Annotated in this window: 51 protein-coding genes and 1 pseudogene (2 of these 52 running past the window's edge); 11 read left to right on the top strand and 41 right to left on the bottom strand. The window is 63.0% G+C overall.

Features of this window, described 5'->3' with window-relative positions; genetic code table 11:
• Together AC0969_RS11515 and AC0969_RS11510 are read left to right on the top strand one after the other, a co-directional pair.
• Positions 1–81: the 3' portion of a site-2 protease family protein gene (locus AC0969_RS11515; RefSeq protein WP_479624282.1), read on the top strand. The gene continues 588 nt to the left of window position 1, outside the view; the window shows 81 of its 669 coding nt (coding positions 589–669); the start codon falls outside the window, past its left edge; its stop codon occupies positions 79–81.
• Between the two features lie 7 nt (positions 82–88).
• Positions 89–1,381 carry a tryptophan--tRNA ligase gene (locus tag AC0969_RS11510; RefSeq protein WP_479624281.1) on the top strand — a complete coding sequence of 431 codons (1,293 nt, stop codon included), beginning with the start codon at positions 89–91 and terminating at the stop codon, positions 1,379–1,381.
• An 11-nt stretch (positions 1,382–1,392) separates the two neighbouring features.
• Here AC0969_RS11510 and AC0969_RS11505 read toward each other — a convergent pair whose 3' ends face one another.
• The 8 genes from AC0969_RS11505 to AC0969_RS11470 form a co-directional block, all read right to left on the bottom strand.
• Entirely contained in the window at positions 1,393–2,187 is a 795-nt protein-coding gene (locus AC0969_RS11505; protein WP_479624280.1) for an SDR family oxidoreductase, read from the bottom strand.
• 27 nt (positions 2,188–2,214) lie between these two features.
• Positions 2,215–3,117, bottom strand: coding sequence for a DMT family transporter (locus tag AC0969_RS11500; protein WP_479624295.1), 903 nt, complete (start codon positions 3,115–3,117; stop codon positions 2,215–2,217).
• Positions 3,118–3,235: 118 nt separating this feature from the next.
• Entirely contained in the window at positions 3,236–4,747 is a 1,512-nt protein-coding gene (locus tag AC0969_RS11495; RefSeq protein WP_479624279.1) for a tripartite tricarboxylate transporter permease, read from the bottom strand.
• Between the two features lie 9 nt (positions 4,748–4,756).
• The gene (locus tag AC0969_RS11490; protein ID WP_479624278.1) at positions 4,757–5,245 is read right to left on the bottom strand and encodes a tripartite tricarboxylate transporter TctB family protein; all 489 of its coding nucleotides are present in this window, start codon (positions 5,243–5,245) and stop codon (positions 4,757–4,759) included.
• A 191-nt stretch (positions 5,246–5,436) separates the two neighbouring features.
• Positions 5,437–7,203 carry a type IV pilus assembly ATPase TfpB gene (gene tfpB, locus AC0969_RS11485; RefSeq protein ID WP_479624277.1) on the bottom strand — a complete coding sequence of 589 codons (1,767 nt, stop codon included), beginning with the start codon at positions 7,201–7,203 and terminating at the stop codon, positions 5,437–5,439.
• Positions 7,204–7,206: 3 nt separating this feature from the next.
• Positions 7,207–7,974 carry a class I SAM-dependent methyltransferase gene (locus tag AC0969_RS11480; RefSeq protein ID WP_479624276.1) on the bottom strand — a complete coding sequence of 256 codons (768 nt, stop codon included), beginning with the start codon at positions 7,972–7,974 and terminating at the stop codon, positions 7,207–7,209.
• Entirely contained in the window at positions 7,974–8,477 is a 504-nt protein-coding gene (locus AC0969_RS11475; RefSeq protein ID WP_479624275.1) for a DNA-deoxyinosine glycosylase, read from the bottom strand. The genes AC0969_RS11480 and AC0969_RS11475 overlap by 1 nt, the downstream gene beginning before the upstream one ends.
• Positions 8,474–9,325, bottom strand: a complete 852-nt coding sequence (locus AC0969_RS11470) for a TatD family hydrolase (protein WP_479624274.1) — start codon at positions 9,323–9,325, stop codon at positions 8,474–8,476. The genes AC0969_RS11475 and AC0969_RS11470 overlap by 4 nt, the downstream gene beginning before the upstream one ends.
• A gap of 53 nt (positions 9,326–9,378) precedes the next feature.
• Between AC0969_RS11470 and AC0969_RS11465 the strand changes: the two genes are divergently transcribed.
• Positions 9,379–10,410: a hypothetical protein gene (locus AC0969_RS11465; RefSeq protein ID WP_479624273.1), complete on the top strand. Its 1,032-nt coding sequence runs from the start codon at positions 9,379–9,381 to the stop codon at positions 10,408–10,410.
• Here AC0969_RS11465 and AC0969_RS11460 read toward each other — a convergent pair.
• From AC0969_RS11460 to AC0969_RS11430, 7 genes are all read right to left on the bottom strand, one after another.
• On the bottom strand, positions 10,407–11,069 hold the full coding sequence (locus tag AC0969_RS11460) for a TVP38/TMEM64 family protein (protein ID WP_479624272.1): 663 nt from the start codon (positions 11,067–11,069) through the stop codon (positions 10,407–10,409). The two genes, AC0969_RS11465 and AC0969_RS11460, sit on opposite strands and share 4 nt — an antisense overlap.
• Positions 11,066–14,956 carry a non-ribosomal peptide synthetase gene (locus tag AC0969_RS11455; protein ID WP_479624271.1) on the bottom strand — a complete coding sequence of 1,297 codons (3,891 nt, stop codon included), beginning with the start codon at positions 14,954–14,956 and terminating at the stop codon, positions 11,066–11,068. The genes AC0969_RS11460 and AC0969_RS11455 overlap by 4 nt, the downstream gene beginning before the upstream one ends.
• Positions 14,944–16,743, bottom strand: coding sequence for a cyclic nucleotide-binding and patatin-like phospholipase domain-containing protein (locus AC0969_RS11450; RefSeq protein WP_479624270.1), 1,800 nt, complete (start codon positions 16,741–16,743; stop codon positions 14,944–14,946). The genes AC0969_RS11455 and AC0969_RS11450 overlap by 13 nt, the downstream gene beginning before the upstream one ends.
• 177 nt (positions 16,744–16,920) lie before the next feature.
• On the bottom strand, positions 16,921–17,601 hold the full coding sequence (gene lolD, locus AC0969_RS11445) for a lipoprotein-releasing ABC transporter ATP-binding protein LolD (RefSeq protein WP_479624269.1): 681 nt from the start codon (positions 17,599–17,601) through the stop codon (positions 16,921–16,923).
• Positions 17,594–18,850, bottom strand: coding sequence for a lipoprotein-releasing ABC transporter permease subunit (locus AC0969_RS11440; protein ID WP_479624268.1), 1,257 nt, complete (start codon positions 18,848–18,850; stop codon positions 17,594–17,596). Before AC0969_RS11440 ends, lolD begins: the two co-directional genes overlap by 8 nt.
• Positions 18,851–18,996: 146 nt before the next feature.
• Positions 18,997–19,305, bottom strand: coding sequence for a BON domain-containing protein (locus AC0969_RS11435; RefSeq protein ID WP_479624267.1), 309 nt, complete (start codon positions 19,303–19,305; stop codon positions 18,997–18,999).
• 705 nt (positions 19,306–20,010) lie between these two features.
• A complete protein-coding gene (locus tag AC0969_RS11430) occupies positions 20,011–20,304 on the bottom strand; it encodes a hypothetical protein (RefSeq protein WP_479624266.1) in 294 nt (97 codons plus the stop codon).
• A 176-nt stretch (positions 20,305–20,480) separates the two neighbouring features.
• Here AC0969_RS11430 and AC0969_RS11425 point away from each other — a divergent pair, with 176 nt between their 5' ends.
• The gene (locus tag AC0969_RS11425) at positions 20,481–22,010 is read left to right on the top strand and encodes an aminotransferase-like domain-containing protein (protein ID WP_479624265.1); all 1,530 of its coding nucleotides are present in this window, start codon (positions 20,481–20,483) and stop codon (positions 22,008–22,010) included.
• A gap of 92 nt (positions 22,011–22,102) precedes the next feature.
• Here AC0969_RS11425 and AC0969_RS11420 read toward each other — a convergent pair whose 3' ends face one another.
• From AC0969_RS11420 to AC0969_RS11395, 6 genes are all read right to left on the bottom strand, one after another.
• Positions 22,103–22,474: a helix-turn-helix domain-containing protein gene (locus AC0969_RS11420; RefSeq protein WP_479624264.1), complete on the bottom strand. Its 372-nt coding sequence runs from the start codon at positions 22,472–22,474 to the stop codon at positions 22,103–22,105.
• Positions 22,475–22,503: 29 nt separating this feature from the next.
• A complete protein-coding gene (locus AC0969_RS11415; RefSeq protein WP_479624263.1) occupies positions 22,504–22,803 on the bottom strand; it encodes a type II toxin-antitoxin system HigB family toxin in 300 nt (99 codons plus the stop codon).
• 32 nt (positions 22,804–22,835) lie between these two features.
• Positions 22,836–23,720 (bottom strand): SMP-30/gluconolactonase/LRE family protein, encoded by an 885-nt coding sequence (locus AC0969_RS11410; protein ID WP_479624262.1) that lies wholly within the window; start codon positions 23,718–23,720, stop codon positions 22,836–22,838.
• Positions 23,721–23,903: 183 nt separating this feature from the next.
• Positions 23,904–24,665, bottom strand: coding sequence for an SDR family NAD(P)-dependent oxidoreductase (locus AC0969_RS11405; RefSeq protein ID WP_479624261.1), 762 nt, complete (start codon positions 24,663–24,665; stop codon positions 23,904–23,906).
• Between the two features lie 8 nt (positions 24,666–24,673).
• Positions 24,674–26,404 carry an IlvD/Edd family dehydratase gene (locus tag AC0969_RS11400; protein WP_479624260.1) on the bottom strand — a complete coding sequence of 577 codons (1,731 nt, stop codon included), beginning with the start codon at positions 26,402–26,404 and terminating at the stop codon, positions 24,674–24,676.
• 114 nt (positions 26,405–26,518) lie between these two features.
• Entirely contained in the window at positions 26,519–27,265 is a 747-nt protein-coding gene (locus AC0969_RS11395; RefSeq protein ID WP_479624259.1) for a FadR/GntR family transcriptional regulator, read from the bottom strand.
• A 79-nt stretch (positions 27,266–27,344) separates the two neighbouring features.
• On the opposite strand from AC0969_RS11395, the gene AC0969_RS11390 reads away from it, so the two are divergent.
• Together AC0969_RS11390 and AC0969_RS11385 are read left to right on the top strand one after the other, a co-directional pair.
• Positions 27,345–28,250, top strand: coding sequence for a 2-dehydro-3-deoxygalactonokinase (locus tag AC0969_RS11390; RefSeq protein ID WP_479624258.1), 906 nt, complete (start codon positions 27,345–27,347; stop codon positions 28,248–28,250).
• Between the two features lie 2 nt (positions 28,251–28,252).
• Complete coding sequence (locus AC0969_RS11385; protein WP_479624257.1) at positions 28,253–28,870, top strand: 2-dehydro-3-deoxy-6-phosphogalactonate aldolase; 618 nt, start codon at positions 28,253–28,255, stop codon at positions 28,868–28,870.
• A 75-nt stretch (positions 28,871–28,945) separates the two neighbouring features.
• Here the strand turns inward: AC0969_RS11385 and AC0969_RS11380 are convergent, their stop codons facing one another.
• On the bottom strand, positions 28,946–31,939 hold the full coding sequence (locus tag AC0969_RS11380; RefSeq protein WP_479624256.1) for a PKD domain-containing protein: 2,994 nt from the start codon (positions 31,937–31,939) through the stop codon (positions 28,946–28,948).
• 354 nt (positions 31,940–32,293) lie between these two features.
• On the opposite strand from AC0969_RS11380, the gene AC0969_RS11375 reads away from it, so the two are divergent.
• Entirely contained in the window at positions 32,294–34,627 is a 2,334-nt protein-coding gene (locus tag AC0969_RS11375) for a heavy metal translocating P-type ATPase (protein ID WP_479624255.1), read from the top strand.
• A gap of 24 nt (positions 34,628–34,651) precedes the next feature.
• Here the strand turns inward: AC0969_RS11375 and AC0969_RS11370 are convergent, their stop codons facing one another.
• Positions 34,652–34,822, bottom strand: coding sequence for a GNAT family N-acetyltransferase (locus tag AC0969_RS11370; RefSeq protein WP_479624254.1), 171 nt, complete (start codon positions 34,820–34,822; stop codon positions 34,652–34,654).
• Between the two features lie 138 nt (positions 34,823–34,960).
• Between AC0969_RS11370 and AC0969_RS11365 the strand changes: the two genes are divergently transcribed.
• Both AC0969_RS11365 and AC0969_RS11360 read left to right on the top strand, forming a co-directional pair.
• Positions 34,961–35,245: a type II toxin-antitoxin system HigB family toxin gene (locus tag AC0969_RS11365; protein WP_479624253.1), complete on the top strand. Its 285-nt coding sequence runs from the start codon at positions 34,961–34,963 to the stop codon at positions 35,243–35,245.
• Positions 35,246–35,274: 29 nt separating this feature from the next.
• Positions 35,275–36,519, top strand: a complete 1,245-nt coding sequence (locus AC0969_RS11360; protein WP_479624252.1) for an ImmA/IrrE family metallo-endopeptidase — start codon at positions 35,275–35,277, stop codon at positions 36,517–36,519.
• Positions 36,520–36,891: 372 nt separating this feature from the next.
• Here AC0969_RS11360 and AC0969_RS11355 read toward each other — a convergent pair whose 3' ends face one another.
• From AC0969_RS11355 to AC0969_RS11315, 9 genes and pseudogenes are all read right to left on the bottom strand, one after another.
• Entirely contained in the window at positions 36,892–37,809 is a 918-nt protein-coding gene (locus AC0969_RS11355) for a lactate/malate family dehydrogenase (RefSeq protein ID WP_479624251.1), read from the bottom strand.
• A gap of 215 nt (positions 37,810–38,024) precedes the next feature.
• The gene (locus tag AC0969_RS11350; protein WP_479624250.1) at positions 38,025–38,984 is read right to left on the bottom strand and encodes an IS5 family transposase; all 960 of its coding nucleotides are present in this window, start codon (positions 38,982–38,984) and stop codon (positions 38,025–38,027) included.
• A gap of 68 nt (positions 38,985–39,052) precedes the next feature.
• Positions 39,053–39,751, bottom strand: coding sequence for an SOS response-associated peptidase (locus AC0969_RS11345; protein ID WP_479624249.1), 699 nt, complete (start codon positions 39,749–39,751; stop codon positions 39,053–39,055).
• A gap of 39 nt (positions 39,752–39,790) precedes the next feature.
• Positions 39,791–40,093 (bottom strand): Fic family protein, encoded by a 303-nt coding sequence (locus tag AC0969_RS11340; protein ID WP_479624294.1) that lies wholly within the window; start codon positions 40,091–40,093, stop codon positions 39,791–39,793.
• A pseudogene (locus AC0969_RS11335) lies at positions 40,088–40,321 on the bottom strand (ATP-binding protein); the annotation flags it as partial. The pseudogene AC0969_RS11335 and the gene AC0969_RS11340, both read right to left, overlap by 6 nt.
• Before the next feature lie 21 nt (positions 40,322–40,342).
• On the bottom strand, positions 40,343–40,756 hold the full coding sequence (locus AC0969_RS11330; RefSeq protein ID WP_479624248.1) for a hypothetical protein: 414 nt from the start codon (positions 40,754–40,756) through the stop codon (positions 40,343–40,345).
• A gap of 52 nt (positions 40,757–40,808) precedes the next feature.
• Complete coding sequence (locus tag AC0969_RS11325) at positions 40,809–41,702, bottom strand: hypothetical protein (RefSeq protein ID WP_479624247.1); 894 nt, start codon at positions 41,700–41,702, stop codon at positions 40,809–40,811.
• Between the two features lie 14 nt (positions 41,703–41,716).
• Positions 41,717–44,923, bottom strand: a complete 3,207-nt coding sequence (locus AC0969_RS11320) for a DEAD/DEAH box helicase (RefSeq protein WP_479624246.1) — start codon at positions 44,921–44,923, stop codon at positions 41,717–41,719.
• Between the two features lie 209 nt (positions 44,924–45,132).
• The gene (locus AC0969_RS11315) at positions 45,133–45,264 is read right to left on the bottom strand and encodes a hypothetical protein (RefSeq protein WP_479624245.1); all 132 of its coding nucleotides are present in this window, start codon (positions 45,262–45,264) and stop codon (positions 45,133–45,135) included.
• Positions 45,265–45,424: 160 nt separating this feature from the next.
• On the opposite strand from AC0969_RS11315, the gene AC0969_RS11310 reads away from it, so the two are divergent.
• Entirely contained in the window at positions 45,425–46,366 is a 942-nt protein-coding gene (locus AC0969_RS11310; RefSeq protein WP_479624244.1) for a phosphoglycerate mutase, read from the top strand.
• Positions 46,363–48,087 (top strand): single-stranded-DNA-specific exonuclease RecJ, encoded by a 1,725-nt coding sequence (recJ, locus tag AC0969_RS11305; RefSeq protein WP_479624243.1) that lies wholly within the window; start codon positions 46,363–46,365, stop codon positions 48,085–48,087. The genes AC0969_RS11310 and recJ overlap by 4 nt, the downstream gene beginning before the upstream one ends.
• A gap of 101 nt (positions 48,088–48,188) precedes the next feature.
• Here the strand turns inward: recJ and AC0969_RS11300 are convergent, their stop codons facing one another.
• The 9 genes from AC0969_RS11300 to AC0969_RS11260 form a co-directional block, all read right to left on the bottom strand.
• Positions 48,189–50,018, bottom strand: a complete 1,830-nt coding sequence (locus AC0969_RS11300) for a methyl-accepting chemotaxis protein (protein ID WP_479624242.1) — start codon at positions 50,016–50,018, stop codon at positions 48,189–48,191.
• 100 nt (positions 50,019–50,118) lie between these two features.
• Positions 50,119–51,453: an NAD(P)/FAD-dependent oxidoreductase gene (locus AC0969_RS11295; protein ID WP_479624241.1), complete on the bottom strand. Its 1,335-nt coding sequence runs from the start codon at positions 51,451–51,453 to the stop codon at positions 50,119–50,121.
• Positions 51,454–51,498: 45 nt separating this feature from the next.
• Positions 51,499–52,440 (bottom strand): NAD-dependent epimerase/dehydratase family protein, encoded by a 942-nt coding sequence (locus tag AC0969_RS11290; RefSeq protein WP_479624240.1) that lies wholly within the window; start codon positions 52,438–52,440, stop codon positions 51,499–51,501.
• A complete protein-coding gene (locus tag AC0969_RS11285; protein WP_479624239.1) occupies positions 52,440–53,450 on the bottom strand; it encodes a fumarylacetoacetate hydrolase family protein in 1,011 nt (336 codons plus the stop codon). Before AC0969_RS11285 ends, AC0969_RS11290 begins: the two co-directional genes overlap by 1 nt.
• 11 nt (positions 53,451–53,461) lie before the next feature.
• Entirely contained in the window at positions 53,462–54,271 is an 810-nt protein-coding gene (locus AC0969_RS11280; protein ID WP_479624238.1) for a cyclase family protein, read from the bottom strand.
• Between the two features lie 94 nt (positions 54,272–54,365).
• A complete protein-coding gene (locus AC0969_RS11275) occupies positions 54,366–54,962 on the bottom strand; it encodes a cupin domain-containing protein (protein WP_479624237.1) in 597 nt (198 codons plus the stop codon).
• Between the two features lie 14 nt (positions 54,963–54,976).
• Complete coding sequence (locus AC0969_RS11270) at positions 54,977–56,104, bottom strand: FAD-dependent oxidoreductase (RefSeq protein WP_479624236.1); 1,128 nt, start codon at positions 56,102–56,104, stop codon at positions 54,977–54,979.
• Positions 56,101–56,448: a Rieske (2Fe-2S) protein gene (locus AC0969_RS11265; protein WP_479624235.1), complete on the bottom strand. Its 348-nt coding sequence runs from the start codon at positions 56,446–56,448 to the stop codon at positions 56,101–56,103. The genes AC0969_RS11270 and AC0969_RS11265 overlap by 4 nt, the downstream gene beginning before the upstream one ends.
• Before the next feature lie 9 nt (positions 56,449–56,457).
• On the bottom strand, positions 56,458–56,894 hold the final stretch of the coding sequence (locus AC0969_RS11260; protein WP_479624234.1) for a VOC family protein. Its footprint extends 505 nt past the window's final position; only the last 437 of its 942 coding nucleotides appear in the window; its start codon lies off the right edge, out of view — the gene reads right to left on this strand; the stop codon is at positions 56,458–56,460.

Here is a 56,894-nt window from a genome sequence, read left to right as displayed (position 1 = left end):
CTGTGGATGCAGCCTGTCATGGGCCTGACGTTTGGCTTGCTCCAGCTGCTGCTGAGCCCACTGTCCTTTTTGATTTCTTGAATTCTCCATGACCACTTCTCGTGCGACCTCCCGTGTCCTTACCGGCATCACCACCTCCGGCACCCCCCACCTGGGCAACTACGTGGGCTCCATCCGCCCGTCGGTGCGCGCCAGCCTGGCCCCCGGTGTGGAGAGCTTCTACTTCCTGGCCGACTACCACGCGCTGATCAAGACCTGCGACCCGGCCCGCATCCAGCGCTCCACGCTGGAGATTGCCGCCAGCTGGCTCGCCGCCGGGCTGGACCCGAGCCGCGTGGCCTTTTACCGCCAGTCCGACATCCCCGAAATCCCTGAGCTCACCTGGCTGCTGACCTGCATGACGGCCAAGGGCTTGCTCAACCGCGCCCACGCCTACAAGGCATCGGTAGACAAAAACACCGCCGCCCAGGCCGACCCGGATGCCGACATCAACGCCGGGCTGTTCATGTACCCGGTGCTGATGGCCGCCGACATCGTGATGTTCAACGCGCACAAGGTGCCGGTGGGCCGCGACCAGATCCAGCATATCGAGATGGCCCGCGACATCGCCCAGCGCTTCAACCACAGCTACGGCGAGCACTTTGTGCTGCCCGAGGCGCTGATTGAAGAATCCGTGGCCACCCTGCCCGGCCTGGATGGCCGCAAGATGAGCAAGAGCTACGACAACACGATTCCGCTGTTCGCCCCACGTGCCGAGCTGCGCAAGTTGATTGCCGGCATCGTCACCGACTCACGCGCCCCCGGCGAAGCCAAGGACACCGAGGGCTCGGCCCTGTTCCAGATCTACCAGGCCTTTGCCAGCGAAGAGGAAACCGCCCAGTTCCGCCAAGCCTATGCCGACGGTATCGCCTGGGGTGACGCGAAACAAACCCTGTTCGAGCGCATCGACCGCGAAGTCGCCCCCATGCGCGATGCCTACCAGCGCTATATGGACAACCCTGGCGAGGTGGAAACCATCCTGCGCGCTGGCGCCCTCAAGGCCCGCCAGACCGCCACCCCCTTCATCGCCAAATTACGCCACGCCGTCGGCCTGCGCGACCTGAACGCCCAGGCCACGCAAAAGTCTGCCAAGGTGGCCAAAGCGGCACTGCCCAGCTTCAAGCAGTACCGCGAAGCGGACGGGCTATTCCACTTCAAGCTGGTGGATGCCCAAGGGCGTTTGCTGTTGCTGAGTGCCGGATTTGCCGCGCCCAAAGACGCAGGCACGGCAATCCGCCAGTTGCAGGCCGAAGGCATCTCTGCGCTGGGCAACTTGCAGCCCGCCGACGGGGTCACCGTAGATGAAGTGACCCTCGCCCTGGAAGCACTCCAGACGGTTTAAAAAGTACCCGGTTAAAAAGTACCCGGATAAGCCCCGCCATCGGCCAGCACGTTCTGGCCGGTGATGTAGCCCGCATGCGTGCTGCACAAAAACGCGCAGATGGCCCCGAACTCCTCCGGCGTGCCAAAGCGCTGGGCCGGAATGGTTTTGCGGCGTGCATCGGCCACTGCGTCGGCGTTTTGCCCCGTTTTGGCGGCGGCACCTTGCATATTGCTGCGCAGGCGGTCGGTGTCGAAGGCACCGGGCAGCAGGTTATTGATGGTCACACCCTGCCCGGCCAACGGGCTGCGCGCTACACCGGCCACAAAACCCGTCAGACCGCTGCGTGCACCGTTGCTCAGGCCCAGCACGTCGATGGGGGCCTTTACGGCACTGCTGGTGATGTTGACGATACGGCCAAAGCCGCGCGCCGCCATGCCGTCTACCGTAGCCTTGATGAGTTCGATGGGGGTCAGCATATTGGCATCTACCGCCTTGATCCAGGTGTCACGGTCCCAGCTGCGGAAGTCGCCGGTGGGAGGGCCACCCGCGTTGGTGACCACGATGTCGAAGTCTTGGCGGATGGCGAACACGGCGGCCCGGCCTTCGGGCGTGGTGATATCTGCGGCACAAAATAGCACTTCTGCGCTGGTATTACCTGCGTAGTCAGCTATTAATTGCATAGCAGCCGCCTCCAGCACATCCACACCACGCGCCACGATCAGCACGTTCACCCCCTCGCGCACCAGCGCCTGCGCGCACCCTAGCCCCAGGCCTTTGCTGGCCCCACACACCAAGGCCCAACGGCCAGAAATTCCCAAGTCCATGATTTTTCCTTTACGTTATACGAAGATTCAGCGCCCACTGCGGGTAAACACATAAATGCCGGCCACCACCAGCACCGTACCAGCCGCCACCCAGGCGGTAAACGGCTCGCCCAAAATCACCACACCCATCAAAATCGTAGACAGCGGCCCCACCATGCCGACCTGTGCGGTCAGGCCCGAACCCAGGCGCTCAATGGCCATCATCACCATCAGCACCGGGACGGCCGTGCAGGCGGTGGCGTTCAAAACGGACAGCCAAATGACTTCAGGCGCCACCAGGGCCGCCGACATCGGGCGTAGCAGCACAAACTGCAACAAACACAGCAGGCAGGCCACGCTAGTCGCCAAGCCCACCAGCCGCAACGAACCCAGACGCTGCACCATCTGGCCGCTGTAGACCAAATAGATGGCGTAGCTGACCGCACTGCCGAACACCAGCACCGCCCCCAAGCCCGCGTTTGCACCCTGTACGTTGATCTCGTGGCCAAACACCAGCACCACACCGCCGTAGCACACGGCCATGCCCAGGGCCTGGGTGCGGCTGATGGATTTGCGGTACAGCACCCAGCCCAGCAGCACCACCAGGGTGGGATTTAGGTACAGGATGAGCCGCTCCAGCGAGGCGCTGATATAGCCCAGACCGGCAAAGTCCAGAAAACTGGCCAGGTAGTAGCCGGTGAAGCCCAGGCCCAACACGCCCCACCAGTCCTTGCGCGTCAACGGCGGTTTACCACGGCTGGCCCACCAGGCCATCACGGCAAAGATGGGCAGCGCAAACAGCATGCGGTACATGATGAGCGTGACCGCATCCACCCCAAAACGGTAGGCCAGCTTGACGATGATGGCTTTGCCGCTGAAGGCGATGGAGCCCACAAGGGCGAGTAGCAAGCCGGATGCTCTGTTTTTTGTAGCCACTGGTGTAGATGGAATAAGCGCTGGAGCCCCATTTTATGTAAAACACTGGGTCGACTGCATAGCCGATGGCGATGCCCCTATCGCCAAAAAAAATGGCACCCGAAGGTGCCATTTTTCAAGAGACGGAGGGGTCTTACTCTTCGACAAACGCTTCTTCGCGCTTGTTCTTCACCGCAGGCAGCAGCACGATGATGACCATCAGGGCCGCCACCGCCAACAGGCTGGCCGACAGGCCACGGGTCACAAACACGCTCCAGTCGCCACGCGACAGCAGCAGTGCGCGGCGCAAGTTTTCTTCCATCATCGGGCCCAGAATCAGGCCCAACAACAAGGGCGCGGGCTCGCAACCCAGCTTGTTGAACAGATAGCCCAAGAAGCCAAAGCCTGCCACCAGCCAGATGTCGAAGGTGTTGTTGTTGGTGGAGTACACGCCAATCGCACAGAACAGCACGATGGACGGGAACAGGAAGCGGTAGGGCACCGACAGCAGCTTGATCCACATGCCGATCAGCGGCAGGTTCAAGATCACCAGCATCAGGTTACCGATCCACATCGAAGCGATCAGGCCCCAGAACAACTCGGGGTTGCTGGTCATCACCTGCGGGCCGGGCTGGATGTTGTGGATGGTCATGGCACCCACCATCAGCGCCATCACGGCGTTGGGTGGAATGCCCAGCGTCAGCAACGGGATGAAGGAAGTTTGCGCACCGGCGTTGTTGGCCGACTCGGGGCCCGCCACGCCACGGATGTTGCCCTTGCCGAAAGGCACTTCACCGGGCTTCATCTTCATCTTCTTTTCCAGCGCGTAGCTGGCAAACGAGGCCAGCAAGGCACCGCCACCGGGCAAGATGCCCAGGGCCGAACCCAGCATGGTGCCGCGCAACATGGCCGGGGCCATGTCCTTGAAGTCCTGCTTGGTGGGGAACATGCCGCTGACCTTGGCGGTAAACACCTCGCGGTCGTCCTCCGGCTGGGCCAGGTTGCTGATGATTTCACCGTAACCGAACACACCCATAGCGATGGCCACAAAGCCCAGACCGTCGGTCAGTTCAGGGATGTCGAAGCTGAAACGGGCCACGCCCGAATTCACGTCGGTGCCGACCAGACCAATCAACAGGCCCAGCAGAATCATGGCCACCGCCTTGAGCAGCGAACCCGATGCCAGCACCACCGCACCAATCAGGCCCAGGACCATCAGCGAGAAGTATTCGGCCGGGCCGAACTTGAAGGCGATCTCGGTCAGCGGGGGCGCAAAGGCCGCCAGAATCAGCGTGCCCACCGAACCGGCAAAGAACGAGCCAATACCCGCCGCCGCCAACGCCGGCCCCGCCCTGCCCTGGCGGGCCATCTGGTAACCGTCAATGGCCGTGACCACCGACGATGATTCGCCCGGCAGATTGACCAAAATGGCGGTGGTGGAGCCACCGTACTGCGCGCCGTAATAGATACCGGCCAGCATGATCAGCGCCGACACAGGCGGCAGCGCATACGTGGCGGGCAGCAGCATGGCGATAGTGGCCACCGGGCCAATACCGGGCAGCACACCGATCAAGGTGCCCAAAATACAACCCACCAACGCATACATCAGGTTGATGGGGGTGAAGGCGACGCCGAAGCCCAGCGCCAGATTACTCAGCAAATCCATGAAAACCCCTTAACCTGTGATGAATGTGGGCCAGACCTGGATCTGCAACTTGAGCAGCAGGATGAAGGCGAGGTAGCTGCCGATGGCCAGCACGGTGGCCAGAATCAGCACGTCGCGCAGCACAAACTTTTCGCCCGCTTTGGCGGAAATCAGCGTTAGTGCGTAGATCGCAATGATCAGGCCCATCGCTGGCAACCCGATGCTGGGCAAGCCGCCCAACAGCACGCCAAATGCCAGGTTGGAACCCAGGATGAAGAACACCGGACGCCAGGCCCATTTGCCGATCTTGTCACCGCTCTCGGTTTCCGTGACCAGCGCCTTGAAGGTAATGATGGCCCCCAAAATCGCCATCACCACACCCAGCACCAACGGGAAATAGCCCGGGCCCATGCGGGCACCGGTGCCTACGGTGTAGGTAGTGGCACCCCAGGCAAAGGCGATCCCGATGCCCATGAACATGAGCCCCGAGAAGAAGTCTTTTTGACTTTTAATTAACATGTACGGTCCTCCCAAAAATTACAAATCGGTCACAAAAATACCAGTGGCGCGATTATGGTTGGAAGCCGTGACCCTCCCGGTACGGGTTCACCCTAGGGAAAACGTGAGGGATTCCACGTACGGAAATGGGCTTATTTACGTGAAAGAACCAACTTTCATACGCCGGGGTGCGCGGCATCCCGGCATGAAAGTCAGGACTCCAACGGCGGCGTGGTGGACAGCACCTCGTCCAGCGTAGTCAGCCCCTCGGCCACGCGCAGCGCACCGGCCAGCCGCAGCGGGCGCATGCCGTCGGCGATGGCTTGGCGGCGCAGCGCGTCGATGCTGGGGCTTTGGTTGACCAGGCCCTTGAAGGTTTCGGACACGGTGAGCAGCTCGTACACACCCATGCGGCCCATGAAGCCGGTCATACGGCAATCCACGCAACCCACCGGCTTGTAGGGGGTGTAGTCGGTGTTGATCTTCCAGGGCTTGATGGCGGCACCTAGGGTGTCGCGGGCCAGGGCCTCATCGGGGGCGCGGCAGGACTTGCACAGGGTGCGCACCAGCCGCTGGGCCAGCACACCCAGCACGGTGGCGTTCAGCAGGTAGGCGGGCACGCCCAGCTCCATCAGCCGGGTCAGGGCCGAGGGCGCGTCGTTGGTGTGCAGGGTGGAGAAGACGAGGTGGCCGGTGAGCGCAGCCTGGATGGCCATCTCCGCCGTGGCGAGGTCGCGGATTTCGCCCACCATGATGATGTCCGGGTCTTGCCGCATCAGGGCGCGCAGCCCCTCGGTAAAGCCAAAGTCGAGCTGCGGCTGCACCTGGGTTTGGTTGAAACTGGGCTCGATCATTTCGATCGGGTCTTCCACCGTGCTGACGTTGACCTCTTCGGTGGCCACGCGCTTCAGGGTGGAGTACAGCGTGGTGGTTTTGCCCGAGCCGGTGGGGCCGGTGACCAAAATGATGCCGTGCGGGCGCTTCACCAGCGCCTCCCAGCGCTGTGCGTCGTGGGGCGTAAAGCCCAGCGCGTCCAGGTCTTTCACGGCGGTGTCGGGGTCAAAAATCCGCATCACCATCTTCTCGCCAAACGCCGTGGGCAGGGTGGACAAGCGCATTTCCACCTCATCACCACGCGGGTTGCGGGTTTTGATGCGGCCGTCCAGCGGGCGGCGCTTTTCTACCACGTCCATGCGGCCCAGCAGCTTGATGCGGGCCACCATGGCGTTCATCACACTCATGGGCATTTGGTACACCGGGTGCAGCACGCCGTCGATGCGGAAGCGGATCACGCCCTGCTCGCGGCGCGGCTCCAGGTGGATGTCGCTGGCGCGCTGGTTAAAGGCGTACTGCCACAGCCAGTCCACCACCTGCACAACGCCCTGGTCGTTGGCATCCAGCTGCTTGGCGGTTTTGCCCAGCTCTACCAGTTGCTCGAAGCTGCCCGCGCCGATGTTGCCACCGGCTTTTTGCACCGCCTTGACCGACTTGGCCAGGGCGTAGAACTCGGCCGTGAACTTGTGGATTTCCAGCGGGCTGGCCACCACCCGGCGCACCGTGCGGCGCGACTGGCGCTCCACCTCGGCCACCCAGTCGGTCAAAAACGGCTCGCTGGTGGCCACCACCACCTCGGACGTGGTGACCTGCACCGGCAGCACCTTGTGGCGCTCGGCGTACACCGCGCTCATGGTGTCGGCCACCTTGCCCACTTCCACCTTGAGCGGGTCGATGCGCAGGTACTGCAAGCCTGCGCGCCCTGCCAGCCACTGGGTCAGCAGCTCCATGTCCAGCGGCTTGCCGTCGCGGGCGCGCAGCATGGCCACACTGGCCAGCCGCACCAGGGCCGGCTGGGCGCTTTCAGCCTGGGAGCAGCGGGCGATGGTGCGCTGCTGCTCGCTGGGGGCGATCACGCCGTCTTCGGCCAACCAATCGACCAGCAAACGCCAGGTGACGGGGCCTTGGTAGGAGGTGGATTGCATGTTTTAGCCCACCACGGGTTTGAAGACCTTCAGCCATTTAGCGGCAGGCAGACCCCAGCGGGTTTGGATCACGTCGGCCCGCTCCACCAGCTCTTCGCGGCTAGGGCGGGTGGGGTTGCGCTGGGCCAGCACCACGGTGTTGCCCTCGCGGGTGGGTTTGAAGGCCCACACAGCTTCGGCCCCGAAAGCCTGGGTGATCTTTTCCACGCTGGCGGGGTAGCTGCTGGATTCACCGAACAGGTTGACCGTCATGCAGCCCTCCTCCGTTAACAGCTTTCGGCAGTCGGCGTAGAAGTCGGCGCTGTCCAGCACGGGGGCGGCGGCATCTTCGTCGTACAGATCGACCTGCAGCGCGTCTACCGTGCCGGCCCAGTCGGTGTTCTGGATTTTCAGGGCCGCGTCGCCCAGCACGATGTGCAGGCGCTCATCGTCGGGCGGCAGCTTGAACCAAAAGCGGCAGGCCGAGACGACCTGCGGGTTCAGCTCCACGGCGGTGGTGTTCATGCGCAGCTTTTTGCGGCAAAACTTGGTCAGGGCCGCAGCCCCCAGGCCGAGCTGCATGGCGTGGCGCTTGGCCACGCTGCTGGGCGGCACAAACAGCAGCCAGGCCATCATGCGCTGCACGTACTCCAGCTCGATCTCGTAGGGCGTGTCCAGCAGCATGGAGCCCTGCACCCACTCGGTGCCCAGGTGCAGGGTGCGTACGTCGCCGTAGTCGCAAAAGTTGACTTCGGGCAGAACCGAAGTGGGGGTGGCGGGTTTACGGGCCATTAAATCAATCCAAATTGTGTAAATACATCCCGCCACGCGGCCAGCTTGCGCTCGAAGCTCCAGCTGGCATTGGCCGGGCTGGTGGACGGTAGGCGCACCGTGGGCAGACCTAAATTTTCCAGTTGCCCCGCGTGGCGAAAACTCATCGCCCCATTGTGCGCGACGGCCCGCAGCTGGGGGCAGCGCTGGCGCAGGGCGGCAAAGTCATTTACCTCGGCTTTACGGATCTGGCTGTCCAGGCTGCCCTGGCGCTCGCAGCTGGCGTACACGTCCCACAGACCCACGCCGTGCGACAGCATCCACGCGCTACGTTTTTCATAGCTACTAGCGCATATACCATCTGCGCCAGAGGCATAAAACGCGTGCAAAATGCGCCAAAACTGGTTCTGCGGATGGCCGTAGTACTGCTGCGCCGCCAGCGATGCCGCGCCGGGAAAGCTGCCCAGCACCAGTAGCCGGGTGTCAGGCGATACCAGCGGCGGTAGGCCGATTAAACGTGTCACGGCAGCAAGGCTTGCAAACGCGGCAAGGCAGCCAGGGCATTGGCGGTGGTGGCGGCTTCAATCATCTCGACGCTGACCCCGCGCAGCCCGGCCAGCACCGCACCGATGCGCGGTAGCTCCAGCGGCGAGTTGAGGCCCTGCGGCTGGCCCGCCGCACGCTGGGCGGCGGTGGTGTACAGCCACTGCGGCGGGATGTCGGGCGCGTCGGTTTCCAACACCAGAGCCTCCAGTGGCAGGCTGGCGGCCAGGCGGCGCAACTGGTTCGCGGCCTCAAACGTCATGGCACCGCCAAAGCCGAGCTTCAAGCCGATGGCGATACACGCCTGCGCCTGCTGCGGACTGCCGTTGAAGGCATGGGCAATGCCCAACCAGCGCCCGCCCGGCCCGGCCACGGCACGCAGGTGTTTCAGCACATGGTCGGCGCTGCGGCGCACGTGCAGGATGACGGGCAGGCCGTGTTTTTTGGCCAGCTTCAATTGGGCGCGGTAGAAAAATTGCTGGCGTGCCAGCATGGCGGGTTCTTGCAGCGCGGGCACAAAGTAGTCCAGCCCGATCTCGCCCACCGCCACCAGGCGCGGGTCGTCTCGGTGGGTGGTCAGCGCCTGGTCCAGCAGGTCCAGGTCGCTATCTTGGCTGCGGGCCACAAACAGCGGGTGGATGCCCAGCGCGTAGGCGTCAAAGGTGCGGTGGGCCAGCAGGCGCACGGTGTCAAAGTTGGCCGCCATCACGCCTTGCAAAACGCAGAGCGCTACATTTTTAATAGCTGCCTGCGCACGCATATCAAGCGCTAGCGCATGATTTTCTTTAAATTCTGGGGCGTCCAGATGGCAGTGCGTGTCGATCCACATAAGGGGCAGACTTTAACCGTCGGCCCGGCCATTGGCTTCCTAAAATGCCTCGCATGCCTATCGACCCACTGGATGACCATCCGCTTTTCCGCCGACTCCTTGCTGTATGGCTGCTGGCCCTGCCCGTGGTGGCCCTGGCGGCCCCGCCAACAGACTGCGCGGCTCCGGCCTCCAGCGCCTGCTACTTCGCCTTCACGCCCTCCGGCAGCGCGGAGCGCATGCACTTCTATGCCTCGCAGGTGCCCGGAGCCGGTGCGCCCACATCGGCCCTGGTCGCCCTGCATGGCCACCCGCGTGATGCCGACAAGACCTTTAACGCCGCCCTGGCCGCCGTGCAGCGCGGCGGTGCAGCGGCCCACCATGTGGTGGTGGCGCCGGTCTTTCAGGTCCGTGCAGCCGATGCAGACAAATGCCCCGCCACGGGCGTACCCGCTGCACAGGACGGCGATGCGCTGTGGACCTGCGCCTCGTGGATGGCCGGGGGTGCGGCACGCAATGCGGGTGGGCTGACCTCGTTTGCCGCGCTGGATGCGCTGGTGGTGAACCTGCACCAGCAGTGGCCCAGCCTGCGCAGCATCACCATCGCCGGGTTTTCTGCCGGGGCGCAGATGGTGCAGCACTACATCGGCTTTGCCGCCGTGCCGCACGCCGCCATCCGCCTGCGCTACGTGGTGGCCGACCCGGGCACTTGGCTGTACTTTGACCCGGTCTGGCCCGCCGCCACGGTGGCTGCCTGCCCCGAGGTGCAACGCTGGAAATACGGCACCGAGGACCTGCCCGCCCACCTGGGCCGCAGCGCCGCCGAGGCCCGCGCCCACTACGCGCAGGCCGACATCCATTACCTGGAAGGCGCGCTCGACAGCAGCGATGCACAGGGTACTTTCTACCGCATCATGGACAAAAGCTGTGCCGCAATGGCCCAAGGCCCGTACCGGCTACAGCGCGGGTTGGCCTATGCCGCCTACGACCGCAGCCTGCTGGTCCCGGACAAGCAACGCAGCATCACCATCGTGCCGGGCTGCGCGCACGATGTGGCCTGCGTGTTTCCAGCGGCCGAAGCCCGTGCGGCTTTATTGGGCAACTAACGTAAATACTTCCGCGCTGCCCAGCCGCCCACGCCGATCAAGGCCAGCGTGCCCAGCACGATGGCCAACGCCAGTGGGCCGGGCTGGCGGAAGGCGGCCACGATCTGTTCCACAAAAAACGCCATCACTACGGTGCTGGGGGTGATACCCAGCGCCGTGCCCAGCAGCATGTGGCGCAGGCGGATGTGCGAGGCCCCGGCCACCATGTTGACGATGGCAAACGGGGCGATGGGCACCATCCGCACTGCAATCACCGCCAGCAAGCCGCGCTCGGCCAAACGGCGGCTTACGGTGTTGATCCGCTCACCGCCCAGTTTTTGCAGCAGCTGGTTGCCTAGCAGATGCCCCAGCCCGTAGCTGGCCATCGCCCCCAACAAGGCACCGGCAAAGATGGTGGCCATGCCCGTCCAGGGGCCAAACGCCACCAGCGCCACCAGGGTCAAAAAGCCCAGCGGCACCACCAAGGTGCTGGCCAGCGCAAAGCCCAGCACCGCCGCCACCAACCCAAACGAGGCCCCCAGTTGCTGCAAGCCCGCAACGATGCGGTCGGCATCCAGCCACTGCCGCAGCGGCGATGCGCTCCAGGCAACGGCCAAGGCCACCAGCACCACCACGGCCAGCGCCAGGCACAGCAGCCGCCAGCGCAAGGCGGAACTCAAGGCGCAGCCTTGTCCATGCGGTCGGCGATGACCGTGGCCAGCTCGGTGACATTGCTGGGCTCAAAAATAGAGCCGTGCAGCCCCCGGATCTGGTGCTCGTACAGGTGTTTGGGCATCAGCTGCGCCCAGGGGTGGAACAGCCAGCGCCCCCAGCTGGCCAGGCCGGACGACTTGAGCAGCAGCGTGGGCCCGTCATAACCCGTAGGCCGGTAGCCCTTGAGTGCCATCACCTGGCTGACCAGGCCGGGGTCGTTGAACATGGCCCCCATGCGGCGGCCATTCAGGCTCAACTCCTGAACGCGAAAGCGCTTCACCAGCCAGCCCGACAAACGCCAAAACGCCGTACCGCCCAGGCGCGATGCCGGGTAGGTGGTGTCGATCAAAAACAGCCCGCGCACCGGAATGCCGCGTTGCTGTAGCAAACGGCTGGCCTCCAGTGCCGCAATCCCGCCGACCGAAAACCCAGCCAAAAATCCGGGCCGCTTGCCATGCACCTGGATGGCATCGGCATACAAGGTGGCCAGATCGTCGATACGCTCTATCGGCTCGGTAAACGGGGGTTGCAGCATGTGGACATCGCAGGCATTGCCCAGCGCCTTGGCCAGATTCTGAAAGCGCAGCAGGTCGCCGTGGCCCGATGCGGCCAGGTACAGCGGCACCCGCCCGGTGTCGGCCCCCAGGTTGAGCATCACGCCGGGGCCTTTGCTTTTCTCGGTCAAGGCCACGGCCAGGCCCTCAATCGTGGGGTGTTCGGTGATCAGGTACATCGGCACCTTGCGGCCCACCAGTTGCTCGATGCTGGTGAGCATGGTGACGGCAGCCAGCGAGTCGCCGCCCAAGTCGAAGAAGTTGTCCTGCACGCTGATGGGCCGGGTCTCCAGCACGTCTTGCCACAAGGCCAGCAGCTCGGCCTCGTATTTGCGGTTGGCCGGGCGAGATTCGGTGGGGCCGGCGTGCTGCCCGGGTTCGGGCAGTGCGTCGTAGTCGGTCTTGCCCGCCGCGCTGGCCGGCAGGCTTAGTAACACGCTGATGCCGCTGGGAACCATGTAGTCGGGCAGGCGCATGCGCAGCACGGCTTGCAGGCTCTCGGCGGTCGGGTTGCCTGTAGCCCCCGCTGCCACGGCCACCCAGGCGTGGATTTGCGGCTTGCCCTTGCGCTCGATCAGCTTGGCCGCCACCTGCAACACCCCTTCAATAGCCGACAGCGCAGACTCGATTTCGCCCAGCTCGATGCGGTAGCCGCGCAGCTTGATCTGCCGGTCCAGCCGACCCAAAAAGTGCAGGTTGCCGTCGCTGCCCAGCCAGCCTTTGTCGCCAGTGCGGTACATCCGGCTGCCGGGCCCGAGTGGGCGGAAGGGGTCGGGCAGAAACACCTGGGCATCCAGCTCGGGGCGGTTCAGGTAGCCGCGCGCAATTGCCTCGCCGCCAATGTAGACCTCGCCCGGCACGCCCATAGGCATGGGGCGCAGGGCCTGGTCCAGCACGTAGATGCGGGTGTCGTCGATGGGGCGGCCAATCGGCAGGGCGGTGTCGGTGCGGTGGTTTTCGCACTCCCAGGCGGTGGCAAAAATAGCGGTTTCGGTAGGGCCGTAGACGTTGTACAGGCGGCCGCCGGTTTCCTTCAAAAAGCGCTGCGCCAGCTCGGGCGACAGCACCTCGCCACCGCAGCAGGCGACGCGCAGCTTGAGGTCTTTGCGGTGCCCAGCCGAATCCAGAAAGCGGCTCAGGGTGCTGGGCACAAAGGCCATGATGGTGACCCGGTGGCGCACCGCAAAGTCGGCCAGCGACTCGGGCAGCAAGCGCCCCGGCGGCGGCAGGGCCACGCTGGCACCGTGTACCAGCGGCAGCAGCAGTTCGATCAGCGAAGGGTCAAAGGTGGCCTGGGTGGCCTGGGCCGAGCGGTCGCTCCATTCCACCGCGTAGGCGCGCGACAGCCAGCCCAAGCGGCGTGCCAGCGTGGCATGTTCGATCATCACGCCCTTGGGCCGCCCGGTGGAGCCGGAGGTAAACAGCACATAGGCCAGGTCGTTGGCACTGGGCTGCACCGGCAGCGGCTGCGATCCGTACTGCGCCACGTCTGCCACGGCCTGGGTCCAGTCGGTGCGCAACACGCAGGCATGCAGGCCGCCCAAGCGCTCTTCGGTATGCGGCTGGATCAGCAGGGCAATCGCACCGCTCTCTTGCAAAATGGCCGACAGCCGGGCCAGCGGGGCCTCGGGGTCGAGCGGCAAAAATGCGGCCCCGGCTTTGGCAATGGCCAGCATGGCCACCACCATATCGGGCGAGCGGTCGATCACCATGGCGATGATCTTGTCCTTGCCCGCGCCCACCGCGCGCAGGCGCCAGGCCAGGTGGGTGGACACCGCATCCAGCGTGGCGTAGTCCATTTCTCCGGTGCCATGTTCCTCGTTCCAGACCAGGGCGTTGGACTCGGGGCGCAGCCCGGCGTGGTGGGCAAACTGGGCCACAAACGGCTCGGCCACGGCCATCGTGGCCACGTCTTTGTGCAGGCCGTCGATCAGCGCCCAGTGTTCTTGGGGCGGCACCAGCGGAATGCTGTCCAGCAGGGTTTCTGGCGCACCCGTGGCGGCTTCCACCAGATGCCACAGGCGGCGGCCCAGCAGCTCGACCTCGCCCTCGGCAAAGCAGGCTTCGCTGGCCTCCAGCGCCAGTTCGACATCTTGCTCGGCATGGAACTCACACACCGTAATGCCCAGCGGGAAGCGGGATTTTCCAGCAAACAACTGGCGCGGCTCGACCAGCTCGGCGGCACCAAAGAAGCCCGCATAGTCTTGCCGCTCAAACGACAGCAGCACATCGAACAGGCCGTCGCGGCGGTTCCGTGCCACCTCCAGCGTGCGGCCCAATTCGCTCAAGGGGTAGCGCGGATGGCGCAGCGCACTGCGCATGGTGCTGGCCACGGTGGTCAGCAAATCGCCCAGGGTCATGTCCGGCGTGAGCCGCACCACCACCGGCATCACACCCACAAACATGCCCAAGGTGTTGCTATAGCGCCGCCCGCCCCGGTTCAGGCTGGGCACGCCCACCACCACCTCTTGGCGCTGGCTGACACGGCTGAGGTACAGCACCAGGGCGGCCAGAAAATAATTAAACACGCTGGAGCCCTGCGCCTGCGCTATCTGCGCCAGCCGGTCATAACTGGCACGGGGAATGTGCTGCAAGCCCATGCGGGCGTCCGGCAATGCCTGTTTGCGGGTATCGGCATAGCGCCGCTCCAGCAGGGCCGGGGGCAGCACCGGCAGTTGCGCCTGCCAGTAGGCGGCATCACGCTCGAAGGCGGGCGACTGGCGGTACAGATTGGATTCTTCGATGAACTGCTGGTAACCCGGATCAGGCCGCTGCACCGGCTCGACCCCGGTGACCATTGCGGTGTAGATCTCGCCCCAGCGCTGGATCACCAGCGAGGTGCCCCAGCCATCCATCACCAGATGGTGGAACTGCAAGTGCAGCGCGTGCAAGGTGCCATGGGCCCGCAGCAGGGTCAACCGCCAAGGCGGCGTGCCATCCAGCGCAAAGGGCTCGGCCATGCGCTGCTGCCACCAGTCGCGCATGGCGGCTTTGGGGTCGTCGCACACGCCAATAGAGACTTCGTCCAAATTGAGTACGCCCTCCTCCAGCAGCGTCTGGCTGCCGTCGGCCAGCGGCACCAGGCGCAAGGCCTCGCTCTCGGCGACCAGCCGCACCAGCGCCTGCTTCAGCAGATACGGCTCCAGCGGCCCCTCCAGAAACACACAGCCGCCAATATTCAGGTGCGCGCTGCCCGCCCAGGCGCGTTGGTCCAGCCAGACTTCGCGCTGGCTCAGGGACAGGCTCAGGGCCGGGGGCAGGTCATTGTGGCGGCGGCCTACAGCGGTTACAGCTTCCATTGGTCCATCTTCTCCATAGCGTGGCGGTAACCCACTTCAATAATTTCATCGGCCCGGCTGTAGGCCATCATCGTGAAATGGGCTACAGGGGGTTCGAGGTAGTGGTCTGCCTGGGCGATGGTGGCGGCCCGCTGGTGCAGGCCGCCGATATGCCCGGCGCGGTACAAAATTTCGGTAATGCCTGGCGTGCTGCGGGGCTCGCGCGATACCAGACCCTTCAGGGTGCTGCGCACCGACAAGCGCTCCAGCGCCGGGTCTACACCCATCTCGTCTTGCACGTCCACGTCGATGGCAATGATGGTGCCGTTGCCTCGGCGCTTCTCTAGCGGCACGCCCAGGCGCATGCGCATCGCGTCCACCGGCACGTTCTCCAGAATCGCCCCATCCACCAGCAAATGGCCATTCACCAGCACCGGCGGGAACAGGCCCGCTGGCGAATTACTGGCCAGCACGGCACGCCACAGCGGCCCGGTTTCCTGCACCGAGGTGCCGCCCGTGGTGAGGTTACAAGCCGCCGCAAAGTAAGGGGTCCACAGGGCATCGACCTGGGTGTTGCCAAACATGGCCCGCAGGTCGCGCTTGACGCGCCCGCCCGAAACAATCGACACCAGCGGCAAGGTGGGCCATTCGCCCCCTTCGGCAAATTTGCGGGTTTGGTCGCGGATCTGCTCCAGCGACAAACCGCAGGCAAACTGCGCCCCGATCAGCGCGCCCATGCTGTTGCCACCCACCAGATCGACCGGAATGTTTGCCTGCTGCATGGCCCGCAGCACGCCCAGATGGGCAAAGCCCCGGGCCCCGCCACCGCCCAGCACCACGCCCACGGCGCGGCCGGTCAAAAACCGGGCCAGCCGCCCATAGTCGCCGGTGTGCTGGCGGCGGGTGGGGTAGACCCGCTCGATCTGCCGCCCGGTACGCCAGGCGCTGGTGGCCTCGGGCACCACGGCCGTGGCCGCATGCAGCAGCACCAGGTGCTGGCGCTTCATGCCAAAACCGGGCTCTTCGGTCAGGCGCTGCTCTAACGCGCCCCGCTCCAGAGAACTGCCGGCATTGGCCACAAAAATAACCTGGTCGGCCTGCCGAAAAGCCCGCCGGGTCCATGACGAAGGGCTGGCATCGGCCTCGTAGACCAGGTAATCAAAGGCATCTTCCAGTGCGTCGAAACGGTCTTTGGCTCCCACATCTTCGGTGGTTTGCGCAGTCTCCAGCGCGGCCTGGGGAGTGATGTGGTGGACCCGGCCCATGCGGGCCAAGGCCTCGGTCAGGCCCCGCGCCACCTCGGCCGCACCGGCACCTTCAAACAGTGGCACCACCACAAAAGCCTGTGCCTGGTGCCGCTCTACCACCTGCGCGCTATGGCGTAAATGGTCAAAAATGGCCTGCGAAAACACCCGGTTCAGGGCCAGCGGCTGGCGCAGCAGCAAGGCCTCGAAGTGGGCGCGGCTAAGTACCGCCAGGGTGGAATCGCGCACAGCAGTCACGTCGGCAGTGCGCGGCTGGCGCAAGATCAAGCCCATCTCGCCCACGCTCTCGCCGGGCCGGATTTCGTTGTACAGCATGACGCTGCCATCGCGGTTGCGGCGCGAGGCCCGCAGCCGACCGGTGATAACGAAGAACATGCTGTCGGCCGCCGCGCCCTCTTGGAGCACCAAACTGCCCCCCCGCACCTCTTGCAGCTCCAGCAGATCCGCCAGATCGTTGAGGACCGCTTCATCGAGCGTGCCAAACACACGGCTGTCGCGCAGCACCTGGAGCACGCGCACGTGGAATTTGTCCTCAACTGGCATGGATTTGCCCTTTGTTTTGGCTATAGAAACGGAGTGGGCCTAGGAGTCTGTCGGACTTTCGGCATGGCCCGCAACAGGCCTACGCGACACCAGCGCAGATACAAAAATACACACTCGAAAGAGTGTACGCTGGCACCAGAGCGGCACGATCCGAGGGTTTACAGCATGGGGCCGGCTTCACGCAACCGCGAACTGCCCCTGGTTTAGCCGCAAAGTGCGCCCGCAGCGGGCCGCCAAGGTTTCGTCGTGGGTCACCAGCACAAAGGCCGTGCCCTGGTCGCGGGCCAGTTGCAGCATCAACGCAAACACGCCGTCGGCCGTGGTCCGGTCCAGGTTGCCGGTGGGCTCATCGGCCAGCACGCAAGCGGGCTGGGCCACCAGGGCACGGGCGATGGCCACGCGCTGTCGCTCCCCGCCCGAGAGCTCAGCGGGCCGGTGGTGTACACGGTCTTGTAAACCCACCAATGCTAGTATTTTCATAGCTGCTTGTGCAGCCTGGTCGCGCGGCAACCGCCTAATCCACAAGGGCATGGCCACGTTATCCAGCGCGCTGAACTCGGGCAGCAGGTGGTGAAACTGGTAGACGAAACCCAGGTGCTGGTTGCGCTGGCGGCCCTGCTCTGCCGCATCCCACTTGGCCATGTCGTGGCCGTGCAGCTGCACCGTGCCGCTGCTGGGCGCATCCAGCCCGCCCAGCAGGTGCAGCAGCGTGCTTTTACCCGAGCCCGACGCACCGACGATGGCCACGGTTTCGCCCGCAAACACCTGCAAGTCCACGCCCTTGAGCACGGTTACGTCCAGGCGGCCCTCAGAAAACCGCTTGGTTAAGCCAGTGGCTTGTAATACAGGCTTATTCATAGCGCAAAGCCTCGGCTGGGTTGACGCGGCTGGCGTGCCAACTCGGATAAATGGTGGCCACAAAAGCCAGGACCAACGAAATCACCGCAATCGGCACGATGTCGGCCTGCTGCGGCTCGCTCGGCATGCGGCTGATGAAGTACACCTCTTTTGGCAAGAAGCTGGCGTGGAACAGCTGCTCCAGCGCGGGCACGATCACGTCGATGTTGAAGGCAATGCCCAGGCCCAGCAGCAGCCCGGCCAGCGTGCCCATCACCCCCACCATCGCGCCCTGCACCATGAAAATGCCCATGATGCTGCGCGGGCTGGCCCCCAGGGTGCGCAGGATGGCAATGTCGGCTCGCTTGTCGGTGACGGTCATCACCAGGGTGCTGACCAGGTTGAACGCGGCCACGGCCACGATCAGCGTGAGGATGATGAACATCATGCGTTTTTCCAGCTCCACCGCCGCGAACCAGGTTTTGTTTTGCTGCGTCCAGTCGCGGATCAGCAAATTGCCGCTGAGGCTGCCCGCCAGTTCCTGCGTGACTTGGCGCGCCTGGTGCAGGTCTTGCAGCTTGACGCGGATGCCGCTGGGGCCTTCGAGACGGAAGATGCGCTGGGCATCCTCGATGTGCAGCATCAGCAGAGCCGAGTCGTACTCAAAATGGCCGGACTCAAACGTGCCCACCACCGTCATCTGCTTCAGGCGCGGCACCACGCCCGCCGGGGTGACCTGGCCGCTGGGGGCAATCAGCGTCACCGGGTCGCCCAGGCGCACGCCCAGGCTGCGCGCCAGGTCGATGCCCAGCACCACGCCAAACTGGCCGGGCACCAGCTTGGCCATCGTCTCCTTGGGCAGGGCCACGGCCAGGTCGATGACCTCGGCTTCATGCGCCGGGTCGATGCCGCGCACGATGGTGCCCTTCATGTCCTCACCGCGCGCCAGCAATGCCTGGCTTGCTATGAAAGGTGCAGCACCCAGCACCGCCGGGTTTTGCTTCACCTCGGCCAAGGTCTTGGCCACGTCGGGCAGGGCCTCGCCGTTGGGAGCGAAGATTTCGATGTGCGCCACCACCGACAGCATGCGGTCGCGCACCTCTTTCTGGAAGCCGTTCATCACGCTGAGCACGATGATCAGCGCCGCCACGCCCAGCGCAATGCCGAGCATGGACACGCCCGAGATGAAGTTGATGAAGCCGTTGCGCCGGGTGGCCCGGCCCGCCCGCGTATAGCGCCAGCCGACCAGAAGTTCGTAGGGGATTTGCATGGAGCAGGTGAGAGAGGAGACGGGGTGATTGTGGCAGCTTGGGCACCCGTATCCACCCCAACGCAAAAGCGGCTACAGCTATTCTTTAGATAGCTGTAGCCGCTTGATGGATAAGCGCTAGAGGGCTAAAACGCCCTAATCGCTGGTCACTGGTTGTTATTGGTCGAGAAGGTGCGCACGTCGCTGTAGGCGTTGGCCACACCGGGCACGGTGCTGGCGACATAGCGGGCCTTGGCTTCTTCTTGTGGGCCTTGTGCCCAGCCGTGGACGGTGATGGAGCCGTTGCTGGCGGTCACGGTCAGGTCCTTGGCATCGCTGCCGAGTTGGCTGGTCAGGGTGGATTGCACCGAGCTGGCCAGGTCTGCGTCGCTAGTGGCAGCGTGGGCGGGGAGAAAGGCACCAGCGGTCAGGGCGAACAGAGCGGTAGCGGCGATACGGTTGAAAGAGCGGGTCATGGGGAAGTCCTTTGGGGTTGTTGCACCGACATTGGTGCAACTTGTTTCGGTGAGGTGATCTTCCCAAGTGGCGGCTCTGCTTGTGTGTCGGGCGCATGGTGGCCGTGTTGCAACTGCAATCTAAGGTGAAACCCTAGGGTCTTGTAGGTGCTATGGTTTGAATAGCTGGTTGCGCAGGTTTTATTTACGCTGGGGGGCTAAAAGGCTTGAAATAGCTGTGCTCCTCGGCGCATCTAGAGGGAGACCCCGGGGAGCGGGAGAGGGAGGAATACCGGGGTGTTTAACACCACGGTGCTGACGGGCATGGACTGCCTTACCCCCTCGCCCCACCGGGGAGAGGGTTGGGGTGAGGGGCATCTCGCGCCCTAGGCGCGATGCCCGGCGCAGCCGGGCCGATCCCGGACCCGGGTCCCCATCTGTATGCGCCAAGGAGCGCAGTGGAATGCGGATCAGGGCTGGCGTTGTTTGAGCGCAGCGAGTTTAGCCAGACCCCGCATTCCACGAGCACCGCAGGTTCCCGCAGCGAAAGCGGAGGGCGCAGACAGTTGGGGCGCCTCTCTTTTGGTTACGCATCGATTGCGCAAAAGAAAAGTAACTGCGCCGCCGGGCGCATACCCCGGCCGGGGATGTCAGGCCCACGAGCCATCCACAAATACTCCAAGCCTTTTAGCCCTCCACCGCACACCCTACCTGCACAAACCGCTATCAAAATAAGAAAAAATCCAGGGCAACACAGCCCCCCCGCTGCCGCGCCACCCCACTGACCCGCGCCCCACCCACCGCCTCCATCTGCATCCACCCCGCCACCGCCACCCGGTGCCGCTCCCCAGCCCGCAGCAGCACCGGCAGCTCGACCCACATCCCCGCCAGATAGACCCTTTCGTGCAGGCGCACCGCGCCCTCCAGCACAACGATCTCGGCCCCACGCGGCAGGCGTTCCCAGGCCCGCTGGGCCGTGTGCAGGTGCAGGGTGAACAGGGGTGCGGTGGTGGACGGCATACAAGACCTCTTTGTGAAAGAGCCTGTAGCGTAAAAATTTTGACCCGCACCGAACAGCCACAGACCCTACCCTTCTGTACCGCAACAGTGCAAAAAATTCGCATCTGTTATGGTCTGTTTTGCCCCCGTCTGTACCTGTTCAGCCCGCGCGCAACGCCACATGATGTGCAATGCTTATGCCCACCCAGCCCAAATACCAGCACCTCGCCGACCACTACCGCAGCGCCATTCACGCGGGCAGCCTGCTGCCGGGGCACCGCATGCCGTCGTTGCGCGAAGTGGTGCGCCAGCACACGGTGAGCCTGTCCACGGCCATGCAGGTGTGCCGCCTGCTAGAGAGCGAAGGCTGGCTGGAGGCGCGGCCCCGCTCGGGCTACTTTGTGCGGCCCGCGCAGGCTACGGCCACATTGGCCCCGGTGAACGACCCGCCGATGCAGCGCGCCCCCGACCCTGCGCAGTACGTGGGCATCCACACCAAGGTGTCTGAATTTTTGGCGCTGGGACGCATGCAGCGCTTCAAAACCAACCTGTCCACCGCCCGCTGCGCCCCCGAGCTCTACCCCGCCAAAGCCCTGCAACAAGCGGCCCAACGCAGCCTGCGCCTGGACCCCGAGCAACTGGTGCGCGCCGCACCGCCGCAGGGCTGCCTGGAGTTCCGCGAGGTACTGGCCCAGCGATTTAATAGGGGTCAGATTCCAATTATCAACAGCGGGCATCGTGGCGTTGAAGGCGGATCAGATAATTGGAATCTGACCCCTATTAAATCTCTTTCGGCGGCCGACATCCAAATCACCAACGGCTGCACCGAAGCGCTGAACCTGGCCCTGCGCGCCGTGGCCCAGCCCGGCGACACCATTGCGGTGGAGTCGCCCACCTTTTACGGCCTGCTGCAAACCCTGGAAAGCCTGGGCCTGAAGGCGCTGGAAATCCCCACCAGCCCGCGCACCGGCATCTCGGTGGATGCGGTGGAGCTGGCTTTGCGCAATACGCCGGGCATCAAGGCCGTGGTGGTGGTGCCGTACCTGCAAAACCCCACCGGCAGCATCATGCCCAGCGCCCACAAGCTGGCCCTGCTGCGCCTGTGCCAGCAGCACGATGTGGCGCTGATCGAAGACGACACCTACAGCGCCCTGGTGGATGACAGCGTGCTGCGCATGGAGCCGCTGCGCGCCATCAAATCCTGGGACGACAGCGGCCACGTGGTGTATTGCGCGTCGCTGCACAAATGCCTGGCCCCCGGCCTGCGCCTGGGCTGGGTCAGCGCCGGGCGCTGGCAGGCACGGGTAGAGATGCTGAAGTTCGCCGCCTCGCGCAGCAACGAGCGCCTAGGCCAGCGCGCCGCCGCCAGCTTCATGGCATCGCCCGCCTACGACCGTTATTTGCGCCACCTGCGCGCCACGCTGGCCACGCAGCGCACCCAAACTGCCCAGGCCGTGGCTACCTACTTCCCGCCCGGAACGCGCCTGACCGTGCCGCGCGGCGGCCTGTCGCTGTGGATTGAGCTGCCCGAAGGCCTGTCGGCCACCGCCCTGTTCCACGCCGCGCTGGCCGAGAACACCGTGATCGCGCCGGGCACCATCTTCACCAACTCCAACCGGTTCGAGGGCCACCTGCGGGTCAACTGCGGCTGGCCGTTCACACCCGAGGTGGACCGGGCGTTTGCCCGGCTGGGGGAGCTGGTGGGGGGATTGGCGAGAACGCCCTAAACCGTTGAGGTGAAGGGGGTTTTAGGAAGAATCTATGTTTTGTATAAGTACACCTGAAACGCCTACGGTTCAGGTGCGCGCATTTGACAAAATCACACCCCCGCAGGTTGCCGGATCAAGCTCTCGGCGGGGATGCCCAGCCCGGTGTGCAAGCGCCACGCCATCGCCATCGTCAGTTTGCGCTTGCCGTTGAGCACCTCGTACACCCGGTTACGCTGCCCGATCATGGGCTCCAAATCTTTGGGCTTGAGGCCCTGCTGCTCCATGCGAAATTTGATTGCCTCAATCGGATCGGGTGGGGCGATGGGGTAGTGCTTGGCTTCGTAGGCCACCACCAATATGCCCACGATTTCCAACCGATCCGCCTCGGGCGTGCCCAGCTCGGGATCCTGGTCCACCAGCATAGAGACTATCTTGAGTGCGGCTTGGTAGTCGGCTTCGGTGTGGATGGGTTGAATGTCCATACTGGCTCCTTCATGTGAAAGTCAGGGTGTCAGATTTCGATGGTTTCGGCGTTGATGCCGTCGTACTCAGCATGTGTTCCGATGAACTTCACAAACACAAACCCCGCGTTGTACGCCACGGCCACCACCACGCGGTAATCATTGCCTTTGAGGTTAAACACCACCCGGCGGTTCTTCAAAATGCTGGCCGTTGCAAACTGGGCCTTGATGTCGGCCGGTTGCGTCCACTTGGCTCGCCGCACCTCGTCACACCAGTTTTGCAAAGCCTGTTGCGCCAGCGCATGTTTGGCGGCAAAGGCCAACAGTGGTGGCATGGAAACCAAATGCATAGACAGATTTTAGTCCCATTTTGGGATTAATCTCAACCCCACACCCCCGGCACCACCCCGCGCACGCCGGTGCGCAGCACAAACGCAGATCCGGCCAGCGGCTGCTGGGCCAGCTGCTCATCAGACAAACCCACGCGGGCGCTGGTCACCAGCATCAAATCCAGGTTCTCGCCGCCAAACGCCACATTGGTGATCTGGCTGGCGGGCAGGTTGATGCGTTGCAGCTCGTCACCGGCCAAATTGAAGCGGCGCAGGCAGCTGCCGCCCCAAAACGCGACCCAGACATGGCCTTCGGCGTCGAAGGTCATACCGTCGGGCTCGCCGTCTTCGGGGGCGAAGGTTTTCCAGAGGGATTTTTCGGTCAGTTGGCCGTCGGCGCTGAGCCGGTAGCGGTAAATGCTGCGCAGCAGGCTGTCGGTGTGCAGCAGAACTGTGCTGTCGGCTGAAATGGCGGGGCCGTTGGCAATGTGGATGTTTGTCTCCACCACTTCAACGCGGCCATCGGGGTGCAGGCAGGCGAGCTGGCCCAGGGGCTGCTGGGGGTTGGTGTGGTGCATGGAGCCAGCCCAGATGCGGCCACCGGCATCGGCTTTGGCATCGTTCAGGCGCAGGCCGGATTGATCGGGGTGCGGGGAGCCTAGGCGCTCGATCTTCAGCTCCGGCTCCAGCGTGAGGCGCACAAAGCCGGACTGGAACCCGGCGATGAAACCTTGGCCGTCGGCGCACGGCACCAGCCAGCCAACCATCTCGGGCATGGGCCAGCTTTGGCGAACGTCGGTGGCGGGTTGCCAGCTGTGCACGGCCTGGCCGAGGATGTCTACGAAGAAAAACCGGCTGCTGGCGGCGTGCCACAGCGTGCCCTCGCCGAGTTGCAGGGTGGCGGGCCAGATGGGGGTGGCGGTGCAGGGTAAAGGCATGTTTGCTATTGTTTTATTTTTAAAAATGAGAGCTGCTTGTGCAGGCTCAATGAGCGCTTGCGGGCTTTTTCGGCATGAAAAAATGGCTTAAAACTTAAAACCGTCACCGTAGCATGCACCGTGCGTACCTGCCCGCCCCTCACCCCAGCCCTCTCCCCGAAGGGGCGAGGGAGCAAGTCCGGGTCAGGTCCAACCGGCGTCCACCACAAAATCTTGCGCGGTGACCATGCTGCTGTCGTCGGCCGCCAAGAACAGCGCCATGTTGGCCACGTCTGCACCGACTATGCGGCCGGGCAGGCACTGGTTGTCGTCCATCATGCGCTCGCCCTCGGCATCCACCCACTGGGTGAGCTGCTTCTCGGTCATGATCCAGCCGGGGGTCAGGGTGTTGACGCGGATGCTGTCCGGGCCCAGGTCGCGGGCCAGGCTGCGGGTCAGGCCCACGGTGGCGGACTTGCAGGTGCCGTACACGGGATAGCCCTTGCCCTTGATCATCCAGCTGATGGAGCCCAGGTTGACGATGGCCCCACCGCCCCGGCGGCGCATGCCGGGCACCACGGCCTGGGCCGCAAAGAAGGCGGGCCGCAGGTTGATGGAGACGCGCCAGTCGAAGTCTTCCGGGGTCACGTCCATCAGGTCGTGGCGCTGGTCGTTGGCCACGTTGTTGACCAGCACGCTGATGTCACCGTGCGCTGCTGCCGCCTGGGCAATGGCGGCTTGCAGGGCGGCCACGTCGCTGGCTTCGCTTTGCAAAAACAATGGTGTGGGGCCGACTGCGCTGGCCGCTGCCAACACCTCGGCGGCGGATGCGGCGTTACGGCCGGTAAAGGCCACCTTGGCACCCTGGCGGGCAAATCCGATCACGATGTCGGCACCGATACCGGAGCTGCCGCCGGTGATGAACACGCTGCGGCCCTCCAGGCTGGGGTAGTTTGCGGTTTTCATCAAAATCCTTAGTGTGAATCGCGGGGTACGGCGTCGCCACGGCAGCCGACCAAAAAGTCCAGGTCGGCACCCTGGTCGGCTTGCAGTACATGGCGGTGGTACAGGCGCACGTAGCCAGAGGGCGGCTCGGGCGGGGCCACCCAGGCCAGGCGGCGGCGGGCGAGTTCTTCGTCGCTCACATGCAGGTGCAGGCCACGGCCGGCCACGTCCAGCTCGATCTCGTCGCCGTCTTGCACCAGGGCCAGCGGGCCACCGGCAGCGGCTTCGGGGGCCACGTGCAGCACCACGGTGCCAAAGGCGGTGCCGCTCATGCGGGCATCCGAGATGCGTACCATGTCGGTCACGCCCTGTTGCAGCAGCTTGGGCGGCAGGCCCATATTGCCGACCTCGGCCATGCCGGGGTAGCCCTTGGGGCCGCAGTTCTTCAGCACCATTACGCTGTTGGCGTCGATGTCCAGGTCCGGGTCCATGATGCGTTCTTTGTAGTGCTCGATGTTCTCGAACACCACGGCCTTGCCCCGGTGCTGCAACAGCTTGGCGGTGGCGGCCGACGGCTTGATCACCGCGCCCTGCGGGGCCAGGTTGCCGCGCAGCACGGCCAGGCCGCCCTGCTCTACCAGCGGCTGGCTTAAGGGGCGGATCACCTTGTCGTTAAAGCACTCGGCGTGTTCGACGTTTTGCGCCTGGGTACGGTTGTTGACGGTGATGGCATCGCCGTGCAGCAGGCCGGCTTCCAGCAGGCGCTTCATCACCACCGGCAGGCCACCGGCGTAGTAGAAGTCTTCCATCAGGTATTCGCCCGACGGCATCAGATTCACGATGGTGGGGATGTCGCGGCCCAGGCGGTCCCAGTCGTCCAGCGACAGTGGCACGCCCATGCGGCCGGCGATGGCAATCAGGTGGATCACGGCATTGGTGGAGCCGCCAATGGCCCCGCAAACGCGGATGGCGTTTTCAAAGGCTTCGCGGGTCAGCACGTGGGACAAACGCATGTCGCGCTCGACCATGTCCACAATCATGCGGCCCGAGCGCTGCGCCAATTCCAGGCGGCGCGAATCCACGGCGGGAATCGCCGCGTTGGTGGGCAGGGACACGCCCAGCGCCTCGACCATGCTGGCCATCGTGCTGGCGGTGCCCATGGTCATGCAGACCCCGGCGGAGCGGGACATGCAGCTCTCGGCTTTCATGAACTGCGGCAGGGTCATGGTGCCCGCCTGCACGGCTTCCGAAAACTTCCACACGTGGGTGCCCGAGCCAATGGGCTCGCCCCGGTAGTTGCCGTTCAGCATCGCGCCGCCCGACACCACCAGCGTGGGCAGATCGACGCTGGCCGCACCCATCAGGGTGGCAGGGGTGGTTTTGTCGCAGCCCGCCAGCAGCACCACGCCATCCAGCGGGTGGGCGCGGATGGCTTCTTCCACGTCCATGCTGGCCAGGTTGCGGTACAGCATGGCGGTGGGGCGCATCAGGGTTTCGCCCAGCGAGGACACCGGGAATTCGACCGCGATGCCACCGGCCTGCAGCACGCCGTGCTTCACGCGTTCGGCGAGCTGGCGGAAATGCTGGTTGCAGGGGGTGAGCTCGCTCCAGGTGTTGCAGATGCCGATGACCGGGCGGCCATCGAAGCTGTCGTCGGGCAGGCCTTCGCTTTTCATCCAGCTGCGGTGGATGAAGTTGTCTTTGCTGGTGCCGCCAAACCAGTGTTGGGAACGGCGTTTTTTGGGGGCTTCGTTGCTCATAGGAATGATTGGGCGGTCTTAGATGGGTTGGCGCTATCGTGGATTTAACGTAGATTTAATAAATCATACAAATAAGCCGCGATTTTAGCCCTAGGAAAAACCCTTTATCCGACGCTACGCAGGCAGAACATCCGTCAACAGGTCCGCCCGCTGCATCAAATCGCGGGTATCCGACAGCATCACCGACATGCGGTGTAGCGCCCGCTGCGCATCGCCCTCGCGAATGGCATCCAGCACCTTGCGGTGGTCGGGCAGCGCGTCTTTAAAGTCCCCGGCCTGGCGCGCCGTGATGCCCAAAAGCGACTCCAGCGCACTGCCAATAATGGCGGCCAGCGGCACCAGCAAGGGGTTGTTGGTGGCCTGCAAAACGGCACTGTGAAAGGCCAGGTCGGCCAGCACCCAGGCATTCACATCGGCGGCGCTCGCCATAGATTGAAAGGCCAACTCCAACGCCTCCAGCTGGGCGGGGCTGCGGTTGCGGGCGGCCAGGGCGGCGGCGGCGGGTTCGATGATTTCGCGCATCTCGGTCAGGTGGCGCAAGAACTGTGCATCCGGCCCGGTGGCGCAACGCCAGGCCAGCACATCGGGGTCGAGCATGTTCCAGCTGGCCTGCGGGCGCACCCAGGTGCCCACGCGGGGGCGTGACTCCAGCAAGCCCTTGGCGGCCAGCACCTTGATGGCCTCACGCAGGGCGGTGCGACTGACATCCAGCGTGCGGCACAGCTCCTCTTCGTTGGGCAGCAGCTTGCCCGCCGGATAGGCCCCACCCAGCACGCCATGCCCCAGCGCCTTGACCACCTGCCCATGCAGATTGCGCCCCGCATACATGGCCGAGGTGTTTTGGATAACCGGTGATTTCATTGCAAAAAGCTCCTGGCATACACATGCCGCAACCCATAATAAATCATACAATCTAGAAAAAACAGAGGGACACTACCGCATGGAAAACACCCACACCCCGTGGATTGGCGTGGACTGGGGCACCACCCACCGCCGGGCGTACACATTAGACCCCACAGGCCACTGCGCCCTTGAGGCCAGTGACGACCAGGGCGCACTCACCACCCGGGGGCGGCACGCAGAGTCGCTGGCCGCATGGCTGCCCACACTGGGAGCCACCGCAGACAGCCCGGTGGTGATGTCCGGCATGGTGGGCAGCGCCTTTGGCTGGCAGGAAGCCCCGTACCTCGGGCCGGATGTGCCACTGGAGGCACTGCCCCACAACTTGGTAGCCGTCACCGGCCAGCCGCAGCGCTTTATCGTGCCCGGCTATTGCGTGCGTGGTGTGGCGGATCAGCCCGACGTGATGCGCGGTGAAGAAACCCAGCTGCTGGGCGCGGTGGCAATGGGCCTGCGCGACGGCTGGTTTGTGCTACCCGGCACGCACAGCAAATGGGTGCTGTTGAAAGATGGCCGCATCCAGCAACTGCGAACCTACATGACGGGCGAGCTGTTTGCCCTGCTGTCTACCCACGGCACGCTGGCGGCTGCGGCACAGCCCCCGGGTGCAGAGCCGCTGTGGAGCCAACCCGCCTTTGCCGATGGCGTGGCCGCCGGCAGGCCCGGCGCGTTGGCGCACCAGCTGTTTGCCTGCCGCGCCCGCGTAGTCACCGGCAGCATGCCCGCCGCCCAGGCCCAGGCGTATTTAAGCGGCCTGCTGATCGGCAGCGAACTGCAAGATGTGCTGCAAGACCTGGGGCAAGCGCAATTCCATTTGATTGGCTCACCCGCTCTGGCCGAGGCCTACGTAGCCGCCGCCCGGCAGCTGGGCAGCGCGCTCACGCTTTTGTCGCCACGCGAAGTCATCTTGAGCGGCTTTCGTTTCATCCAACAACACAAGGTTTAGCCATGCACGCCCCCGCCCTCCCCTTGGTCGCCATCTTGCGCGGCCTGGACGTTAACTCTGCCGCCGCCGTGGGCCAGGCCCTGTTTGATGCGGGTTTTCGCATCCTGGAAGTGCCGCTGAACCGCCCCGGCGCGTTGGAATGCATCGCCATTCTGGCCAGCATCGCCCCGTCCGACGCGCTGGTGGGCGCAGGCACGGTGCTCAACGTGGCCGATGTGGACGCGGTGCACGCCGCCGGTGGCGGGCTCATCGTGTCGCCCAACTGCAACCCCGCCGTCATCCACCGCAGCGTGGCCACCGGCCTGTTCAGCGCCCCCGGCATCGTGACCCCCAGCGAAGCCTTCTGTGCACTCGACGCCGGTGCCCACGCGCTGAAGATATTCCCTGCCGAGCAGGTCGGCACGGCGGGCCTGAAGGCTTTGCTGTCGGTACTGCCCAGCGGCACCCCCATCTGGCCGGTAGGCGGCATCACGCCCGAGAGCATGGCGGGCTGGGTGAAAGCGGGGGCCACCGGATTCGGTATTGGCGGCCAGCTGTATGCGCCGGGTACGCCTGCCGACCAGGTGCGGGCGCGGGCAGCGGGGTTTGTGGCGGCTTGGGCGGCTTGCCAGGCGGGGTGATTTGCTATTGAATAAATAGCTTGTTACGCTTACAGAATATGGGCTAGAGCCTTAAAAGCCTGCAAAAACATCCACCTACAACTGTTGCGGTGGAGCAAACCACTGCCCCCAGCATTTAACGCTCCCGTTGCGCAAGCGGGCACAGGTCGCCTGGTCTTTGGCGCGCACTTCCACGACATCACGCTCCAAGCCTGGCACGGTGATGGGAATTTCTGTATCGGGCTGGTTGTTGCCCAGGCCCAATTGCCCCCCTCCGTTCAAGCCCCAGCAACGCAGCTCACCGCCGCCCAAGATGGCGCAGGCGTGGCCACGGCCCGCAGCAATACCTACAGCACCGGATTCCAAGCCCGCAACCGTGGTGGGAATTTCCACACTGCCAAAATCACGTATTTTCGCGCCGGGGTCGTCTCCCCAGCATTTCACAGCGCCCGACACGATGGCGCAGGTAAAGTCATCTGTCGCAGCCACTGCACTGACACCGCTCGTGAGCCCCGCCACTTGGCGCGGGGTGCTGCTGTCGGTGGTGCTGCCATCGCCCAGTTGTCCGTCTGAGTTGAGGCCCCAGCATTGCAGCGCGTCTTGCGCCGTAATGGCGCAGGTGTGGTGCCCGCCTGCCACCACGGCCTTGTTACCCGTGCCCATGGCAGCCACCACTGTGGGTGGATTGGTTCGGTTCAGCCCGGTGCCACCCGTGAAGCCTAGTTGGCCCACCACATTGGAGCCCCAGCAGTAAATCGTGCCACCTGTTTCTACAGCGCAGGTATGGGAATTGCCGGCAGTAATCGAAGTGGCTGTGCCTATCGTGCTGACGGCAACTGGCAACGCCGAATGTACCGGGATAGAGAGCGCCTTCGCTCTGCCCAACTCCTGTTCTTCGTCGATACCCCAGCACAGTACAGCACCCGCAACGGTGATGGCGCAGGTGTGGGCGCTACCGGCGCTGACTGCCGCGATGCCCAGGGCAAACGTGGTCACGCCATCGCCTTGCAGTCCGAGGTTCAAAGCCACCGGCACTGGCGAATTGATTGCAAACGCATAGACATCCGCTGTCTCGCCATTTCCAAGCTGGCCCACATTGTTAATGCCCCAGCAACGCAGGCCACCCGTGGCGGTGATGGCGCAGCCGTAGTCAAACCCTATGTCCAAGGACTGCAACGTGGTCACCGTGGTGGTGGTGGTGGACACCACACCACGCTGGGTAGTGGACTGGTGCTGTTGGTCGGTCACGGTCAGTTGCACGGTGTACGTGCCTGCGGCTGCGTAGGCGTGTACCACCGTGGCCCCTGTACCGGTGGTGCCGTCGCCAAAGTCCCAGCTGTAGGTGGATATAGGGGCATCACCCGCTATGCTGCCGGTGGCATCAAAGGTCTTGGTCAAGCCGCTGCCTGTGACGACCATGCTCACCAGTGGGCCGCTGGGCAGGTTCAAGCAGCCACTGAGCTGGATGGGCGCACGGGCCACGGCAATGGTGTCCACACGCTCACGCAGGGAGCCATCAGGCGGTGTCAGGCGCAGCTTGACTGCGCTGTCAATGGGCACCAAAAATAGGAAACCAGGGTTGCTTGAGGCCACCGTGGTGGTACCCACTAAATTACCCCCCACAAAGGCGCTGACGATGCCGTAGGTCTGGCGAAAGCCGCCCCAGCCCTGCACGCAACCGCGCAGTTCTACCATGCGGTCTTCTACCACCAAGGGGGGCATCACCACGTCTACCCCCTCCACCGTGGCAGCGACCGACGTGTCTGGCAAACCCCGGTGGGTGCCGCTTTGCACCAGCTTGGCGCTGATGTCGCCCATGAATTTGGGCATGCGGGTGCGGTAGCTGCCGTCGGCATCGATGGGCACGGTGAAGTTCACTATGTCCGTATGGAATTGAACGTGGTAACCACTCAGCGAACCACTGTTGACGGTGACTTGGCCACGTATTTCGACACTGTCACGCGCCACCAGGCAGCGTGCGATGGGCTCGGTAGTGCCGGCAACGGCAGGGGTGCTTTGCACCACGCTATCAACGGGTTGACCAAGAATGTTGTAGAGCGTAAGCCGCACCCGCGAATTGATGCGCACAAACACGGTGCGGTTGTTGCCGAAGTTACCGCCGTTGTAGTCAATACCTACCGCATGCACGACAGCAGGCACGATGCAGCGCGAGCCGCTGGCATCAAAGCCGTAGTCGATGGTGGCCCGGGTCAGGGGTTGGTCTGCGTTCCAAGTGCTGAAGTGGCTGACCGTGCCCTCGTAGTACTTGTCTCCGGTGGAGGGGTCGGTTTGCAGCGTGGCCGTACCTTCTTGCACCCACAGCCCGGTGGTCTCGTTCAGGTGGTACAGCGGGAAGTTGGCGGGCAGCGTGGCCCCGGCGGCGGGGGTGGCGGGGGTGGCGGGGATGCGGATGGCCGCAGTCTGGCCACTGGCCAGGTTCAGGGGTGCGCCGCTGGCATCGGTGAAGTTGACACTCAAAGCGCCCAGCGATTCAATCGGTGTGCCAGAGGCTGAGTCCACCATCACACCGGGCATGAAGCCGATGTCTTTGCTGGGGTCAATGGGGGTGAGCGCCACCGTGGCACTGCCCGAGAGAGTCTGGCCGTCGGTGCGCACCAGGCTGCTGGCCGCCAACTCCACCCGCGCACTGGAGCCCGGAACGCGCAGTACGGCGGCCTGTGTTGCATCAAAACTTTGCGTGGAAGCCACGGGCAGCAACACCACCCGCGCCGCAAACGCCGCGTTGTGGGCAGCATCGCCCGCTGCACGCACCATGGGCATGAAGCCAGACTTTTCAACCCGGATCACCGCCGGGGTATCTACAGACAAGGTCAGCGTAAACCGGCCGTCCGCGCCCGTGTTCACCGCCACACCATTGGCTCCATCCGCACTGGCGGCCACTACTTTCACACTGGCACCGGCGAGAGGGATGCCCTGGTCGTCCACCACCGTGCCTTGCGCGGCTAGGGTGGTGGCTTCAGCGCCCGGCGCGGCGCTGTCGCCACCGCCTCCGCAGGCACTGAGCAGCAAGGCAATAAGGCATGCCCAAAGCCAGGACATGAAGCGATCAAGGCGGTGCGCGTGTTGCATGGTGTGATCCCGGAATGTGTGGCGGTTAACGGTAGGTACATTGTTCGTGGGGTGGCGCTGCGCAGCAATTCGCCCAAGTGCGTAGGGCGCATTCAGACCCCTACGCACTTGTGCGTAGAGAAGCTCACGTGGGAAGAGGCTGTCAGACCTGCGCAGTGACTGGGTTGCGGATGGCGTGCCGGGCTAGGTTATATGCTATTGAATAAATAGCTGCCTGCGCAATTGGAATATGCGTTACAGACCTAAAACGCTAAAATTTAACCGACCCACCAGCGCCGCAATGGGTGCGCTGGCGCACAGATGCTGAACGCACAACGGGGCATGATGGAGCCACACCATCCGCAGGAGATCCATATGGCAACAGCCCCGACGGCCCCCCCTCCGCTGAAAGACCCCGTGTGCGGCATGAACGTCACCGCGCAGTCTCCACACGCTATCCAACACGCTGGCAGCAGCTATTACTTTTGCAGCGCAGCCTGCAAAGCCAAATTCGCCGCCCACCCAGCCCAGTACCTGGCAGCCACCGAGGCTGCGCATACGCATGCGCCGCCGCCCCCCGTGGGCAGCATCTACACCTGCCCGATGCATGCCGAAATCCGGCAAGACCACCCCGGCAATTGCCCAAAGTGCGGCATGGCGCTGGAGCCCGAAATGCCCCGCCTGGACACCGCAGACAACCCCGAGCTGGTGGACTTTCGCCGTCGCTTCTGGTGGACATTGCCCCTGAGCGCCGTGGTCATGGTGCTGGCCATGTGGGGGCACCAGTTGCAGTGGTTTGACATGCAGGTGCAAAGCTGGATTGAACTGGCGCTGAGCTTGCCCGTGGTGCTGTGGGCGGGCGGGCCGTTTTTTGTGCGGGGCGCGCAGTCGGTGCGCAACCGTAGCCCGAATATGTGGACGCTGATTAGCCTGGGCACGGGTGCGGCCTTCATCTACAGCCTGGTGGCGACGGTGGCACCGCAGGTTTTCCCGGCATCGTTCATGGCAATGGGGCGGGTGGCGGTGTATTTTGAAGCGGCGGCGGTGGTTATTACGCTCACGCTGCTGGGGCAGATACTGGAGCTCACCGCCCGCTCACAGACCTCGGCAGCCATCAAATCCTTGCTGGGATTGGCCCCTAAAACAGCGCGCCGCATCGCCGACGATGGCCTTGAAGAAGACATCCCCTTGACCCATGTGCATGTGGGCGACCGCATGCGGGTGCGCCCCGGGGAAAAGGTGCCGGTAGATGGATTGGTACTGGAGGGTGAAAGCGCGGTAGACGAATCCATGCTCACGGGCGAGCCCATGCCCATCACCAAGCGCAGCGGCGACAAGCTGATCGGTGCCACCTTGAACACCACCGGCGCGCTCACCATGCGGGCCGAGCAGGTGGGCGCGACCACCATGCTGTCGCAGATCGTGCAGATGGTGGTGCAGGCACAGCGCTCCAAAGCCCCGATGCAGCGCATGGCAGACACGGTGGCGGGCTACTTTGTGCTGGCGGTGGTGTCGGTTGCGCTGCTGACCTGGTTGGCGTGGGGCATATTTGGCCCGGAGCAAGGCTGGGTCTACGGCCTGATTAACGCGGTGGCGGTGCTCATCATTGCCTGCCCGTGTGCCTTGGGGCTGGCTACGCCGATGTCCATCATGGTGGCGACCGGGCGCGGTGCCAGCCAGGGCGTGTTGTTCCGCGATGCCGCTGCGATCGAAAATTTCCGCAAGATAGACACCTTGATCGTGGACAAAACCGGCACGCTGACCGAAGGCAAGCCGGTTTTTAACCGCGCCATCCCCGTCGGCAACTACACAGAAGATGCCGTGCTACAGCTAGCCGCCAGCCTGGACCAGGGCAGCGAACACCCCTTGGCCAACGCCATCGTGCAAGCGGCCCGAGCGCGCGGGCTGGCGCTGGAAAAAGTAGACGCATTTGAATCCGCCAGCGGCATTGGCGTACAGGGGACGGTAGGCGGCAAAAAACTGGCGCTGGGCAACACCGCGCTGATGGCGCACAGCAAGGTTTCCGTGGCCGACCTGACCGCGCGTTCTGAGAGCCTGCGTGCCGAAGGCGCCAGCGTGGTGTATTTGGCGGTGGACGGCCAACTCGCCGGGCTGCTGGCGGTATCAGACCCCATCAAACCCAGCACGGCCGCCGCCCTGGCCGAACTCAAAGCCACCGGCATGCGCATCATCATGGCCACGGGCGACGGCCTGACCACCGCCCAGGCGGTGGCCAACACACTGGGGATTACCGAAGTGCATGGCGAAGTCACGCCCGCTGACAAATTGGCGCTGGTTGCGCAACTGCAAAAAGAAGGCCGCATGGTGGCGATGGCCGGAGATGGCATCAACGATGCGCCCGCGCTAGCCAAGGCCGACGTGGGCATCGCGATGGGCACCGGCACCGACGTGGCGATGCACAGCGCCCAGGTCACCTTGGTCAAGGGCGATTTGCGGGGCATTGCCACTGCACGGGCGCTGTCAAACGCCACCATTGCCAATATGCAGCAGAACCTGGCGTTTGCATTTTTCTACAACGCATTGGGCGTGCCCTTGGCGGCGGGGGTGCTGTACCCCTTCACGGGCTGGCTGTTGTCGCCGATGGTGGCCGCACTGGCCATGAGCCTCAGCTCCGTATCGGTCGTCGGCAATGCGCTGCGCTTGCGCCGGGTGGCACTTAAAACGGAATTGCCGCCTACGCAGGAATGACGGCGGTTTGGGTTAGGTTAGTTTTCAACAGCCCCCGCAGGCACCACCAAAAACACCCTGGCGCTGCGCCGACTGGCGCACCCAGTAGCCCAGGTTGCAGCTTTTGTGTGCGCTGTGCAACTGGCTAACCCCCGCCCCGCCCAAAAACTGCCGCCCGTCCGCCGAGAACACGCCGAACTCGTGGTCGGTGCCCACTGCGCGCCCGGCATGTCAGAGTTCAGTCTTCACCGTGACAGGACAATATGACACTTCTCTTTTTAAAGAACCATTGATAATAAAATAAAAAAGAACTATCATTAGCCAATGGATGGGGAAACCAACCATAACTAAACCATGCAACTACTTGGCCTCATCAAGCTTGACGATTTCAAGCGCACACACGCTGATGCACGTGGGCCACTTAACGCTTGGCGCATAGAAGCCGAGCGGGTCCAATGGACTAGCCCGCAGGATATTAAGAGCCGATACCCAAGCGCCAGCTTCCTAGCGGACAACAAAGTTATTTTTAACATTAAAGGCAATACCTACCGATTGGTCATCAAGGCCAAGTACCAAAACGGCGTGGTCTTGATCGAGTGGGTCGGCACACATGCCGCGTACGACAAGCTGAAGTTTTAAGCAGGACTCGGCAAATGGAAGGAAAGAATATGAAGCAACGGGTGAAAGTGATCAAAACGCAGCGTGATTACGATGCGGCGATCGTTCGTCTGTCAGCGCTGATGGATGAAGACATGGTGCCGGGTTCCAGCAATGAGGCAGAGCTGGAATTGCTGGCTCTGGTGATTGAGTCTTACGAGCGCAGCAAAGTCGAGCCCGTGGTGCCCGATCCGATAGAAGCCATTTTGTTTCGCATGGACCAGTTGGGGCTCAAGAAGGTGGACATGGTGCCTTACATGGGGTCGCTACCAAAGGTATCGGAAGTGTTGGCACGCAAGCGCCCACTCAACTTGGCAACGATCCGCAAGCTGCATCAAGGCTTGGGTATCCCAGCAGATGTTCTGCTGACCGCAACCGATGATGCGGTTAACCTGTCCGAAGGCGTTCCTTACGACGAAAAAAAGTTTCCTATGAAGGAGATGTTCGAACGCGGCTACTTCAAGGGCTTTCTAAGCACGCTTCGAGAAGTCCGCGAGAACGGCGAAGAATCGATTCGCTTCTTCATGCGCGGCTTCAACATACTTCCAACCCAACAAGCACGGCTGCGTGCGCCAATGCATCAGAGTGGTAGCCGGCTGATGGATGACTATGCCTTGCTAACCTGGCATGTTGCTGTGCTCAAAAAGGCGCGCCAAATCAAGTTCAAGTCGGCGTACGTGAAGGGCAGCTTGACCGATGAACGCCTGAAAGAATTGGCACGCCTGTCTCGCTTCGAACAAGGCCCTCGTCTGGCTCAAGAGTTCTTGGCCGATATGGGCATCGCCCTGGTGTTCGAGAGCCACTTCAACAAGACCTATCTTGATGGTGCCGCCATGTTCGATGGAGATCGTCCGGTGGTGGCGTTAACACTGCGACACAACCGGCTTGATAACTTCTGGTTCGCCTTACTGCACGAGCTAGTGCACATCAAAAAAGACCACTTAAGGCCTGATCGTTCCTTCATTGCAGACAACCTTGAAGACAAAATTCATCAACAGTCCCAAGAGGAACGCGAGGCAGACGACGGGGCCCGAGAAATCCTGATTCCACAAACCGAATGGTTGGCATCAGATTTAACCAGCTCACCCACGATGGATGCCGCGATAGCGTTGGCTGACAAGCTCCGCATCCACCCCACCATCGTGGCCGGGCGCGTACGTTTTGAATCCGGCAACTGGCGCTTGCTCAGCAGCATCAAAGCTGAGGTCCGCTGCCAGTTTCTCGATCAACTTGAGGAGCACACGCAACCTAGTTGATTAGCAAAGAAAAAGGCCCCGGAGTACTAGAACACTCAAGGGCCTTTGGTGAGGTGAATAGGGGTCTACCAAAAAACCACCCATGCACAACACGTCTTGGAGAAGACGGCGGATCTTATCAGTTCGCAGTGCACGGGCATACATGAAAACCCCTCCATTCTTCATAAAGGAGTTGGCATGGCCTACACCCGGTTGATCGTGAGCCCGCTTCATGCGGGCTCATTTATTTACCTGTACCAAAGACAATATTGGGTACAGCGCAGCATGGCGTTTTCTAGCTTCCGTCGCGCTCCGAGTGTGATGCAGTCCCCGTGTGATATCTGCTTGCATTTGCCTCATACCGTGAATGGGGTTGACTGAACGTGAGTCCCCTCAAGCCACCGACGCAATCGCCGCCCGCAGCACCTCGGCAGACCGCTCCAACGCCGCCCGCTCCCCGGCATCCAGCGCGGGCTCCAGCACCTGCACCGCACCGGCCGCGCTGACCACGGTAGGCAACGACAAGGCCACACCCCACAGGCCCAACGCGCCGGTCTGCACCCGGGTGACGGTGAGCACCCGGCGTTCATTGCGCAGCATGCCGTGCAGCAGGTGCGCGGTGACCAGGCCGATGGCGTGGTTGGTGGAGCCCTTGCGCTGGATGATCTCAAAAGCAGCACGGCGCACCTGGTGGGCGATGTGTTCCTCGTCGCTTGGCTGCCAGCCCGCCCAACTGCGCAGGGGCACGCCACCCACCTCCGCACCCGACCACAGCACCGCCTCGGAATCGCCATGCTCGCCCACCACCTGGGCGTGGATGGAGCGCGGGTCCAGCGCCAGCCGCTGGCCCACAATCTGGCGCAGCCGCGCCGTGTCCAGCATGGTGCCGGTGCCGATCACGCGCTCGGGCGGCAGGCCAGACACCTGGGTAAAGTCAAACACCAGCACGTCTATCGGGTTACTGACGATGACCACAATGCCCTGGTAGCCACGCAGTTGCAGGGCGATGCCGCGCAGGATGCCCAGGTTGGCTTGCAGCAAGTCCAGCCGCGACTGGCCGGGCGTGCCGCCTTTGCCTGCGGTAATAACAATGGCCTGGGTGTGCAGCATCTCGGCCACCGACCCGGCCCGCACCGTGGCCGACGGATAAAAGGCCGCGCCGTGCGCCAGGTCCATCGCCTCGCCCTCGGCCAGTCCGTCGCGGGCATCAAACAACAGCACCTTCTGCGCCGCCCCCGCCTGCAACACCGAAATCGCCACGCTGGCCCCGACCCAGCCGGTGCCGATGATGCCAATGGAGGGTGTGCGCATGGGGAATCCTTTGAAAATTTCAGCCTACACCTTGGGCGGGGTCTGGCTCTGTGCGTTAGGGATGGTCTGAACAACTCAAGTTCGAGCGTGATAGCAGGCAACGATATTTCGCATGGTGAATTAAAGCGGCAGAATCCTCGAATCCATTGCCCCTAGACCGCCTACAGGAGCCGTTTTCACCTTCTCCCCGGCCGTTTGCCTGTTTGCAGGCGCACTCATGCCTGCATCCCCAGCAATTTGCTGCGCACCATCCACAAGTTGGACAGCGCAAATAGCGTGACCAACTGGGCCGTGTTCTTCTTCAGTCCGCGGTAACGCACCTTGGCGTAACCGAACTGGCGCTTGACCACCCGAAACGGATGCTCCACTTTGGCGCGGATACCGGCCTTGAGCTTTTCCAGTGCATTGACCAGTACATCGGACGCTTTGTCGTTGCGCAGCATCTTGCGTTGGCCCGGCTTCATGGCGATGTGCCAGGTGACGCTGTCCTTGGCATCTGGGCGTTTACCGATTCCCTGGTAGCCAGCGTCCCCAAAGGCATCGGTTTCTTGCCCGTGCAGCAGGCTGTTGCCTTCGGTGATGTCGCCTACGTGGCCGGAGGTGCCACGCACGGTGTGCACCAGCCCCGAATCTGCGTCCACACCAATGTGGGCCTTCATTCCGAAGTACCACTGGTTGCCCTTCTTGCTCGAATGCATCTCGGGGTCACGGGCCTTGTCTTTGTTCTTCGTGGAACTGGGTGCGGGGATCAACGTGGCATCCACGGCGGTGCCGGCTTTGAGCAGCAGGCCGCGCTCGGTCAGCAACGCATTGACTACCGCCAGAATCTGGTCGGCCAGCCTGTGTTTCTCCAGCCGGTGGCGGAATCGGAGGATGGTGCTTTCGTCAGGCAGTCGGCCATGTGCATCCAGTTGCGCAAACTCCCGGTACAGCGGCGTGTCGAAGAAGGCCTCTTCCATCGCCGGGTCCGACAGGCTGAACCACTGCTGCATGAAGTGCACCCGCAGCATGGCCTCCAGTGCAAAAGGTGGACGGCCATTCTTGCCTTCGGGGTAATACGGTGCGATGAGATCGACCAAATCAGCCCATGGCACCACCCGCTCCATCTGCGCAAGAAACTCACCCTTGCGCGTACGCTTGCTTGTCAAATTTAGTCCCAGATCGGTTTGTTTCATGTCTCAGAGTGCAAGCACATTGCGGGCCGGGTTTTGCAGAGTGTCCTTAGCGCAAGTACGGTGCTGTTTTAAAACAGCCCTTGCGGCACTTTGTCGGCCTTGTGCTCCACCGGGTTGGCGGCCAGCCAGTTGGCCGGGTACTGGCGCATGAATTCACGGGCTTTTTCAATGCGCACGGTCAGCCACGCGTCCACAGCACCCTCGTTCAGGATGACAGGCATGTGCCGGTCGTTGCCCTCGGGGCCGTAGCGGCGCATCAGGGCGTGGTTGTTGGCGTTGATGGTCAGCAGGGTGTAGCTGAGGAAAGGCACGCCGTCTGGCCCAGTCCAGCTAGCCCACAGCCCGGCCACGCCCATCGGCTTGCCGTCGATGCGCGAGATGCGCGTGGGTACGGCCTTGCCGCTGCGCCAGTCGTCCACATAAAACGCCTGCATGGGCACGATGCAGCGCTGGTTTTGCAACCAGGCATCGCGAAAATTTTGCGTGGTGCTGGCCGTCTCGGACCGGGCGTTGACCAGCTTGGGCGCACGCAGTTTGCCGTCGGAGGCCGACTTGACCCAGTGCGGCACCAGGCCCCACTGGGCGGGGATGAGTTCGCGGCTGGCGGGGGTGTCGGGTGGCGCATCGGCGGGCGCGGCCACGGGCCGGATGCAAAACCCCGGCTTGCGCGGCCACATGTCGCGCTCGCCCAAAGCAATGGGGGGTTCGACGTTGAAGGCGTCGCGGTACGTGGCCGGTAGTTGCAGGGATTCGTAGTGGGTGGTCATGCGGGGATGGTAGCGCTGGTTTGTCGCTATTGCTGCAACCTATTTCCCTGCAGATTTGTGTTGGGCCCGATCCGCGAGATTAACCAAGCGGTACTTCTGCGTTGGGCTCTTGGGGGATTCGGGTTGCGTCATCTGGACCAAGCCAGCCTGCAATGCCGGCTGTAAATAGTTCGCCAAAAACGTAGGGCGGTGCTTCAGCCCCACGGCCTCCATAGCTTCGCGCACGCCCAATGCACCGCTATGGAGTACGGCCAGCAGGCGCGCTACTTGCTCGGTTACTTGTTCGGTTACTTGCACCGGGCGAAGTGCTTCTGCCAGATACACCACTACACGCAAGCGCATTCCGAGCTCGATGATCTGCGGTTCTGGCAGGCCCTGTTCTTCTGCTTCCCGGAAGATTCGCCGCACACCGCTGCCCCACTGCTCAATCAGGTTCAACTCGCGGAACACCCGGGCAATGACATGGTTGCGGATTTTCGAAACCCCTTGGCGCATGTCCTCCACGGTCATGCCCGGCAACAAGATGCCGGGGCTTTCCACCTCAATACGGTCGTCAAAGAACGAAATACGTACCGGTGCACCGCGCTGCGACTAATCGGCATGCACCAACGCGTTGATCACCGCCTCTCGCAACAGCACCAGCGGAATGCTCCAGACATCCTTGCGCCGAACGGTCGAAAAATCGGCACCACGCATGGCGTGTTTCTTCAGAAACATCATGACACTGTCCACCGCAGTGGGCAGATGCTCGCGGATATCGACGTGATCAAAGATTTGCGCCTTGTCCGTGCCGATGAAGCGACCGCACTGCACCCAGGCATCAGAGAAATGCAGCCCCCGCTCTTTGCCAAACAGTAGGACGGCCCCCTTGGTCGGTACCATCTGGTCCTGGTAGAGCGTTACCAGCTTGAGCGTGCGTAGCGCTTGCGGGTCCAGCGTGCTGATGCCGGCGAACAATTGTCGCGCGGCATCCATATCGAGATCTTCCAGCCCCAGATCGGGCATAGGCATCTAGGCATCTCATCGAAGGCCGACAATCGCGTTGTCATCTCCTCAATCACTTTCCGTCCCAAGTTCGATGTGCGTACATCTCGTCGTAGCTGCCGACGGGAAAGGGCTCAAACCCAACTGCTCTCAGAAAAAGCTCTTTGCCAACTGGCAGCTCGTCTTTAAGGTGAACGTACCAGGCCCGTTTTTGCAGGTCGGGGTAAAGCCTGAAATACTTTGTGCGTTCGATCATCAACCAGCGCAAAAAAACCTCGGTCTCTGGGAGCCCTTGACCAACTACCAAAATCGGTTTGTGAAAAAAAACTTGTAGCCAGGTCATGGCACCTTTCCAGGCTGTACCGGCAGGATCACTCAGCAGTCGACCAGCACCGTTATGCAGCCAGCCTCGCGCTCGCGCTGCTAACCCCATGTATTGGGTCAAACCAAGCTTGATGCTCCTAGGATATTTCTGCATTCCATTGAGGTGCCAAATAGCGAACTGTGAGCAGGGTTCAATTACGTCCGCAAGAGAGTAGTACGTCTCCCACGGGTAGAAATCGGTGAATCCTTTGTTGCAGGTACGTCGGAAGGTGCAGCCCACTGCTTCGCCCAGCGTGTTTTCGAAGTTGGTTGTGAGGATCGGTACCTCATGATGTGCCGCCCATCCCGCTATTGCCTCGTGCTGTTCCATTGGCTTCCAAGACGCCATCAATGCGCAGAACTGGGCGACAAGTTTGGGGCTGCCTTGTGTCCTGGCATAAGCAAGCTCAAGTACGTCGTAGAACTCTGTGTGCGAAATGCCTTTTGGAACCTCCTCGTGTTTTGGGTCAAGGTGTTCGCGCGCTAGCTGCGAAAGAAGGCAGCCCCAGGAGTTCTCACCAGTGGCTCTGAAGAGGTTGACACCATTTCCCACAAGGAGTGCGATGTCGGAGTTGTGTTTCGAGAGAAGTCTGCGTAGTTTCATAAATTGCTAATGGCTTACCACTGCCACATTGGTAGCGCTTCAAGCCGTTCTTTTAGTACAGCTGACAAATCATCCCGAGCCGTTCGCTGCCTGCTCATCCACCCCCCTAAACGGTATCCATCGTTCGTTAGATAGTTGCGAGGGACTCGGCAATGCCCCTCTTGATTTACAAAGTCGACGAGATGGCGGAATCCAGTCTCCCACTGATGGGCAAAGCGATCCCACGCCCAGTCAGGTAAAGCGCAAAGTCGTACTTTCCGCTCGTCAGGCAAGCCATCCTTAGCAGTTCGCTGGTTTGACACCCACAAACCCAGGCGAAACCCATTGGTCACTTGAAAATTTCCAGGAACACGGCAATGCCCTTCGCGATCTGCAAATTCCGTCAGGTGAAGATACCCCGTTTCCCACTGATCAGTACGGGCACCCCACTCCCAACCCGGCATCGTCTCAAGCCGATCTTGACGCTCTGGTGGCAAACCATCCCTCTGCTTCGAGACCCATGTACCCAACCGATACCCATCGGCGGTGCAATAACGGGTGGGAACTCGGCAATGGCCTTCGCGATCAGAAAATTCTTTGAGATACCGTAAACCCTGCTCCCACTTTTCGATTTGAGCGTCCCACGCCCAGCCTTGAATTGTTTCAAGACGCCTACTCCGTTCAATGGGCAAACTACTCTGGTTACGACGCTGTGTTGACACCCACTGCCCCAAACGGTACCCGTCACTCGTTCGATCGTGTTGATGAATTCGGCAATGTCCCTCCCGCGCCGAAAATTCCGTGAGATAGCGAAAACCCTCTTCCCATTGCTCTGCTCTGACATCCAATGACCAACCAGGGATAGTCTCAAGTCGTTGAACTTGAGTTGTGGACAAACTGTCTTTATTTGTTCGTTGGTTAGATACCCAACTTCCCAAGCTAAATCCATCTATTGTTTTGTACTTTTGTGGAACCAGGCAATTGCCTGCTTTCTGCGCATATTCAGCAAGGTACTTAAAGCCCAGCTCCCACTTTTCATCCAAAGCATTCCACGCCCATCCAGGTACACGCTCCAGTAAAGCGAAACGCTCTGGTGATAAATCGGCCTTGGTCATTCTCTGGTTAACTACCCAACGCCCCAATTTGAATCCATCAGACGTAACATAGTGCTGATGGACTCGGCAATGTCCTTCACTATGACCATACGCAAGTAATCTCCCAAGCCACTCATCCCAAGATACCCCCAGCGACTCCAAACACTCCGCCGTAATCGATTCCCGAATAGTCTCCAACGAAACACTAGGACCTAACACCTCCACTCGCTCGCTAAACCGGCTATCGTTGTAGCCCCCCGTGCGCCCCTTGTCCTCCTGCATTTGCCGGATGATGTCCACCAGCACATCATCCTGTTCCCGCATGGCACCCAGCAAGTCCCACACATCGTCAAAGCCAGTGCGTTTCAAGGCTTCTTCAATGGATTCATTGCTGGCCTGCTCCACAAACAGGGGCACCATCACATAGCCGAATTCCTTGCCGGGCGATTTGCGCATGGCGCGGCCCGTGGCCTGCACGATGTCCACTTTGCTTTTGCGCGGTGAGATAAAAGCGACCATGTCCACGGCAGGCACATCCACTCCTTCAGTCAGGCAGCGGGCATTGGAAATGACCGCTTTTTGAGCCTGTCGAAAGGCTTTCATCTGGTCTTCGCGCCGCGATGTGGGCATTTCGCCGCTGACGTGCAGCGTGGTGAAGTCTGGCAGGTGCTGTTGGATGCCTTCGCTGTCGTTGGATGTGAATGAGCGTGCGGCCGCCACGGAGCCGTGGAAGGTGAAGATGCGGCTCACGCCGTATTTCTCGACTGCTTTTTGCAGGGCGATTTGCAGAGCCACCTGGCGGGCTTTAACGATATCGCCTGCAACAAGGACTTCACCGTGTTTGAGCAAATCGTCATTGACCATCTCGGAGGTCACCACCGAGATCACCACTTTGTAGTCGCAGATGATGCCGCGCCGGGCGGCTTCGGCAAAGCTTAGGGTGTGGATGACGGGGCCATAGACTTCGGGCCTGTCCATGGAGTAGGCCAGTGTGGCATCGCCTTCCTTGTCTTTTTTGCGAATATCGTAATGGCGTGGGGTGGCCGTAAAGAACAGTCGCTTGCGAATCGGCAGGTTTGCATCTTCCAGGGCAAAGCTGAAACGGGTTCCCTCCCGGCTGGCGGTCTTGTGCGCTTCATCAAAAATAGCCAGATCGAAGGGCTGCGCCATTCCATCCGCGCCAACTGGCAGGCCCGCAGCCACCACATGCGCTGACTGATAGGTGGAAAAAACAATCTTTACGCCATCGAACGGCTTGTTGAGAAACTGGCGGGCGACTGCGCTGTCAGTGGTTACCGGAAAATCGAGGTCAGCCTGATGAACGATCAGGTCATCCGCCCCTTTGGCAACCGTTGGGTCGGAGCAAACACACATGAAGGTGAGTCGCGTCCAGGCAGTTTCCCGCAGCCACTCATGCAAGAGCTGACGCACCAATGCCAGTGATGGCACCAGTACCAGTATGGTTTTGCAGTCGTATTGCTCGGCGGCCCAGAGGGCAACCAAAGATTTGCCGGTACCGCAGGCCATGACGACGGTGGCACGGTCGTTCTCGCCCAACCCACGTGTAATCGTTGTCAATGCCTCTTGTTGATGTGGCAACGGCTGTTTGCGAGGCAGCTTGACTTGGCCGGTTTGCAGCCATTGCCGCATGGCCTCGAAATCTACCGTCGTGAGACGGTCGAGGTCACTGCCCCGAATGGGCACAAAACCACTGCGGTCTTGCATGAGGCTGGGCAGCGTCTCGCAGTTAGTGAACAGAACCCGCTGGCTAACTTGATCAGTCAGGCCCATGAAGGTGGATAACTCATCCCAAGTGAGCGCTGGCCGATTGCTGCGGAACTTGACTTGATAAGCCCGCAGCTCGCCGTCAACGGTCATATAAGTGCCGTCCACGCCCATGTCACGCCCGGTGTCGAGCGAAAGCGCCTGCCGCTGTGCCAGCGGTACCGACTCGAACGGCCACACTTGCTGCGCCTGGGCGATTTTCTGGGTGGCGAAGTAGGCTTCAGCAAATATCTCAAAGGCATCGCCTCGCTCCTTGTTGCCGGGCAAGGCCGAAATTCTGGCTTCGATGTCGGTGAATGATTTCAGGCTGTCGAAAAGGCCGGTGTTTAGGAAACGGCTGGCTGAGGAATGTTTTGAGGTCATGCTGCAGAGGAGGATGTGAGCAAGGATTGAAGGTAGCCACGCCCCTGGGCCGTGAACCGATATTGCTGTTTGGGACTTTTGCGTGAGAGGGGTTGTGTCATCAAGGGACCATTTCGCAAGCAGGCCAACAGACGCCCTACTTGTTCGGTTACTTGTACGGTGGTGGTTATGAAGACAAAGACGATTATCAGGAAGACAACCACTGTTCATCAAACTTGTTTTTTGTTAGCTATGCAGTGAGGCGGCAAGTTGACTCCGCCGGTCAGCAGCAGCTTGCCGGTATCGGCATATGCCCAAGACCGGCCAGCGGCCGGCGCAAGTGCGGCGGACAGAAATTTCATGGAAATGCTTTCCAAGGGGGGCTTCTTGGATATGCAACCGCCAGCTCATTGGATGCAAATATTCATAAAATATTCTGCGAGCCCAGGCGACAGCCCTGTGGCGACCATAAAGTCGCAGTCCTGCTCCCAGCGTGCATTAGCCATCCCGGACAATAGCCGCATGTCCACCCCTTCCCATTTGCTGATTCCCTTCGCCGCCAGCGAATCCGCTGGCTGCCGCAAGGCGCTGGCCAGCCTGCACCTGCCCCACCTGGAGCGGCTGCTGGCGCGCCTGACACCCACACCACGCGATAGCGGCGCCGAAGACAGCCTGTCGCCGCCACACGAACGCGCGCTGGCCCGCCACCACGGCATAGTCGCCGCCGACGGGCACATCCCATGGGCCGCGCTGCAGGCAGCGCAAGACGGTGCCTGGGCCTTCATCACCCCCTGCCACTGGCAGGTGATGACCGATCACATCGTAATGGCCCCACCCGAAGGGCTGGGGCTGGAAGAGGCTGAAAGCCGCGCCGTGCTGGCCGCCGTGCGCCCGTATTTCGAAGAAGACGGCATTGCCTTGACGTATGCCAGCCCCACCCGCTGGCTGGCGCAGGGCGAGATATTTCGCGGCCTGGCCAGCGCCTCGCTAGACCGCGTGGTCAGCGGCGTGGGCGCGCGCAATGTGGACGAATGGATGCCGCCCACCGCCCAGGGCGGCCCGCTGCGGCGGCTGCAAAGCGAGATGCAGATGCTGCTCTACACCCATGCGGTGAACGATGCCCGGGCCGAGCGCGGCCTGTTCCCGATCAACTCGTTCTGGGTTAGCGGCAGCGGGGCTTTGGCATCACCGCCCGCACCGCAGCCCGCCCCCACCATGCCGCTGGCACTGCTGCACGCCGCGCAATGTGAGGACTGGGCCGGTTGGGCCGCCGCCTGGCAACACATCGACGCCACCGCCTGCGCCGAACTGCTGGCGGCGCTGGACCAGGGCCAGGCCGTGCAACTCACGCTGTGCGGCGAAAGCAATGCGCAGACCTTCGAGGTCGCACCCCGCAGCCTTATCCAAAAAATATCAAACCTTTTAAGCCCCCAGCGCTTACCCCCCATGCTGGAGCAGCTATGAAAATTACAGCACGCGACATCCCCCCCCGCGCCGTGTGGGCGCTGGAGCAAGCCGGTGTCCACCCCCTGCTGGCCCGCCTGTTCGCCGCCCGGGGCGTGGACAACAAAGACGCGCTAGACGACGGCCTGGCCCGCCTGCTGCCGCCCGCCAGCATGTTGGGCACGCAAGCAGCGGCCGTGCTGCTGGCCGATGCTATTCGCTCTGACAAGCGCATCTGCATCGTGGCCGACTACGACTGCGACGGGGCCACGGCCTGCGCGGTGGGCGTGCGCGGCCTGCGGCTGCTGGGGGCCCAATTTGCCGACTACATCGTGCCGGACCGGGTGGTAGACGGCTACGGCCTCACCGCCAGCATCTCGCGCCGGGTGAAAGACAGCGGGGCCGACGTGCTGGTCACGGTGGACAACGGCATCGCCAGCTTCGAGGGCGTAGCCGAAGCCAAAGCGCTGGGCCTGCAAGTGCTGGTGACTGACCACCACCTGCCAGCGATGCGCGACGGCCAGATCGCCGTGCCGGATGCGGACGTGATCGTGAACCCCAACCAGCCCGGCTGCACGTTCGAGAGCAAGTCGATTGCCGGTGTCGGCGTGATGTTTTACGTGCTGCTGGCACTGCGCGCCGAGCTGCGCCAACGCGGCGTGTTCAGCGCCGAGACGCAACCCAAGCTGGACCCGCTGCTAACCCTGGTGGCCCTGGGCACGGTGGCCGATGTGGTCAAGCTCGATGCCAACAACCGCCGCCTCGTGGCTCAAGGGCTCAAACGGCTGCGCGCGCAGGCGCAGCCTGCGGGACTAGCTGCGTTATTTGTAGCATCAGGCCGCGTCGCCAAGGTGGCCACCACCTTCGACTTCGGCTTTGCCCTGGGCCCGCGCATCAACGCTGCGGGCCGCTTGGCCGACATGACCCTCGGCATCGAATGCCTGCTGACCGACGACCCGGCCCGCGCCACCGAGCTGGCCACCACGCTGGACAAAATCAACCGCGAGCGCCGCGAAATCGAAGGCGGCATGCGCGACCAGGCGATGCTGGTGGCCGAGTCGCTGTTTGACGAATCCGAGGAGCCGCCGCCGGCCATCTGCGTGTTCGATCCCGACTTCCACGAAGGCGTGGTGGGCATTGTGGCCTCGCGCCTCAAAGACAAGCTGCACCGCCCGACTTTCGTCTTCGCCGCCAGCAAAGCCCCCGGCAAAGAACACGAGTTGAAGGGCTCGGGCCGCTCCATCCCCGGCTTCCATTTGCGTGACGCGCTGGACCTGGTGGCCAAGCGCCACCCCGGCGTGCTGCTGCGCTTTGGCGGCCACGCGATGGCGGCGGGCTGCACCGTGGATGCCGACAACCTCGACCAGTTTGAACAAGGCCTGCAACAGGTGGCGCTGGAATGGCTGGATGCCGCCACCCTCACCCGCAGGCTAGAAACCGACGGCCCGCTGGCGCCCGAATACCGCCGCGCCGAGCTGGTGGACGTGCTGCACAAAGAGGTGTGGGGCCAGGGCTTTGCGCCGCCCACCTTCAGCGAAGAGCTGGAGGTGGTGTCGCAGCGCCTAGTGGGCGAAAAGCATTTGTCGCTGAAGCTAAAGCACCAGGGCCAGCCGGTAGACGGCATCTGGTTCGGCCACACCGAAAGCCTGCCGCCCAAGGTGACGCTGGCGTTTCGCCTAGACGTGAACGAGTGGCAGGGCCAGCGGCGGGTGCAGTTTTTGGTGGAAGGCGTGGCGGACTAGCGGCCCACTCCAGCCAAGAAAATGGCCTAAAAAACCAATGGTCTTTTAGGCCTTTAGCGCATATTCAACATGCGCGAGGAGCTATTTATTTAATAGCAAAATCAGAAGCTCTCCCAATCGCCTTCGCCACCCTTGGCGGAGGATGCCGGGGCCTTGCCGGGCAGGGCTACGGGGCGGCGGGCGACTGGGGCCGATGGCTTCGACGGCGCCGGACGCAGCAGCGTTTTAGCGGGTGCAGCCACCGGAGTTTTGGCAGGTAAAGCTTTCACTGGCGCACGCGCGGGGAGCTTGGCTTGCACGGTGGGCCGGGGGGCTGGCACCGCAGGCCGCATGGCCACGGGGCGCGGTACCGGGCGCGGCACGGGCCGTGCCAGTTTGACGGCATGGCCGCCCACATTGAACACAGCCACCGCTTCGGCCAGCCGTTGGGCCTGGTCGCGCATGCCCGTGGCGGCGGCGGCCGACTGCTCGACCAGTGCGGCGTTTTGCTGGGTCATCTGGTCCAGGTTATTGACCGCCTGGTTGACCTGGGCAATGCCGTCGCGCTGCTCGCTCGATGCGGCACTGATCTCACCGATCAGGTCGCTGACACGGCGCACGCTGCTGACGATTTCACCCATGGTTTCGCCGGCCTGGGTCACCTGCTGGGTGCCTGCATCGACCGTGGCCACCGAGGCACCGATCAGCGTTTTGATTTCTTTGGCCGCATCGGCGCTGCGCTGCGCCAGGCTACGCACTTCGCTGGCCACCACGGCAAAGCCCCGGCCTTGCTCCCCCGCACGGGCGGCTTCCACGGCCGCGTTGAGCGCCAAGATGTTGGTCTGAAAAGCAATGCCGTCGATGGTGCCGATGATGTCGGAGATGCGCTTGGACGAGGTGCTGATGTTCTGCATGGTGGTGATCACCTGCGCCACCACTTCACCGCCGCGCGTGGCGGCCTGGGCCGCAGTAGATGCCAGCTGGTTGGCCTGGCGGGCAGTATCGGCCGACTGGGCCACGGTGCTGGTCAGTTGCTCCATGCTGGCAGCGGTTTGTTGCAGGTTGGAGGCGGTTTGTTCGGTGCGCTGCGACAGGTCGTTATTGCCAATGGCGATTTCGTTGGAGGCGGTGGATACGGCATCCACGCCGGTGCGCACTTCGCCCACCAGGCCACGCAGCTTGGTCACCATCTCACCCAGGCTGCGCAGCAAATGGCCAAACTCGTCTTTGCGCAGATCGTGCAGATCCATCGTCAGGTCGCCCGCCGTAATCGCCTCGGCTACATCCACTGCACGTTGCAGCGGTACGGATATCGAACGGACCAAAATCTGGGCTAACACGATGCCCACGATGAACACCAGTGCCACGCTGGCTACGGCCACCCACATCACGTTGGCGCTGGCCTGCTCGGCGGCGGCGCGGACGGCATCACGCTGCTGCACCTGCAAGGCGGCGTATTTATCCAACGCGCCCATGTATGCGGTGCCACGTGGACGGTACTCCTGGTTGGCATACGCGATGCTGGCCGCTGCGTCTCCTGCGGTCTTGAGTTCATTAACCTTGTCGTTCTGACCCCGGATGTCGGTACGGGCGGCCACAATGGCGTCCAGCGCGGCTTTGTCGGCGGGGGTCTGGGCGGCTTTGATCGCGGCTTCTTGCACCGGATTGATGCGCGTGGTCATCGCGAGAGCCCGCTCGGCAAGGTCTTTGCTCAGGACGGCATCGGTGGTGACCAGGCTGTCGGTGTTCAGCCCGGTGGCGACTTCGACCATGCCGCGCCATCCGGCTGCGATGGTGATGGCATTCTCAAAATGGGCCACTTTTTGGTCCATTTCACTGGCCAGCTGGCGGGTGCGCATTTGCGTCCATACCGTGACCAGCAGCATGGCCAGCAGTAACCCAAGGATCGTGGACCACAGCTTATGGGCGACCCGCATATTGTTGAATTGCATGGTGTGTCTCTTTATTCAAAACGAAAACCAAACCGCAAGCGGTTAAAAGTAACTGGATGCTACATCCAAACGCCCGGCATAGTGCCAAAAACGCCACCCACTAGTGCAGTTTGACGTGGGACTCGGTGCGCCGGGTGATGGCGCGGGTCAGCGTCTCTAGCGCCACTTTGGTCCAGCCGTACAGGGCCAGTTCGTGCATTTTGTAGAGCGAGGTGTACATCACCCGCGCCACCAGCCCGTCGATAAACAGGCTGCCTTCCATGAGCCCGCCCATGAGACTGCCCACGGCGCTGTAGTCGCCCAGCGACACCAGCGAACCAAAGTCTCGGTAGCGGTAGGGCTCCAGCGGTTTGCCCGCCAGGCGGCGCTGGATCTGCTTGACCAGGTGCGCCGCCTGCTGGTTGGCGGCCTGGGCGCGGGGCGGCACAAAACCATTTTTTTCGGGCCAGGGGCAGGCGGAGCAGTCGCCCAGGGCGAAGATGTTGTCGTCGCGGGTGGTGAGCAGGGTTTGCTGCACCGCCAACTGGTTGATGCGGTTGGTTTCCAGCCCGGCAATGTCTTGCAAAAAGCCAGGGGCCTTGATACCTGCGGCCCAGACCACCAGCTCGGCGGGAATGACTTCGCCACTGGCCAGTTGCACGCTGTCCCCCGCCACGCCCGAGACACGGGCCGAGGTGTGGACCTGGATGCCCAGGCTTTTCAGCAGCTTGTGGGCACCACCCGACAAGCGTGGCGACAGCGCGGGCAGGATGCGGTCGGCGGCTTCGATCAGGTGCAGCTTAATGTCGCGCTCGGGGTTGATGCGGTCCAGCCCAAAGGCCACCACTTCGCGGGTGGTGCGGTGCAGTTGCGCCACCAGTTCCACGCCGGTAGCACCGGCACCGATCACCACCACCTGCAATTGCGCGGGCAGCAAAGGGGTTTCTTGGGAATTAGCGCGGATACAGGCATCCAGCATGCGGCGGTGGAAGCGCTCGGCATCGGCCAGCGTCTCCAGCTTCAAGGCATGCTGGTCTACGCCGGGCGTGCCAAAGTCATTGCTGCGGCTGCCTACGGCCATCACCAAGGTGTCGTAGGCAAAGCTGCGCTGGGCGGTCACCAGCACGCCGTCTTCGTCGATAAACGGGGCCACGTGGACCACTTTGTTAGTACGGTCCAGGCCATTCATCTCGCCTACGCGGTAGTGAAAGTGGTGCCAGTGGGCCTGGGCCATGTAGTTCAGCTCGTGGCGGCCCACATCCATGCTGCCTGCGGCGATTTCGTGCAGCTTGGGCTTCCAGATGTGGGTGCGGGCCTTGTCAATCAGGGTGATGTGGGCCAGGCCCTTGCGGCCCAGCGTGTTACCCAAACCGGTGGCCAACACCAGGCCAGCAGCCCCGCCCCCCACGATAACGATGCGATGGGCCTGGGGGTGGTGTGGTGTGGGTGTGCGCATCGGGAAATTCTAAGTTGCCCGGGACAGACCCCCATCCACGCCCCGCTATGTCTGTAGCGACCGCGCCACCAACACCTCCAGACTGCTATCGTGCGCAAAGCCCAGCGCCTGGGCCTGTGGTGTATGCAAGGGCGGATAGGTGGCAAACAGGCGTTCAATCAGCGCATCCGGCGCATAGTGCACCAGCGCCAAGCGGTCGGCTCCAAAGCGTGCGGCCAGGGCCTCCACCACATCGGCCACGGCCAGGTGCAGCGCGGGCATCTGGTAGACGCGGCGCACATCCAGCCGGGCCGGGTCGAGGCAGGCGGCATGCAGCAGGTTGTCCACGCAAGCCCCCACAGAAATCCACCAAGCCTGCCCGTGGGCCGACACCGGCACGGTGATGGGCTGGCCAGCCTGCAAACGCCAGAACAACTGGCTCATGAAGGCCGACAGCAGGCCGGCCCCCTCCCCCGGCCGCGCCACCACACCGGGAACGCGCAGCGAGCAACCTTGTACCCAGCCCAGGCGGGTGGCGTCCGCCACCAGGGCTTCGACCATCAGCTTGTGGGTGCCGTAGCTCAGCGCCGGTGCGGGCTGCGTGGCCTCATTCACCACGGCGGGCAGATGGGCACCGTACACCGCCACGCTGCTGGCAAATACAAACCGGGGCGGTCGGGGCTGGACGCGCAGGTCTTCCAGCAGGCCCAAACTTGCGTCCAGGTTGATGCTACGGCCCAAGGCATAGTTCTTTTCTGCCTGCCCACCAGGGCAGCTGGCGAGGTGGAACACCACGTCCACCGGGTCGGCCACAGCGCGCTGGCGTACCGCAGGGTCGGCAATGCTGCCTGCGAAATGGGTTACGCGGGCATCGGTGGGTGGCGCGGAAAACGCCAGATCCATCAAGCCCAGCTGGTTCACCGGCTGGCCTGCCAAGCCGTCTTTCAACAACCGCTGGACCAGCGCGTGCCCCACAAAACCGGCAGCACCGGTGACGACGATACGCATCAGCCGCCCCTGCCATCGGCCAGCCGTACAGCCAGCGGTACAACCTGCTGGTCGATGCTGCCAAACGGCCCGGCGCTACCGTCTTCAAACAGCGCCTGCATGTGCACCCGCTCGCCAAAGCGCATGAAGGCCGTGCTGGCAGCGCCCTGGTCAATCATCTCGATCACACGGCGCTCTGCCAGGCAGGCCGAACCCGCCGCACGCGCCGCATTCGACACCGTGCCCGAGCCGACGATGCAGCCCGCCGTGAGGCACCGGGTACGCGCTGCGTGGGCCACCAGCTCGCCGAAACCGAAGTTCATCTCGCCGCCATGCGGTTCACCAAAGCGCTCACCGTTGCGCTGCACCTTCAGCCGCATCTGCACACGGCCGTTGTGCCAGGCGCCGCCCAGCTCGTCCGGCGTAACAGCCACGGGCGCAAAGGCGGTAGACGGCTTGGCTTGCAGAAAACCGAAGCCCGTTTGCATCTCGTGCGGCCCCAGTGCGCGCAGGCTCCAGTCGTTGATCTGCACGACCAGGCGCACGGCGGCCAGGGCCTGTGCGGGCGTTGCGGCCATGGGCACCGGCCCTACCACCACGCCGAACTCGCCTTCAAAGTCGATGCCGTCGGCCTCACTGGGCAGCGGCACGTCCGCGTGCGGCCCCAGGAAGTCATCGCTGGCGCCCTGGTACATCACCGGCACGGTGTCCGCCTTGGGCATGGGTGGTGTGTTGAACGCACGCTCCATCAGCTGCATGTGGTTCAAAAAGGCCGATCCGTCCAGCCATTGCGGGCTGCGCGGCAAGGGGGCCAGGCACTGCTGTGGGTCGAAGGCGAAGGCATCGGCCACCTGCCTCGCATTCAGCGCATCGCTGCGCGCCTGCAAGGCCGGTGCAACGCCGTCCCAGCGCTGCAAGGCATCCAGCAGGCTGGGAACGATGTCCTGCGCATCGCAGGCCAGGTGGTGGTCGCGCGAGACGATGATGAGGCGGCCATCCAGGTGGCCGTTGGGGAGCGTGGCGAATTGCATGGGGGTCCTGTTCAGCGGGGCAAGGCCATCAGGCCGTCGTCAAAAATCGCCACGGCCCGCGTCCAGCCGGCAGAGCCGCGCCGCACCTTGTGCGGAAAGCAGCTGATGTAGAAGCCGTGGCCCGGCAGGGCTTCGAGGTTGTGCAGCTTTTCCAGGTGGCAGTAGCCGATATCGCGGCCGGCCTTGTGGCCTTCCCAGATCAGCGCCTTGTTGCCGGTTTCGGCAATTTTTTGGGCGGTATAGGAAAACGGGGCATCCCAGCTCCAGGCGTCGGTACCGGTCAGGCGTACGCCGCGCTCCAGCAAATACATGGTGGCCTCATAGCCCATGCCGCAACCGGCGGACACAAAGTCGTTATGGCCGTAGCGCGATCCGGCGCGGGTGTTGACCACCACGATGTCCAACGGCGCGAGCGTGTGGCCTATGCGTGCCAGCTCGGCCTCTACATCGGCAGCGGTGGCCACATAGCCGTCGGGGAAGTGGCGAAAGTCCAGCTTCACGCCGGGCTGGAAGCACCATTCGAGCGGCACCTCGTCGATGGTGATGGACGGCTTTTTCTCGCCGTTCTTCGCGTCCATCGTGGAATGGAAATGGTAGGGCGCATCCAGGTGGGTACCGCTGTGCGTGGTCATGGTGACCCACTCGGCGGCAGCGGCTTCGCCGTCCGGGTAGTCCTCGGCCGTGGTGCCGGGAATCATGGCCATGAATTCGGGCAAGGTGTCCTGGTGCTTCTGGTAGGTGATCTTGGGCGCTAACGGGGGCGGGTCGGAGAGCACCTCGTTTTCCAGGTAAATCGATAGGTCAATGAATTGGCGTGGCATGGTTCAAATCCTTAATTTGCGTCTGTCATCAAAGTGCCGCTGTCCACCACCGGGTTCTGGGAACATATCCGTTGCGTGGGGCAGCAATCGCATGTCAATGGCCTGTATCTGCGCTGCGGGCCTGCAATGCCTCTCGCAGCGCTGGTGCGTAGTCTCCGTCCACCAGCACAAACAGCATGCGGCACATGCGGCCCGAGCGGTTGGCCCAGGCATGGTTAGTGCCGCGCTGTACCACCACATCGCCCTGGCGCAGCAGGGTGGCGCTGTCATCCAGCACCAGGGTCATTTCACCTTCCAGCACCACGCCATAGTCCACCGATTCGGTGCGGTGCATCAGCGGATGCGGTGAATCGGCCTGCACGGTGGAGGCGCTGGCAGCGCCAATCTGCATGAAGGCATCGTGCATCGCCGCAGCACCGTGGGCCAGGAAGTCGGCGGTATCGGGCGGAATGTCCACGATGCGTATGCGTGTACCCGCCTGTGGGGGCGGCAGCACCAGCGCGCCCAGTGTCGGGTCGGCGGCGTTGTCCACAGGCGCGGGCATGCCCTGGGTGGACCAGACCTCGTGGAACACGGTGCCCGGGATCTTGTCGATGGCCACCACGGTGGGCAGCGGACCGGCCTCGCTGACGATGGCCTTGCCCTGGGCGTCGTGCCCGGTAACGATGCGGCGGATGGGATGGAATGCCATGCTGTGCGCCGCCATCAAATGGGCGCGGCCAGGGCCATCAGCGTCTCGCGCATGATGCGGCCGTGCTCGGCCTTGTCGCCACCGGTGATCTCGATCTCGCCCAGGCGCACCGAATTCTCCACCACCATGCGGCAGCGCTCCCAGCGCCGTGCCTGGAAGCGGTCCAGCGCAGCCGCCAGAGGGGTATCAGCGGCCAGCTCGTCGGCCAGCACGATGGCATCTTCAATGCCGATGCAGGCACCGGAGGCCATGTGCGGCGTGGTGGCATGCACCGTATCGCCGATCAGCACCACCCGGTTTTGGTACCAGGGCTGGGGCATGAGCAAGCTTTCTAGCGGGCGGTAAACGATCTGCGCATCGGCAGTGATCTGGGCGCGCACGCTTTGCATCAACGGGGCCGGGAATGGCGCCAGCAGATCGGCCAGCATTTGCGGCAGATGCTGGGCATCCAGGCGCTCGTTGGTCGCACGGTCTTCGGTCACAAACAGGTACATCTCTTCTTGCGACACTGCGTTCAGCCCGGTCTTGACCTTGGGGCCCAGCCACATCATGGTGCGCTGCACCTCGGCAGGCCGGGGCAGCACGGCGCGCCACACACACTGGCCGCTGTACAGCGGCTGCGGGGCCGCCGGGAACAAGGTTTGGCGCACCTGGGAGTACAGGCCATCAGCACCAATCACCAGGTCATAGCGTTGCTGGCTGCCATCGGTGAACTGCACATCCACGCCCTCGGCGTCTTGCTGGATGGAGGTGAAGCTACAGCCCAGCCGCACATGCGCCCCCGATGCACGGGTGGCATCGGCCAGTATCTTGGCCAGCACCGGCCGCATGATGCCGCCGCCGCCGGGCACATCCGGCCCCGCCAAGCGCGGCGTGGGCAGGGAACCGATCGGCTGCCCGGTGGGGATGAACAAGTCCACGCCATCGGCCGCAAAGCCCTGGGCCAAAAATGCATCCAGTACCCCCAGCGTGCGAAAGGCGCGCAAGGTGGCGCCCCCCAGGCTAATGCCTGCGCCATACGAGCGCCAGCCCGGGTCGATTTCGACCACATCCACCGCGCAGCCCTGCTTGCGCAACTGGATAGCCGCCGCCATGCCGGAGAAACCCCCGCCTATGACCAAAATTTTGTGTGCTGCTGTCATTCTTGTATTTCCTTTTTATCGATCAATCTCACATACCCCTGGGCATCTATGGCGTGGGCCACGGACTCTAGCGACTGGCCCAGGCAGGGCCCCAGCGTGCAGCCCCCGGTATCCACATCAAACAGCGCACCGTGGGCAAAGCACACGATGGCGTCGCCCGCATGGTTCAGGTATGCATCCTTGCGCCAGGCCATCGGGCTGTTGGCGTGGGGGCAGTTGTCACGGTACACACGCAGCCCATCGCTGCAACGCACCGCAAACACCGTGTCCTGGCCCGTGTGCCCGGGGTCGAAGCCACGCGACGTGCCCGGGGGCACATCGTCCAGATGGCACAGCAACGCCATGCCCCGCCTTCAGTGCGCCGCACCGGGCGGTGGGCCGCCGGCGGGTGCCCACTTTTCGCGGTGCTGGAACAGAAACAGCTGCGATGCATCCGCGCCCATCGGGGCCTCGCGGGCCAGCCAGTCTGCGTCGTGCAGGTCCATGTCTGCGTCGTACTCCACATGGCAGCCCAGCGGGCTGTTGAAGTACCAGAACCAGTTGGAGCCGAACTGGTGTCGGCCCGGACCCCAGAAGGACTGGTAACCCTTTTCGACAAAGCGCGTACCGGCCAGCATCACCTCGGTGGGCCCGCCCATGTGGAAGGTGAAGTGCTCGCACCCCTTCATGAACGGCGGTGTCTGGATCATGAACAGCGTGTGGTGGTCAGCCGTGCCGGCCGGGCGCAGGAACGGGCCCGCGCCGGTAAAGCGGTCGGTGCACACAAAGCCCAAGCGCTGGTAGAAGGCTT

The sequence above is a fragment of the Rhodoferax sp. LB1P47 genome (genome assembly GCF_056521445.1).
Note: the sequence above shows the minus strand (reverse complement) of the source record. Positions and strands in the feature narration are given on the sequence as shown.

Coding starts and splice junctions, on each gene's coding strand:
- AC0969_RS11300 (WP_479624242.1), bottom strand. CDS start 50,018: ATGCAATTCAACAATATGCGGGTCGCCCATAAGCTGTGGTCCACGATC.
- AC0969_RS11295 (WP_479624241.1), bottom strand. CDS start 51,453: ATGCGCACACCCACACCACACCACCCCCAGGCCCATCGCATCGTTATC.
- AC0969_RS11315 (WP_479624245.1), bottom strand. CDS start 45,264: ATGAAATTTCTGTCCGCCGCACTTGCGCCGGCCGCTGGCCGGTCTTGG.
- AC0969_RS11275 (WP_479624237.1), bottom strand. CDS start 54,962: ATGGCATTCCATCCCATCCGCCGCATCGTTACCGGGCACGACGCCCAG.
- AC0969_RS11480 (WP_479624276.1), bottom strand. CDS start 7,974: ATGGCCCGTAAACCCGCCACCCCCACTTCGGTTCTGCCCGAAGTCAAC.
- AC0969_RS11380 (WP_479624256.1), bottom strand. CDS start 31,939: ATGCAACACGCGCACCGCCTTGATCGCTTCATGTCCTGGCTTTGGGCA.
- AC0969_RS11400 (WP_479624260.1), bottom strand. CDS start 26,404: ATGAGCAACGAAGCCCCCAAAAAACGCCGTTCCCAACACTGGTTTGGC.
- AC0969_RS11345 (WP_479624249.1), bottom strand. CDS start 39,751: ATGACCACCCACTACGAATCCCTGCAACTACCGGCCACGTACCGCGAC.
- AC0969_RS11430 (WP_479624266.1), bottom strand. CDS start 20,304: ATGCCGTCCACCACCGCACCCCTGTTCACCCTGCACCTGCACACGGCC.
- AC0969_RS11285 (WP_479624239.1), bottom strand. CDS start 53,450: ATGCAATTCGCCACGCTCCCCAACGGCCACCTGGATGGCCGCCTCATC.
- AC0969_RS11280 (WP_479624238.1), bottom strand. CDS start 54,271: ATGCCACGCCAATTCATTGACCTATCGATTTACCTGGAAAACGAGGTG.
- AC0969_RS11390 (WP_479624258.1), top strand. CDS start 27,345: ATGGAAAACACCCACACCCCGTGGATTGGCGTGGACTGGGGCACCACC.
- AC0969_RS11435 (WP_479624267.1), bottom strand. CDS start 19,305: ATGACCCGCTCTTTCAACCGTATCGCCGCTACCGCTCTGTTCGCCCTG.
- AC0969_RS11455 (WP_479624271.1), bottom strand. CDS start 14,956: ATGGAAGCTGTAACCGCTGTAGGCCGCCGCCACAATGACCTGCCCCCG.
- AC0969_RS11310 (WP_479624244.1), top strand. CDS start 45,425: ATGTCCACCCCTTCCCATTTGCTGATTCCCTTCGCCGCCAGCGAATCC.
- AC0969_RS11425 (WP_479624265.1), top strand. CDS start 20,481: ATGCCCACCCAGCCCAAATACCAGCACCTCGCCGACCACTACCGCAGC.
- AC0969_RS11360 (WP_479624252.1), top strand. CDS start 35,275: ATGAAGCAACGGGTGAAAGTGATCAAAACGCAGCGTGATTACGATGCG.
- AC0969_RS11325 (WP_479624247.1), bottom strand. CDS start 41,702: ATGAAACTACGCAGACTTCTCTCGAAACACAACTCCGACATCGCACTC.
- AC0969_RS11365 (WP_479624253.1), top strand. CDS start 34,961: ATGCAACTACTTGGCCTCATCAAGCTTGACGATTTCAAGCGCACACAC.
- AC0969_RS11270 (WP_479624236.1), bottom strand. CDS start 56,104: ATGACAGCAGCACACAAAATTTTGGTCATAGGCGGGGGTTTCTCCGGC.
- AC0969_RS11495 (WP_479624279.1), bottom strand. CDS start 4,747: ATGGATTTGCTGAGTAATCTGGCGCTGGGCTTCGGCGTCGCCTTCACC.
- AC0969_RS11355 (WP_479624251.1), bottom strand. CDS start 37,809: ATGCGCACACCCTCCATTGGCATCATCGGCACCGGCTGGGTCGGGGCC.
- AC0969_RS11420 (WP_479624264.1), bottom strand. CDS start 22,474: ATGGACATTCAACCCATCCACACCGAAGCCGACTACCAAGCCGCACTC.
- AC0969_RS11265 (WP_479624235.1), bottom strand. CDS start 56,448: ATGGCGTTGCTGTGCCATCTGGACGATGTGCCCCCGGGCACGTCGCGT.
- AC0969_RS11465 (WP_479624273.1), top strand. CDS start 9,379: ATGCCTATCGACCCACTGGATGACCATCCGCTTTTCCGCCGACTCCTT.
- AC0969_RS11320 (WP_479624246.1), bottom strand. CDS start 44,923: ATGACCTCAAAACATTCCTCAGCCAGCCGTTTCCTAAACACCGGCCTT.
- AC0969_RS11350 (WP_479624250.1), bottom strand. CDS start 38,984: ATGAAACAAACCGATCTGGGACTAAATTTGACAAGCAAGCGTACGCGC.
- AC0969_RS11330 (WP_479624248.1), bottom strand. CDS start 40,756: ATGCCCGATCTGGGGCTGGAAGATCTCGATATGGATGCCGCGCGACAA.
- AC0969_RS11490 (WP_479624278.1), bottom strand. CDS start 5,245: ATGTTAATTAAAAGTCAAAAAGACTTCTTCTCGGGGCTCATGTTCATG.
- AC0969_RS11340 (WP_479624294.1), bottom strand. CDS start 40,093: ATGCGCTTGCGTGTAGTGGTGTATCTGGCAGAAGCACTTCGCCCGGTG.
- AC0969_RS11410 (WP_479624262.1), bottom strand. CDS start 23,720: ATGCCTTTACCCTGCACCGCCACCCCCATCTGGCCCGCCACCCTGCAA.
- AC0969_RS11510 (WP_479624281.1), top strand. CDS start 89: ATGACCACTTCTCGTGCGACCTCCCGTGTCCTTACCGGCATCACCACC.
- AC0969_RS11375 (WP_479624255.1), top strand. CDS start 32,294: ATGGCAACAGCCCCGACGGCCCCCCCTCCGCTGAAAGACCCCGTGTGC.
- AC0969_RS11415 (WP_479624263.1), bottom strand. CDS start 22,803: ATGCATTTGGTTTCCATGCCACCACTGTTGGCCTTTGCCGCCAAACAT.
- AC0969_RS11470 (WP_479624274.1), bottom strand. CDS start 9,325: ATGTGGATCGACACGCACTGCCATCTGGACGCCCCAGAATTTAAAGAA.
- AC0969_RS11395 (WP_479624259.1), bottom strand. CDS start 27,265: ATGAAATCACCGGTTATCCAAAACACCTCGGCCATGTATGCGGGGCGC.
- AC0969_RS11290 (WP_479624240.1), bottom strand. CDS start 52,440: ATGCGTATCGTCGTCACCGGTGCTGCCGGTTTTGTGGGGCACGCGCTG.
- tfpB (WP_479624277.1), bottom strand. CDS start 7,203: ATGCAATCCACCTCCTACCAAGGCCCCGTCACCTGGCGTTTGCTGGTC.
- AC0969_RS11505 (WP_479624280.1), bottom strand. CDS start 2,187: ATGGACTTGGGAATTTCTGGCCGTTGGGCCTTGGTGTGTGGGGCCAGC.
- recJ (WP_479624243.1), top strand. CDS start 46,363: ATGAAAATTACAGCACGCGACATCCCCCCCCGCGCCGTGTGGGCGCTG.
- AC0969_RS11405 (WP_479624261.1), bottom strand. CDS start 24,665: ATGAAAACCGCAAACTACCCCAGCCTGGAGGGCCGCAGCGTGTTCATC.
- lolD (WP_479624269.1), bottom strand. CDS start 17,601: ATGAATAAGCCTGTATTACAAGCCACTGGCTTAACCAAGCGGTTTTCT.
- AC0969_RS11450 (WP_479624270.1), bottom strand. CDS start 16,743: ATGCCAGTTGAGGACAAATTCCACGTGCGCGTGCTCCAGGTGCTGCGC.
- AC0969_RS11385 (WP_479624257.1), top strand. CDS start 28,253: ATGCACGCCCCCGCCCTCCCCTTGGTCGCCATCTTGCGCGGCCTGGAC.
- AC0969_RS11440 (WP_479624268.1), bottom strand. CDS start 18,850: ATGCAAATCCCCTACGAACTTCTGGTCGGCTGGCGCTATACGCGGGCG.